This is a genomic window from Murinocardiopsis flavida, assembly GCF_003014485.1.
Taxonomy (GTDB): domain Bacteria; phylum Actinomycetota; class Actinomycetes; order Streptosporangiales; family Streptosporangiaceae; genus Murinocardiopsis; species Murinocardiopsis flavida.
Window position 1 is genome coordinate 455,501 of the sequence record NZ_PYGA01000002.1, and the last position, 57,499, is coordinate 512,999.

At 72.1% G+C, this 57,499-nt stretch carries 44 protein-coding genes and 1 tRNA gene (1 of these 45 only partly in view); 10 read left to right on the plus strand and 35 right to left on the minus strand.

Annotated features, from left to right (window positions below; genetic code table 11):
• The 4 genes from CLV63_RS04800 to CLV63_RS04815 form a co-directional block, all read right to left on the minus strand.
• On the minus strand, positions 1 to 263 hold the start of the coding sequence (locus CLV63_RS04800) for a creatininase family protein (protein WP_106581626.1). Its footprint begins 562 nt before the window's first position; 263 of the gene's 825 nt are visible here — the first part of the coding sequence; it begins with the start codon at positions 261 to 263; its stop codon lies beyond the left edge, outside the window.
• A 70-nt stretch (positions 264 to 333) separates the two neighbouring features.
• Complete coding sequence (locus CLV63_RS04805) at positions 334 to 1,197, minus strand: ABC transporter permease (protein ID WP_106581627.1); 864 nt, start codon at positions 1,195 to 1,197, stop codon at positions 334 to 336.
• A 2-nt stretch (positions 1,198 to 1,199) separates the two neighbouring features.
• The gene (locus tag CLV63_RS04810; RefSeq protein ID WP_106581628.1) at positions 1,200 to 2,144 is read right to left on the minus strand and encodes an ABC transporter permease; all 945 of its coding nucleotides are present in this window, start codon (positions 2,142 to 2,144) and stop codon (positions 1,200 to 1,202) included.
• Positions 2,141 to 3,739, minus strand: coding sequence for an ABC transporter substrate-binding protein (locus CLV63_RS04815; RefSeq protein WP_106581629.1), 1,599 nt, complete (start codon positions 3,737 to 3,739; stop codon positions 2,141 to 2,143). The genes CLV63_RS04810 and CLV63_RS04815 overlap by 4 nt, the downstream gene beginning before the upstream one ends.
• A 237-nt stretch (positions 3,740 to 3,976) precedes the next feature.
• Here CLV63_RS04815 and CLV63_RS04820 point away from each other — a divergent pair, with 237 nt between their 5' ends.
• On the plus strand, positions 3,977 to 4,792 hold the full coding sequence (locus CLV63_RS04820) for a class I SAM-dependent methyltransferase (RefSeq protein WP_170134144.1): 816 nt from the start codon (positions 3,977 to 3,979) through the stop codon (positions 4,790 to 4,792).
• Positions 4,793 to 4,923: 131 nt separating this feature from the next.
• On the opposite strand, the gene CLV63_RS04825 is transcribed toward CLV63_RS04820, so the two are convergent.
• The 8 genes from CLV63_RS04825 to CLV63_RS04860 form a co-directional block, all read right to left on the minus strand.
• Positions 4,924 to 6,003: a C45 family autoproteolytic acyltransferase/hydolase gene (locus CLV63_RS04825; protein ID WP_106581630.1), complete on the minus strand. Its 1,080-nt coding sequence runs from the start codon at positions 6,001 to 6,003 to the stop codon at positions 4,924 to 4,926.
• Between the two features lie 52 nt (positions 6,004 to 6,055).
• Positions 6,056 to 6,709: an FMN-binding negative transcriptional regulator gene (locus CLV63_RS04830; RefSeq protein WP_106581631.1), complete on the minus strand. Its 654-nt coding sequence runs from the start codon at positions 6,707 to 6,709 to the stop codon at positions 6,056 to 6,058.
• A gap of 72 nt (positions 6,710 to 6,781) precedes the next feature.
• A complete protein-coding gene (locus tag CLV63_RS04835) occupies positions 6,782 to 7,819 on the minus strand; it encodes a P1 family peptidase (RefSeq protein WP_245928579.1) in 1,038 nt (345 codons plus the stop codon).
• Positions 7,816 to 9,597 (minus strand): ABC transporter ATP-binding protein, encoded by a 1,782-nt coding sequence (locus CLV63_RS04840; RefSeq protein ID WP_106581632.1) that lies wholly within the window; start codon positions 9,595 to 9,597, stop codon positions 7,816 to 7,818. Before CLV63_RS04840 ends, CLV63_RS04835 begins: the two co-directional genes overlap by 4 nt.
• On the minus strand, positions 9,594 to 10,469 hold the full coding sequence (locus CLV63_RS04845; protein WP_106581633.1) for an ABC transporter permease: 876 nt from the start codon (positions 10,467 to 10,469) through the stop codon (positions 9,594 to 9,596). The genes CLV63_RS04840 and CLV63_RS04845 overlap by 4 nt, the downstream gene beginning before the upstream one ends.
• Complete coding sequence (locus tag CLV63_RS04850) at positions 10,469 to 11,440, minus strand: ABC transporter permease (protein WP_106581634.1); 972 nt, start codon at positions 11,438 to 11,440, stop codon at positions 10,469 to 10,471. Before CLV63_RS04850 ends, CLV63_RS04845 begins: the two co-directional genes overlap by 1 nt.
• Before the next feature lie 28 nt (positions 11,441 to 11,468).
• Complete coding sequence (locus tag CLV63_RS04855) at positions 11,469 to 13,073, minus strand: ABC transporter substrate-binding protein (RefSeq protein WP_170134145.1); 1,605 nt, start codon at positions 13,071 to 13,073, stop codon at positions 11,469 to 11,471.
• Positions 13,074 to 13,113: 40 nt separating this feature from the next.
• The gene (locus tag CLV63_RS04860; RefSeq protein ID WP_106581636.1) at positions 13,114 to 15,198 is read right to left on the minus strand and encodes a primary-amine oxidase; all 2,085 of its coding nucleotides are present in this window, start codon (positions 15,196 to 15,198) and stop codon (positions 13,114 to 13,116) included.
• A 502-nt stretch (positions 15,199 to 15,700) separates the two neighbouring features.
• On the opposite strand from CLV63_RS04860, the gene CLV63_RS04865 reads away from it, so the two are divergent.
• A complete protein-coding gene (locus CLV63_RS04865) occupies positions 15,701 to 16,702 on the plus strand; it encodes a LacI family DNA-binding transcriptional regulator (protein ID WP_211301152.1) in 1,002 nt (333 codons plus the stop codon).
• 119 nt (positions 16,703 to 16,821) lie between these two features.
• On the opposite strand, the gene CLV63_RS04870 is transcribed toward CLV63_RS04865, so the two are convergent.
• Positions 16,822 to 17,577, minus strand: a complete 756-nt coding sequence (locus tag CLV63_RS04870; RefSeq protein ID WP_106581637.1) for an ATP-binding cassette domain-containing protein — start codon at positions 17,575 to 17,577, stop codon at positions 16,822 to 16,824.
• Positions 17,578 to 17,838: 261 nt separating this feature from the next.
• Between CLV63_RS04870 and CLV63_RS04875 the strand changes: the two genes are divergently transcribed.
• Positions 17,839 to 17,912 (plus strand) — tRNA-Pro (locus tag CLV63_RS04875).
• 134 nt (positions 17,913 to 18,046) lie between these two features.
• Here CLV63_RS04875 and CLV63_RS04880 read toward each other — a convergent pair.
• The 7 genes from CLV63_RS04880 to CLV63_RS04910 all read right to left on the minus strand — a co-directional run bounded on the left by CLV63_RS04880 (position 18,047) and on the right by CLV63_RS04910 (position 27,550).
• Positions 18,047 to 19,336: a winged helix DNA-binding domain-containing protein gene (locus CLV63_RS04880; RefSeq protein ID WP_106581638.1), complete on the minus strand. Its 1,290-nt coding sequence runs from the start codon at positions 19,334 to 19,336 to the stop codon at positions 18,047 to 18,049.
• Positions 19,337 to 19,465: 129 nt separating this feature from the next.
• Positions 19,466 to 20,251 (minus strand): ABC transporter ATP-binding protein, encoded by a 786-nt coding sequence (locus CLV63_RS04885; RefSeq protein WP_106581639.1) that lies wholly within the window; start codon positions 20,249 to 20,251, stop codon positions 19,466 to 19,468.
• 14 nt (positions 20,252 to 20,265) lie between these two features.
• Entirely contained in the window at positions 20,266 to 22,110 is a 1,845-nt protein-coding gene (locus tag CLV63_RS04890; protein ID WP_106581640.1) for a dipeptide/oligopeptide/nickel ABC transporter permease/ATP-binding protein, read from the minus strand.
• Positions 22,111 to 22,114: 4 nt separating this feature from the next.
• Positions 22,115 to 23,131 carry an ABC transporter permease gene (locus tag CLV63_RS04895; protein ID WP_106581641.1) on the minus strand — a complete coding sequence of 339 codons (1,017 nt, stop codon included), beginning with the start codon at positions 23,129 to 23,131 and terminating at the stop codon, positions 22,115 to 22,117.
• A gap of 5 nt (positions 23,132 to 23,136) precedes the next feature.
• The gene (locus CLV63_RS04900) at positions 23,137 to 24,726 is read right to left on the minus strand and encodes an ABC transporter substrate-binding protein (protein ID WP_106581642.1); all 1,590 of its coding nucleotides are present in this window, start codon (positions 24,724 to 24,726) and stop codon (positions 23,137 to 23,139) included.
• A 71-nt stretch (positions 24,727 to 24,797) separates the two neighbouring features.
• Positions 24,798 to 26,432 (minus strand): hydantoinase/oxoprolinase family protein, encoded by a 1,635-nt coding sequence (locus tag CLV63_RS04905; RefSeq protein ID WP_245928580.1) that lies wholly within the window; start codon positions 26,430 to 26,432, stop codon positions 24,798 to 24,800.
• The gene (locus CLV63_RS04910; protein ID WP_106581644.1) at positions 26,429 to 27,550 is read right to left on the minus strand and encodes a DUF917 domain-containing protein; all 1,122 of its coding nucleotides are present in this window, start codon (positions 27,548 to 27,550) and stop codon (positions 26,429 to 26,431) included. Before CLV63_RS04910 ends, CLV63_RS04905 begins: the two co-directional genes overlap by 4 nt.
• Before the next feature lie 169 nt (positions 27,551 to 27,719).
• On the opposite strand from CLV63_RS04910, the gene CLV63_RS04915 reads away from it, so the two are divergent.
• Together CLV63_RS04915 and CLV63_RS04920 are read left to right on the plus strand one after the other, a co-directional pair.
• Complete coding sequence (locus CLV63_RS04915; RefSeq protein ID WP_106581645.1) at positions 27,720 to 29,132, plus strand: PucR family transcriptional regulator; 1,413 nt, start codon at positions 27,720 to 27,722, stop codon at positions 29,130 to 29,132.
• 152 nt (positions 29,133 to 29,284) lie between these two features.
• Entirely contained in the window at positions 29,285 to 30,184 is a 900-nt protein-coding gene (locus CLV63_RS04920; RefSeq protein ID WP_106581646.1) for an alpha/beta fold hydrolase, read from the plus strand.
• Positions 30,185 to 30,234: 50 nt separating this feature from the next.
• Here the strand turns inward: CLV63_RS04920 and CLV63_RS04925 are convergent, their stop codons facing one another.
• The 4 genes from CLV63_RS04925 to CLV63_RS04940 form a co-directional block, all read right to left on the minus strand.
• The gene (locus CLV63_RS04925; protein ID WP_106581647.1) at positions 30,235 to 31,053 is read right to left on the minus strand and encodes an FAS1-like dehydratase domain-containing protein; all 819 of its coding nucleotides are present in this window, start codon (positions 31,051 to 31,053) and stop codon (positions 30,235 to 30,237) included.
• On the minus strand, positions 31,053 to 32,330 hold the full coding sequence (locus CLV63_RS04930; RefSeq protein ID WP_106581648.1) for a CaiB/BaiF CoA transferase family protein: 1,278 nt from the start codon (positions 32,328 to 32,330) through the stop codon (positions 31,053 to 31,055). The genes CLV63_RS04925 and CLV63_RS04930 overlap by 1 nt, the downstream gene beginning before the upstream one ends.
• A 92-nt stretch (positions 32,331 to 32,422) precedes the next feature.
• Positions 32,423 to 33,688, minus strand: a complete 1,266-nt coding sequence (locus CLV63_RS04935; protein ID WP_106581649.1) for a hydroxymethylglutaryl-CoA reductase, degradative — start codon at positions 33,686 to 33,688, stop codon at positions 32,423 to 32,425.
• 149 nt (positions 33,689 to 33,837) lie between these two features.
• Positions 33,838 to 35,781, minus strand: a complete 1,944-nt coding sequence (locus tag CLV63_RS04940) for a helix-turn-helix domain-containing protein (protein ID WP_211301153.1) — start codon at positions 35,779 to 35,781, stop codon at positions 33,838 to 33,840.
• 184 nt (positions 35,782 to 35,965) lie between these two features.
• On the opposite strand from CLV63_RS04940, the gene CLV63_RS04945 reads away from it, so the two are divergent.
• The gene (locus CLV63_RS04945; protein ID WP_106581651.1) at positions 35,966 to 37,321 is read left to right on the plus strand and encodes an MFS transporter; all 1,356 of its coding nucleotides are present in this window, start codon (positions 35,966 to 35,968) and stop codon (positions 37,319 to 37,321) included.
• Here CLV63_RS04945 and CLV63_RS04950 read toward each other — a convergent pair.
• The 10 genes from CLV63_RS04950 to CLV63_RS04995 form a co-directional block, all read right to left on the minus strand.
• Entirely contained in the window at positions 37,269 to 38,888 is a 1,620-nt protein-coding gene (locus tag CLV63_RS04950; RefSeq protein ID WP_106581652.1) for an amidohydrolase, read from the minus strand. The two genes, CLV63_RS04945 and CLV63_RS04950, sit on opposite strands and share 53 nt — an antisense overlap.
• A 32-nt stretch (positions 38,889 to 38,920) precedes the next feature.
• Positions 38,921 to 40,579 carry an amidohydrolase gene (locus tag CLV63_RS04955; RefSeq protein WP_106581653.1) on the minus strand — a complete coding sequence of 553 codons (1,659 nt, stop codon included), beginning with the start codon at positions 40,577 to 40,579 and terminating at the stop codon, positions 38,921 to 38,923.
• A gap of 28 nt (positions 40,580 to 40,607) precedes the next feature.
• Positions 40,608 to 41,435, minus strand: a complete 828-nt coding sequence (locus CLV63_RS04960) for an ABC transporter ATP-binding protein (RefSeq protein ID WP_106581654.1) — start codon at positions 41,433 to 41,435, stop codon at positions 40,608 to 40,610.
• Positions 41,432 to 43,186 carry an ATP-binding cassette domain-containing protein gene (locus tag CLV63_RS04965; protein WP_106581655.1) on the minus strand — a complete coding sequence of 585 codons (1,755 nt, stop codon included), beginning with the start codon at positions 43,184 to 43,186 and terminating at the stop codon, positions 41,432 to 41,434. Before CLV63_RS04965 ends, CLV63_RS04960 begins: the two co-directional genes overlap by 4 nt.
• Positions 43,183 to 44,154 (minus strand): ABC transporter permease, encoded by a 972-nt coding sequence (locus CLV63_RS04970; RefSeq protein WP_106581656.1) that lies wholly within the window; start codon positions 44,152 to 44,154, stop codon positions 43,183 to 43,185. The genes CLV63_RS04965 and CLV63_RS04970 overlap by 4 nt, the downstream gene beginning before the upstream one ends.
• A gap of 85 nt (positions 44,155 to 44,239) precedes the next feature.
• Positions 44,240 to 45,790, minus strand: coding sequence for an ABC transporter substrate-binding protein (locus CLV63_RS04975; RefSeq protein WP_106581657.1), 1,551 nt, complete (start codon positions 45,788 to 45,790; stop codon positions 44,240 to 44,242).
• Positions 45,791 to 45,951: 161 nt separating this feature from the next.
• On the minus strand, positions 45,952 to 47,166 hold the full coding sequence (locus CLV63_RS04980; RefSeq protein ID WP_146165511.1) for a PucR family transcriptional regulator: 1,215 nt from the start codon (positions 47,164 to 47,166) through the stop codon (positions 45,952 to 45,954).
• A gap of 17 nt (positions 47,167 to 47,183) precedes the next feature.
• Entirely contained in the window at positions 47,184 to 48,113 is a 930-nt protein-coding gene (locus CLV63_RS04985; RefSeq protein ID WP_106581659.1) for a PDR/VanB family oxidoreductase, read from the minus strand.
• The gene (locus tag CLV63_RS04990; RefSeq protein WP_211301154.1) at positions 48,113 to 48,736 is read right to left on the minus strand and encodes an MSMEG_1061 family FMN-dependent PPOX-type flavoprotein; all 624 of its coding nucleotides are present in this window, start codon (positions 48,734 to 48,736) and stop codon (positions 48,113 to 48,115) included. Before CLV63_RS04990 ends, CLV63_RS04985 begins: the two co-directional genes overlap by 1 nt.
• On the minus strand, positions 48,736 to 49,716 hold the full coding sequence (locus tag CLV63_RS04995) for a dipeptidase (protein WP_106581660.1): 981 nt from the start codon (positions 49,714 to 49,716) through the stop codon (positions 48,736 to 48,738). Before CLV63_RS04995 ends, CLV63_RS04990 begins: the two co-directional genes overlap by 1 nt.
• A gap of 191 nt (positions 49,717 to 49,907) precedes the next feature.
• Between CLV63_RS04995 and solA the strand changes: the two genes are divergently transcribed.
• From solA to CLV63_RS05010, 3 genes are all read left to right on the plus strand, one after another.
• Entirely contained in the window at positions 49,908 to 51,104 is a 1,197-nt protein-coding gene (gene solA / locus CLV63_RS05000) for an N-methyl-L-tryptophan oxidase (protein ID WP_106581661.1), read from the plus strand.
• A gap of 153 nt (positions 51,105 to 51,257) precedes the next feature.
• The gene (locus CLV63_RS05005; RefSeq protein WP_106581662.1) at positions 51,258 to 53,072 is read left to right on the plus strand and encodes a flavin-containing monooxygenase; all 1,815 of its coding nucleotides are present in this window, start codon (positions 51,258 to 51,260) and stop codon (positions 53,070 to 53,072) included.
• Between the two features lie 56 nt (positions 53,073 to 53,128).
• Positions 53,129 to 53,998 carry an SDR family NAD(P)-dependent oxidoreductase gene (locus CLV63_RS05010; protein ID WP_106581663.1) on the plus strand — a complete coding sequence of 290 codons (870 nt, stop codon included), beginning with the start codon at positions 53,129 to 53,131 and terminating at the stop codon, positions 53,996 to 53,998.
• Between the two features lie 174 nt (positions 53,999 to 54,172).
• On the opposite strand, the gene CLV63_RS05015 is transcribed toward CLV63_RS05010, so the two are convergent.
• The gene (locus CLV63_RS05015; protein ID WP_245928588.1) at positions 54,173 to 56,014 is read right to left on the minus strand and encodes a calcineurin-like phosphoesterase C-terminal domain-containing protein; all 1,842 of its coding nucleotides are present in this window, start codon (positions 56,012 to 56,014) and stop codon (positions 54,173 to 54,175) included.
• Between the two features lie 508 nt (positions 56,015 to 56,522).
• Between CLV63_RS05015 and CLV63_RS05020 the strand changes: the two genes are divergently transcribed.
• Entirely contained in the window at positions 56,523 to 57,209 is a 687-nt protein-coding gene (locus CLV63_RS05020) for an acyltransferase family protein (protein ID WP_106581665.1), read from the plus strand.
• Positions 57,210 to 57,499 lie beyond the last annotated feature (290 nt).

The following is a 57,499-nucleotide window of genomic DNA, read 5'->3' on the forward strand; positions in this document are numbered from 1 at the left end:
CTCAGCGACAGGTTGCCGGTGAAGCCGCGGAACGTGGGCGAGTGGCCGTAGTTCAGCGACGGCGCGACGAGCGCGTCGGTGCGCGCCGCCACTTCGCGGGCCACCCACTCCGCGACGAAGGAGTCCTCCTCGATGGGCAGGTGCGGGCCGTGCTGTTCGACGGCGCCGATGGGCAGCAGCACCACCGGGTCGGCGGCGGCGGCCTCGCGCGCCTCGGTCCAGCTCATCTCGCCGAGCCGCCGGGTCCGGAAGGTGGTGGTCATGGGCTCCTCCGCTTTCGTTCGTGGTGTGCACCGGGTGGTGCCGTTCCCTGCGGGTGCCGGGGCGGGCGCGTCATCGGGCCGCGCGCCGGGGGTCGAGCAGGTCGCGCAGGCCGTCGCCGAGCACGTTGAGGGCCAGCACGATCGCGATGATCACCACCGCGGGGTGGATGAGCAGGCTCGGCTGGACTTCGAGGAAGTCGCGCCCCGCGGCGACCATGGTCCCCAGCGACGGCAGCGGGGGCTGCGCGCCGAGGCCGAGGAAGCTGAGTCCCGCCTCGACCTGCACGGCGAAGCTGAGGGACAGGCTGGTCTGCACGATGATGGGCGCCGCGATGTTGGGCAGCACCGTGCGCAGCATGATGCGCATCGGTCCGGCGCCCATGACCCGGGCCGCGTCGACGTACTCGGCCGAGCGCACCGTGAGGACCTGGACGTAGACGATCCGGGCGAAGCGCGGCACGTAGAGGACGCCGATGACGATCACCACGTTGCGCAGTTCCGGGCCGAGGATCGCGACGGCGGCGATCGCCAGCACCACCGCGGGGAAGCTCAGCAGGATGTCGGCGCCGCGGGTGACCGCGACCGCGGTCCAGCCGCCGAGGTACCCGGCGACCAGCCCGGCGAGCACGCCGAGGACCGCGGCGATGACCACGGCCGCCGCGGCGACGACCAGCGAGGTGCGCATGCCCATGACGAGCCGGGACAGCACGTCGCGCCCGAAGTCGTCGGTGCCGAGCAGGCCGCTGCCGGTGAGGGGCAGCGCCACCTGGTCGCGGTAGTCGAAGGGTGTGATCACGGGCGCGAGCGCCGCTGCGAGCGCCGCGACCAGCAGCAGCCCGCCGGCGATGCTGATGCGCGGGTTGCGCAGCGCGCGGCGCCAGGCCGGGGCGCGCCGGGATTCGGGCGGTGCGGCGGGTGGGACCGCGGTGGCCATGGCTACACCGCCTCCGTTCGCGGGTCCAGTGCTCGGATGACGAGGTCGGCGGCGAAGTTCACGGCGATGACGATCGTCGCCGTGGACAGCACCACGGCCTGGATGACGGGGTAGTCGCGGGAGCCCACGGCGTTCATCAGGAAGGAGCTCATCCCTGGCCAGCCGAAGATCGTCTCGACCAGGACGGTGCTGCCGATCAGTGTCGCGAGCTCCACCCCGGTGATCGACACGACCGGGATGAGCGCGGTGCGCAGGGCGTGGCGGCGCACGACCAGCGTCTCGGCGAGCCCTTTGGAGCGGGCGGTGCGCACGTAGTCGGCGCTGAGCGTCTCCAGCATGGACGACCTGGTCATCCGCGCGATGACGGCGGTCGAGGCGGCGGTCAGCGTGACCACGGGCAGGACCAGGGCGCGCAGGTGCGCGGCGGGGTCCTGGCCGATGGTCACGAACCGCTCCGGCGGCAGGATCGGCAGCCACAGTGAGAACACCAGGAGCAGCAGCGTGCCGAGGACGAACACCGGCAGGGAGATGCCGAGGATCCCCGCCCCGGTCACGAGGTGGTCGCCGGCCCGGTCGGCGCGCAGCGCCGCCCACCGGCCGAGGGGGACGCCGATGAGCACCGCCAGCGCCAGCGCGATCAGCACGAGTTCCAGGGAGTTCGCCACGCGCGGCGGCAGGTCGAGCATGACCTCGCGGCCGCTGATCAGGGACGTGCCGAGGTCGCCGCGGAGCAGCCCCGCCCAGAAGTCCAGGAACTGGCCCCACACCGGGCGGTCCAGCCCCATTTCGGCGCGGATCGCCGCGACCTGCTCCTTGGTGGCGATCTCCCCGGCGACGGCGCGGGCCGCGTCGCCGGGGATGAGCCGCACGAGCAGGAAGATCAGCGATGCGACGACGACGAGCTGGACGAGGGCCAGCCCGAGCCTGCGGACGAGGAAACCGCTCATCGCTCCTCCAACCAGGTCTGGCGCAGGGCGATCAGCGTCCACGCGCCCTTGGGCGGGTGGAAGAAGCCCCGGACGTAGGTGTGGAACGCCTCCCCCTGCTCCCTGCGCACGGTGAGCACCCAGGGGCAGAGGTCGAGGACGCGCTCCTCGGCCTTGTGGTACAGCTCCTCGCGCAGCCCGCGGTCGCGGGTGCGGCGGCCCTCCGCGAGCAGGCCGTCGACCTTGTCGTCGCTGAACTTCAGGTAGTCGGCCCACACCCCGCCGGTGCCGACGAAGTCGCGCATGGCGTCGGGGTCGCCGTAGGCGGGCGCGGTGCCCCAGGAGAACGACGGGAAGGTGCGGGCCTGCACGGTGTCGCGGAAGGTCAGCCACTCCTGGCGCTCCAGGCTCACGTCGACGCCCGCGGTGCGCAGCGACTGGAGGGCGGCCTCGGCCGGCCGGGAGATCACCGAGTAGCTGCTGGTGGTGACCATCGACAGGTCCAGCCCGCGCACGCCGGCCTTCTTGAGCAGGTGCGCGGCCTGGTCGGGGTCGTACTCGTAGGTGCCTTCGAGGTCGTTGGCGTAGTCGGCGACACTGGGGGCGGTGAGGCCGCCCGTCATGGGTTCGCCGTTGCCGAGGAACGCGGTGTCGAGGATGGCCTTGCGGTCGATGGACAGCGCGACGGCCTTGCGGACGCGCACGTCGTCGAACGGCGGCCGGTCGGTGACGAACCCGATACAGCCGAACCCGAACGTGGTGTCGGAGACGAGGTCCAGGCGGGGGTTGCGGCGGACGACGTCGAGGTGGGTGGCCGGGACGTAGTCGATCATGTCGACGGTGGCCGAGCGCAGCGCGGTCACGCGGGCGTAGTCGTCGATCATCGGCGTGAACTGGATGCCGTTGAGGTAGGGCAGTTCGGGGACGAAGTAGCGGTCGAACCGCTCGAACGTCAGGCTCACGCCGGGGATCCGCTCCACGAAGGTGAAGGGCCCGGTGCCCATCATCGACGTGCGGGGGTCGGCGCCACCCTCCCACCAGGCGCGGGAGACGACGTTGGCGCTGCGCGACGCCAGCGCGAACGGCAGGGTGGCGTTGGGTTCGGCGAGCTCGAACAGCACGGTGTCCGCCGACGGGGCGCTGACCTTCTCGACCCCGGCCAGCAGCGGGCCGGTGGTGGTGCCGTTGTCGGGGTCGAGCATCAGCTCGAAGGAGTGGACGACGTCGGCGGCGGTGAGCCGGGACCCGTCGTGGAAGTACACCTCGGAGTGCAGGGTGACCTCGTAGCGGGTGTCGGTGTCCCAGCCGAATTCGCGGGCGAGGTCGCCCACGATCTCGCCGTCCGCGTCGAAGGCGAGCAGCCCGTTGTAGACGAGCTGGACGACGGTGTCGCTCGCGCTGCCGGCGGAGATGTGCGGGTGGAAGTTGGACGGGTCGGTCGACAGGCCGAAGCGCAGGACCCCGCCGCGTGCGGGTTCGCCCTCTGCGCCGGGCCGGACGCGGTCCAGCGCCGGGTCGAGCCCGCCGGCCTGCGCGCATCCGGCGAGTGCCGTGGTGCCGAGGAGGGCCGCGCCGCCGCGGAGGACCTGTCGGCGATCGGGTTTGCCGTGACTCATTGCTCGGCCCTCACAGGCGGCCTCCCGGGGTGCGGTGCGCGGGGGTCAGTGCGGTATCCGGTCCTGCGGTATCCGTCATGTATACGCAACGTCGCACATGTGGTCAATACCTCATCCGCAGGAAAACGCCCGGCCGTCGACGCCGACCCGCCATCCGCATGGTGAGACACTGCTCTCACCATGCGGGACGTCGTGTTAGTGTCGCCGCGTCCGACGCGATCCGAAGGGGAGCAGACCATGGGCGAGAACGGCGACCGGCCGGCCGTGTACACCCACGGCCACCACGAGTCCGTGCTGCGGTCGCACCGCTGGCGCACCGCCGAGAACTCCGCCGCCTACCTCACCGGCGCGCTGCGGTCCGGCATGAGCGTCCTCGACGTCGGCTGCGGCCCCGGCACCATCACCGCCGACCTCGCCGCGCTCGTGGCACCCGGGCGCGTGACCGCCGTGGAGGTCACCGAGGACGCCCTCGGCCTCGCGCGCGCCGAGGCCGCCCGGCGCGGCCGCGACGACATCACCTTCGCGGTGTCCGACGTGCACGCGCTCGCGTTCCCCGACGACACCTTCGACGTCGTCCACGCCCACCAGGTCCTCCAGCACGTCGCCGACCCCGTGGCGGCGCTGCGCGAGATGCGCAGGGTCTGCGCGCCCGGCGGCGTCGTCGCCGCCCGCGACAGCGACTACGCCGCGTTCACCTGGTACCCGGCGCTGCCCGAGCTCGACGAGTGGATGCACCTCTACCAGTCGGCCGCCCGCGCCAACGGGGGCGAACCCGACGCGGGGCGGCGCATGCTGGCGTGGGCGCGCGCCGCCGGGTTCACCGACATCACCGCGACCTCCTCCACATGGTGCTTCGCCACCCCCGAGGACCGCGCGTGGTGGGGCGGGCTGTGGGCCGACCGGATCCGCCACTCCGACCTCGCCCGCCAGCTCCTCGCGGGCGGCACCCCCGGCGGCGACCTCGACCGGATCTCCGCCGGGTGGCGCGCCTGGGCGGCGGCCGACGACGGGTGGCTCTCCCTCCTCCACGGCGAGATCCTCTGCCGCGCCTGACCCCCCACCGGTAACGCCCACCCGGCCCGGCGAACTGGGCGACGTGGGCCGGTCCGCGTCCGGGGCCCGGCCCGGTGACCGATCGACAGGATGTGCTTCGGCGGCCGCTGCGGCCCCCGAACCCGGTGGGTTCAGAAGGTCTGCCAGGTCGCCTCGTCGACCCCGCACGGTCCCCCGCGGTGGAACTCCAACCGCCCGGCCGCGACGTCCAGGCCGATCGTCAGCAGGGTCTCGGAGTCCTGGTCCACCGGCCGGCCGGGGACCGTGTGGCGGCACAGTGAGACGCCGTCGGCGCCGGTGCCGCGCATCGCGCGGGCGCGGTCGATCGGCTCCGGGGACGACAGCCCGGCCGTGCGCTCGCCGAGCATGGCGAGGCGGCCGAACGTCGTGGACTCCGCCGGGGTCACCGTCTCGCCCTTCGCCAGGGCGGGGTCGACGAAGTGGTTGGTGTGCAGCAGCACCCCGTCGTCGCCCGCGCGCACCTCGGCGACACCGTCCGGGCACAGTTCGAGCGCCGCGGCGTCGCCCTGCGCGCCGTCGAACGCGACCGCCGTGACCACGGTGGACGCCGAGACGCGCGCCGAGCGTGCGATCTCCGCCGCCGCCCCGACCGTGTCCGCCTCGTCCAGGATCCGGCGCGCCACCACGTGCACCGGCACGCCGATCCGGTCGTGGTCGGAGGCGTGCCGCAGGATGTTGAAGTGCACCCCCAGCCCGGCACTGTTGACCCCCACCTTGCCGAGCACCCCGAGCTCGGTGAAGCAGCGCACCGTGCGCCCCTCGCTCGGCTCGAACGCCCACACCACCACGCCGCCGCCCAGGGCGGCGTGCCAGTCCCAGGTCTGCATCGTGCGCGGCGGCGCTCCCCCGCCGGGCAGCACGACCGCGGTCGAGCACTCGCCGTCGCCGGTGTAGCGCGCGGCGGCGAGGACCTCCGTGCGCGCGTTGAGGGCCCCCGCCTGCCACACGGCCAGCCCGGACCCGGCCGCCATCCCCTCGATTTCCGCTGCGAGCCCTGGCGCCCATTCCGCCGTGCGCTCCAGGGCCTGCTCGCTCCACGACCGGACCTGCGCCGGTTCGGCGCCGTACGCGGCGAACAGGCCGAGGTAGCGGTCGAAGCCGGCGCGGATCTCGGCGCTCCACGCCCGCCCGAACTCGCGGGCCCGGCCCGGGCCGTCGGCGCGGGAGGAGGTGAAAGTCGGGACGCTCATGCGTCGGTTCCTCTCTGCTGGGGGTGATGGCTCGGAGTACCGGTGTACCCCTTCACGCCCCGCCGCCGTGGGCGCGGGGGTCGACCCGCCGCATCAGCTCGGCGAGCTCGGGGGCGGCGTGCGGCCCCTCCGCCGCCGCACCGTGCACCCGGTCGTGCAGGTCGGCGGGCAGGTCCTGGCCGAGTTTGAACACGCTGCGCTGCGCCGACACCCGGATCCGGAACGCCACGACCCCGGACACGAGCTCGGCGAACCGGCCCCGCGACGCCGCCATGTCCCACGACGGGGAGCGCAGCGACTCCAGCGCGCGCACCGTCTCCTCCAGGACGGCGAGCGTGTCGTCGGGCCCGTCCGCCACCTCCACCCGCCCGGTCAGGTGGACGGCGGCGTAGTTCCAGGTCGGCACCGACGGGTCGCGGCCGTAGGTCGTCGGCGACACGTAGGAGTCCGGCCCGGAGAACACGGCCAGGACGTCCGGGGCCGCCGCGAACGAGCGCCACTGCGGATTGGCCCGCGCCATGTGGCCCAGCAGCGTCGCGCCGGCGAAGGAGTCACCGACGGGGGTCGCGGGGTCGGCCACGACCGGAACGTGCGTCGCGACGGGCACACCGCCGTCCGCGCTCACCACGAGGGCGAACGGGTGCGTGCGCACGAGTTCCACCGCGTGCCGCGGGTCGTCCGGTGAGTACCTCTCGAACTCGTGCATGCCTTCCCTTCAGGTCCTTCCCATCATCGGATGTCCGTCGGCCGCGCGGCGCGCGGCGAACGTCGTGCCCGCTCACACCGCGCTGCTGAGCACCGCGTCCCAGGCGACCTCCGAGGCGAGCGCCCCGAACCCGGTCGGGGTCGCGCCCGCCAGCTCGATCTCGTCGGTGGTCAGCGCGAACAGCACGTCGCCGTCGGTCTCGGTGTGGAACGGCTGGATGGCGCGGTGCATGGAGCTGTGCACCTGGCGGGCGAACTGCTGGAGCGACGCGTCGGGCAGCCGGACGTTCGTGACCAGCACGGTCAGCGTGGTGTTGCCGGAGACGGGGACGGCGGGGCCGCCGCCGATCCCGGCCCGGATGTCCTCGGCCGGGTGCCGCCGCACGCCGTCGCCGTGGCGGTTGCCGCGCACCACCGCGCCGTCGCGGTTGACGATCACCCCGACCGCATTGACGACGGTGCCCACGAGCACCTTCGCCGGCCCGTTCACCGTGTCGAACGAGGCGTAGGCCGCGCCCTGACCGGCGAACTCGGCACGGGGGGTGTCGATCGCCAGCTTGCCCACTGACGCGCCGATCCCCGCGCCGCACCGCCCGACCGGGAACTCGCCCGCGCGGGCGTTGTCCAGCGCGGCGCGGCCGAGCTCCGCGTCGGGCACCACTGCGGTGTCGCGCGCCGAGAAGTCGTAGATGACCGCGCCGGAGACGAGCTTGAGGTCGGCCCAGTGCGTGCGGTTGTCGCCGCGCCGCAGCAGCTCGGCGCTGACGCCCGCGGCGGCGGCCAGCCCGTAGACGGAGCCCCCGGCGAAGCAGACGGCGTGGTTGCGGTCGAACCCGCCGACCATCCCCACGGCGCCGCCGCGCACGTCGGCTGCCGTCCGCGCCCCGGCGGGGACGTGCACGACGGTGCACCCCGTGGGCCCTTCGCCGTACTCGGCCGTGCCGACGAGGACACCGGGGATGTCGAAGGGCACGCTCTCCCGCCCCTTGCTCGCCTGCGGGACCAGCGGGCCGTCGGCGTTGCCGCGCGCGCCGGGGGCGAACGCGGACGGCCGCACCGGGCGGGGCTCGGGCGCGGGCCGCTCGACCCCGGGGACGTCTGTGCTGCTCACATGGCCTCCATCAGCTGCTTCGAGTATTCGTGTTCGGGCGCGGTCCAGAAGACCTCGGTGTCGGCGGTCTCCACGATCTCGCCCGCGCGCATCACGGCGATCCGGTCGGCGACGTAGCGCACGGCGCCCAGGTCGTGGGAGATGAACAGCGCGCCGAACCCCAGTTCGCCTTGCAGATCCTTGATCAGGTTCAGGATCTGGGCCTGCACCGACACGTCCAGTGCGCTCACCGCCTCGTCGAAGACGATGAACCGGGGGGCGGTGATGAGGGCGCGCGCGATCGACACCCGCTGCCGCTGCCCGCCCGACAGCTCGTGCGGGTAGCGGTCGGCCAGCCCGCTCTCCAGGCCGACCCGGTCGAGCATCCCGCGCACGGCCCGCCCGTCGCGGTCGGCGCGGCCCAGGACCGCGAGCGGCTCGGCGATGCTGGTCCCCACGCGCATCCGCGGGTTCAGCGACCACTGCGGGTGTTGCAGCACCGCCTGCATCCGCCCGGCGAGGCTGCGGCGCCGCTTCGGGAACGGGGCGCCGTCGAAGCGGACCGCGCCGGCGGCGGGCCGCAGCAGTCCCAGTGCGACCGCGCCGAGCGTGGTCTTGCCCGACCCGGACTCGCCGACGAGGCCGACCATCTCGCCGCCGGCGACCGCCAGGGAGACGCCGCGCAGCGCCCTGGTGTCGGGGCGCCGCGACAGCGGTCCGGCGCCGAAGACGACCTCGACCCGGTCGAGTTCGAGGGCCGGCCCGCTGCCGACCGTTCCCGCGTCCGCCGGCCGCGCGGCGGCGCCGTCGCGCGGCGCGGGCGGGGCGAGGCGCACCGGGGGCGCGGCGCCGACGAGCTCCTCGGCCCGGTGGCACAGCACGTCCCTGCCGCGGACCCGGACCGGGCGCGGCCGCTCCTCGGTGCAGCGCACCACGCTGAACGCGCAGCGGGGCGCGAAAGAGCACCCGGGCGCGGCGCCGTCGAGCACCGGGGGGCGGCCCCGGACGGGTTCGATGCGGGCGCCCGGCGGCGCGGTCCCCGGCGCCGAGCGCGCGAGCGCCGCCGTGTACGGGTGCGCGGGGTCGGCCATGACCTCCGCCGACGGCCCCTCCTCCACCACGCGGCCGCCGTACATCACGGCGACGCGCGCGCACCGGCGCACGACCTCGGGGAGGTCGTGGCTGAGCAGCAGCAGACCCGTGCCCGTCTCGGCGGCGATCGCGAACACCATGTCCATGACCTGGTCGCGGACCTGGCGGTCCAGCGCGGCGGTCGGCTCGTCGGCGACCAGGAGCCGCGGTTCCGCCGCCATCGCCATGGCGATGGCGACGCGCTGGGCCATCCCGCCGGACAGCTCGTGCGGGTAGCTCCGCAGCACCCGTTCCGGGTCGGGCAGCCGGACCCGTTCCAGGTGGCGCCGCAGCGCGGCGGGCCCGCCCGCGTCCGGCACGACGAGGCGCAGTTGGCGGCCGATGCGCATCGTGGGGTCCAGCGACCCGACGGGGTCCTGGAACACGAAGCCGAGCCGCTCGCGGCGCAGCCGCCGCAGCTCGGCCGGTGCCAGCAGCGGCACCGCCAGCCCGTCGACGGTGACCTCCGCGCCGGCGGGGACCGCGCCCCGCGGGAGGAGCCCGCCCACGGCGAGGCCGAGCGTGGACTTGCCCGACCCGCTCTCCCCCACGATGCCGACGGTCGCACCGGCGGCCACCGCGAGGTCGGCGCCGTCGACCGCGCGCACCCGCCCGCCCCCGGCCGTGTACTCCACGACCAGGTCCCGCACGTTCAGCAGCTCTGTCATGTGAGCGACCTCGACTCTCGGGGTTCCAGGCGGTCGCGCAGACCGTCGCCGAACACGTTGATCGACAGCATCGCGGCGACCAGCACGACACCGGGCCCCAGGAGCAGCCACGGCGCCGCGACCATGTACACGCCGCCCTGCTGGATGAGCACGCCCAGGGACGACTCCGGCGGTTGCACGCCGAGGCCCAGGAAGCTCAGCCCGCCCTCGACCAGGATCCCGACGGACAGCGCGTAGGTCCCCTGCACCGCGACCGTGCCGGACACGTTCACCAGGATGTGGCGGAGCAGGATCCGCGGGGTGCGCGCGCCGCTGATCACCGCCGCGGTGACGTAGTCGCGCCGCGCCACACTCGCCGCCGCGGCCCGCACCACCCGCGTCATCAGCGGCACCGTCACCAGGACGATGCTCGCCAGCGCCGCCGTGCGCCCCGGCCCGATCACCGCCGCGACCAGCACGGCGAGGACGATGGAGGGGAACGCGTACAGCACGTCGACCAGCCGCAGCACCGCCTCGTTGACGGCGCCGCCCCGGTAGCCCGCCACGATCCCCAGCAGGGTGCTCAGCGCCGCCGTCACCAGGACCGCGCTCGACGACAGCAGCAGCGTCGTGCCGACGCCCTCGATCACCCGCGGCACCATCGAGCGCCCCAGGGAGTCGGTGCCGAGCCACCACTCCGGCCCCGGCGGGAGCAGCCGGCCGCCGACGATCTCCGCCGGGTCGCCGCCGAGACCGGCCGCCTGCCCGAGCGCGGCGACGGCGGCGAGAGCGACCAGGCAGGCCAGTGCCGCGCGCGAGAGCAGGTCGATCCGGCGGCGGCCGGCGCCGCCGGCCCCCGTGCGTCGCCGCGGCGACCAGGTGCGGGTCCCCATCACACACCTCCGTTGCGCGCGGCCGCGCCGAGCCGCGGGTCGACCACCCCGACCACGAAGTCGGCGATGACGTTCATCAGGATGAACACAGTTGCGGCGAGCAGCACCCCGGCCTGCACGACCGCGTAGTCGCGGCGGCCGACCGCCTGCACGATGTAGGAGCCGACCCCCGGCAGGTCGAACAGGTACTCCACGATGAGCGCCCCGCCCAGCAGCGAGGCGGTGATCACGGTGAGCACGATGACCACCGGCACCGCCGCGTTGCGCAGCACGTGGTGCCGGACGATGAACCACGGCGGTTCGCCGCGGGCGACGGCCGCGGTCACGTACTGCTCGGTGAGCACGTTCATGACCGCGTCGCGCGTCGTCCGGGCGACCGCCGTGGTCGCCGCGACGGCGAGGACGGTCGCCGGCAGCGCCATGGCGCGCAGGTTCGCGCCGGGGTCGGCGGCGAACGGCACGTAGCCGCCGACCGTCAGGCCCAGCGCGTAGCGCGAGAACACGAAGACCAGCAGGCTGCCGAGCACGAACTCCGGGACGCTGACGCCGAGCCCGCTCGCGAGCCGTCCCGCGGCGGCACCGCCCCCGTCGCGCGACCGGACCGCGGTGAGCACCCCCAGCGGGACGCCCACCAGGACGGCGGCGACCGCGGCCAGCACCGCCAGCTCCGCGGTCACCGGCAGCCGCTGCACCAGCTCCGCCGCCACCGGCTCCTTGCTGAGCAGGGAGGTGCCGAAGTCGCCGCGTCCCACGGACGCGATCCAGCGGCCGTACTGGACGACGAGGGGGTCCTCCAGCCCGTAGCGGGCCGCAAGGGCGGCCCGCTCCCCCGGGGTCGCGAACGGACCGAGGACGATCTGGGCGTAGCCGCCCGGCATGAACCGGACGGCGGCGAAGATCAGCACCGAGACGCCCAGCAGCGTGCCGGCCGCGCTCGCGACGCGCCCGATCCACCAGCTCGCAAACCGCATGCTCACTCCCCCTCCACGTCGCGCCGCGCTACTTCGCCGCGCGGAAGTCGGCGGCCAGGCGCAGCGCGTTGCCGTAGCCTTCGGTGCCGTAGAGGCTGGGGCTCACGGCGTCCTTCCGGTAGCCCACGATCAGCGGCCGGGTCACCAGCGGGATCATCTGCGCGTCGGCGTCGACCGCAGCGCACAGCTTCTCCAGCGCCGCTGCGCGGCCCTTGCCCTCGGGTTCGGACACCGCGGTGTCGATCGCCTTGTCCAGCGCGGGATCGGGGGTCATGAACCCCTGGTTGAAGCCCGCCGACTCCGGGTTCCACCACTGGCCGACCATCGCCGGGTCGGCGTATCCGGCGAACCACGACAGCGCGGCGTCGAACTTCGCCGGGGAGGCGCCGTAGACCTCGTCGGCCCAGCTCCCCTCGTCGAGCTGCTGGATGTCGACCGTGACGCCGATCTTCTCCAGGTTCTGCTGGACGACCTGCGCGATAGCAGGCGCCGGCTCCGTCGAGTAGATGGCGAGCTTGAAGGAGAGGTCCTCGGCGCCCGCGTCCTCGAGGAGCTTGCGCGCCCGGTCCAGGTCCTCCTTTGCCGCGGGCAGCTCCGCGGGGTCGCAGGCGCCGGGCAGGCCCGCCGGTGTGACAGCGGTGGGGCTGCCCAGCCCGCCGGTGCCCGCGTCCGCCATCAGCTGCCGGTCCATCGCGATGTTGACGGCGGACCGGACCCGCTTGTCGGCGAACTTCGAACCGGCGGCCTTCGTGTTGAGCATCAGGTAGAAGAAGTCGGTCGTGGCCTGGGTGCCGACCTCGACGTCGCGCGCGCCCTTGAGGACCTGCGGGGCGTCGACGTTGTCGAGGATCGCCATGCCCGAACTGCCGTCCTGGAGCCCGGCGATGCGCGTGGAGCCCTGGGGCGCGACGCTGATGTCGATGCCGTCCAGCGCCGGGGCGCCATCGGCCCAGTAGTGCTCGTTGCGGTCGAAGCGCCACGACACGTCCTGGCGGTGCTTCGCCATGACGAACGGGCCGGTGCCGAGCATGTCCTTCGCCGGGTCCACCGAACCGTCGGCCACCTCCTTCATCGGCAGGACGGCGGCGGGCACGTTGGCGAGCGCGGCGAGGAACGGCGTGTAGGGGCGGTCGAGGGTGAACTCGACCGTGCCCGCGTCGACCTTGTCGACGGACTTGAGCGGGCCGAGCTGCCCCTTCCAGGTGGCGCTGCCGTCGAGCAGCCGCTCCATGCTGCCGACGACGTCGTCGGCCGTCATGGCGCGGCCGTTGGAGAACTCGACGTCGTCGCGCAGGTGGAACACGTACTTGGTCGGGCTCGGCTGCTCCCACTTCTCGGCGAGCCCCGGCTCCGGGTCGAAGTCCGACCCGACCGTCACGAGGGTCTCGTAGACCAGCGACATCAGCTGCCAGGACGTCGCCGTGTCCGCCCCCTGCGGGTCGAGGCCCGTGGCGGCCCCGGAGTCCACGTGGATCTGGAGGTCGAGGCGGCCGCCTTCGGGCAGCCCGGTGTCCGCCTCGGCGAGGTAGGCGGGCTGCTTCTGCGGGCCCGCGGGCGGGCCGCCGCCCGCGCCGCAGCCCGACGCCGCCAGCACGGCGATCGCGGCGCCGCCCGCCAGCCATCTGGTTCTCATAGGGCCTCGTCCTCTCGGCGAACAGGGATGATGCGGGGGGTCAGCAGTGGCACGCGTCATCGCCGGGCCCGGCGCAGTGCCCCGTTGCGCCCGAGGGCACGTCGAGGGTCGGGTTGCGGTCGAAGAAGCCCACCGGCTTCAGGCTGAAACCGCACGAGTCCACCGGCATGACCGGCCAGTCCTCGGTGCGGGGGAAATGGGTCAGGCCGAAGGTGTGCCACAGCACGATGTCCTGGCCGTCGATGTCGCGGTCGGCCCGGACGTAGGCGGGCAGGCCGGCCCCGCCGGGGCTCTGGTTCACGAAGTCGCCGGCCGGGTAGCGCTCCGCCGGGTCGTACCGGGTCACCCACAGGTGGTGGGTCGCGAACTCCGCCCGGCGGGCGATCGAGGAGCGCCCGTCGGCGAGCAGGGTCGGCTTGCCTTCGGGGTGCAGCGCGTAGGCGACCGGGCGGCCCAGCCGGTTGTGCACCGACGGGTTCACCACGTGCCAGGTGCGGTCGAGGTGCGGCGCAGCGGGGCGCCGGGCGCCCTGCTCGGTCCGCAGCCGCGTGGCGGACCGGGCGAACGCGTTGCCGTGCGGGTTCTCCGGACCCATGGCGACGGACGCCACCTCGACCTCGTCCACCGCGTTCTCGGTGCCGCCGACCGCCATGTCCAGGCGCGCACTGAAAAGGTGCTGGTGGAAGGGTGCCCCCAGCCCGGGCGCGACCTCCGAGTTGTAGGGGCTGGACCGCTGGTCGTACACCCCCGTGAAGACGACCCCGGTGGCCTTGGCCTCGAACGCGATCGTCCCGTCGAGGTAGAGGTACCAGTAGAAGCCGTAGTCGTAGTTGCCCACGGTCACGAAGAACGAGATGACCAGCCGCCGCTGGCGCCGGGTCTCGGCGGTGCCGTTGAACGTCTCGGTGTGCTTCCACAGCACCCCGGCGTCCTCCTCGTGCATGCAGATCGCATTGCGGAGCACCACGGGCTCGCCGTCGGCGTTGGCGACGGTCGCGTCGAGGTAGGTGATGTCGCCGAGGCAGTCGCAGCCCAGCTCGAGCGCGTTGGCGAGCGAGCCGAGCTGGTACTCGCCGGTGTCGAAGTAGCCCTGCCAGAACCGCACCGGGCTCGGGTCGCCGTAGGGCACCACCATCTCCGCGACGGACGCGCGGTGCACGATGGGCCGCACCCGGCCGCCGTCGGCGAAGCCGAGCTGGTGCAGCACGAGGCCCTCGCGCATGTCGTACCCCAGCCGCAGGCTCCAGTTCTGCCAGGTGACCACGTTGCCGTCAACCGTGAAGCTCGGCCCCTGGGGCTGGGTGATCTCGATGGGCCGCAGGTCCGTGCGCGCCGGGCCGGTGAACCCGGGGTCGTGGTAGTCGCCGGACTCCGCCGGGATCGGCTGCGCCCCGGTGTCGACCACCTCGACGACCGCCCGCTTCACCAGGTCGACGTAGGCCACGAGGCCGTCGAGGGGGTGCGCCCAGGGCAGCTCGCCCGGATGCCGCTGCACGTGGGCGAGCACCCGTGCGATGCGGCGGCCGTCCTCGCCCGGTATCCCGTGGCGGCCGGCGGAGAGGGCCGCGAGGCACACCTGCTCGGGGTCGGTGATCCCGCGGGACCGCAGCGCCGCCGTGAAGTCCGGGTCGGCGCGCAGCACCTCGCGGACCAGGGCGTGCTCCTCGCCGAGCAGCGGGAGCTGCCCTTCGGACACGGGGTCGATCGGGGTCCGCGACTCCACCCGCTCGTCGTGGAGCGCGACGATGACGTCCTCCGATGCCTCCGCGGCGAGGTCGATGAGCAGGACGCGGGCCCGGCGCTCGGGGCGCGTCCCGGGGGTGAAGGCGAGGACGGTGTCCTTGTGCGGCTCGGCCAGGCCGATGTACGCGATACGCGCCGACTCCGTGAGGACCCCCGCCGCGGTGAGGACCGCGCGGGCCGTGCCGATCTCCTCGGCGCCCAGCGGATCCAGCGGATGCGGCACCACCCCGGGCCCCAAGACCAGCGCCTCCGCCGGGTCCCCCGCGCTGTGGGGGTGGTCGTGCGGGGGGTGCTGGTGGTCGTGCGGGGACTGCCCTTGGCCATGCGGGGAGCGCCCGTCGTCGTGCGGGGGGTGCTGGTGCTGCGAGAGGTCTGCTGACATCGGCGGCATCTCCTCGGAGTCGGGCGCGGGCCCTGGGGACACAGGCGTCGCCTCGGCGCAGCGGCATGCCGCACCGTTCTGCCGGAACGTTCCGGCATAATGGTCGAGGCTAGGCTCCGGCCTCTCCGCGGTCAATATCTCCAGTGACACGAAACACAGATTTGACCCACAGCCCCACCCCATTAACACCAACGCCATCGACGTAACGGGTGCGACGGTCTTTTCACGACCCTGGTACCCCTGAGCAAAGGGGGGTGGGTTGCCGTCGCGGGCCCCCGCTGCGCGATACTCCGCGAAGCGGGCGCAGTAGGGGCATGCGCAGCACCCGGCGGCACGGAGCACCACGCCGAAGAGTCCCCGCCAGACCCGCGCCCCTGACGGCAGCGGCACCGAGCCGCCGTACCCGCGGCCCCGCGCCACGACAGTCGAGCCCTTCGGGGGAGCGCGTCCACGTGTCGCCCGGCAGCGGGGCGCACGGGGTCCGGTCTCATACGATCGGAGCGTGCGCGAATCCCGTCCGGTCACCCTCATCACCGTCGCCCGACAGGCCGGCGTCTCCAAGACGACCGCCTCCGACGCCCTCACCGGCACCGGCCGCGTCTCCCCCGCAACACGGGACCGCGTCATGCAGACCGCCACGATGCTCGGCTACGTCCCCAACAGCTCGGCGCGGCACCTGCGCCGCGCCGTCACCGGGACCATCGGCCTGCACCTGCCCGAGGTCCTCACCCGCTCCGACTACTACATGCGCTTCGTGTTCGGCGCCGTCGACCAGGCCGCGGCCCACGGGTACGACCTCACCCTCATCACCTCCGGCCACGGGTCGGTCCGGCCGCGGCTGCCGCGCGTCGACGGCATCGTGCTCGGCGACCCGCTCGGCGGCGACGCCGCCGTCGAGCACCTGATCGGCTCCGAACTGCCGATCGTCACCTGCGAGCGCTTCCCCGGCAGGGACGTCCTCGACGGGGTGGTCCGCTCAGAGCACGACGCCGCGCTGCGCGTCCTGCTCGACCACCTCCACGACGCCGGCGCCCGCCGCCCCGCACTGGTGGTGTCGAGCGGGGAGAGCGACTGGGCCGCCGACCTCGGTCGCGGCTACCGGGAATGGTGCCGCGAACACCGCGTCGAACCCCGCATCCGCACCATCACCTTCGGCTCCGGGACCGAAGCCGCCGCCCCGGCAGCGGCCGACCTCCTGTCGGCACACCCCGACACCGACGCACTGGTCTGCGGGCCCGACGGCGCCGCCGCTGCCGCCCTGCCGGTCATCCGCGCGGCGGGCCGCGAAGCAGGCCGCGACCTCCTCCTCGCCTCGTGCGTGGACAGCCCGGCCATGGCCGAGGCCGACCCGCCGATCACGGCGATCGACCTCCGGCCGCGCGAGGCCGGCGCCCGCTGCGCCGAACTGCTCTTCGAGGTCCTCAACGGCAGCGCGCCCCCAGGAACCGAGCGCATCCACCCCATCGCCCTCGTCCCCCGCGCCTCCACCCAGGGAACCCACTGACCACAGGCCCCCTGACCACCGGCCAGCGACCGCCGGACACCGGCCACTGATCGCCGACCGCCGGACACCGATCGCCGACCCACCACCTCCGCCCAGCGGACCAGTGTCCGTCCCGCGCTCTAGACGGACCAGGTACGCCGCCAGCGTCGGGGGGACCGCTCCTCGGCGACCAACCTGCCGTGCGACATCCGCCCAACCCGGTCGCAGAGGGTGCGCGCCCTACCGGGATTGCGGCTGGCGATCACAACGGTGTGCCCCCACCCTGCGAGCGACCGGAGCAGCCTGCCCAACTCGCGGACCCCGGCCGGGTCGACCCCCGCGATCGGTTCGTCCAGCAGCAGGAGTTCCGGGTCGTCGAGTAGCGCCGCGGCGATCCCGAACCGCCACGTAGCGGCCGACGGCAGCGCCCCCGCCGCCCATTCGGCCCGGTCGGACAGCCCCACGGTCTCCAGCACGGCCTCGGCCCGCGCCGGGGTCACGTCCGAAATGGGCCCTCCGGAGGCCTGAGCGGGCACGGTGTCGCGGGACTGCCCATACCCAGTGAGGGAACGCAGCACAGCCGACCCGGACCCATCCCGCGGCAGCGCGGGACACTCCACCAGGGCCGCCACCCGGTCCAACTCGCCGCGGTCGTACGGGGAGCGGCGAACCACGCGCACCTCACCCGATGTCGCCGCCAACCGGCCGGCCAGCAGCCGCAGCACCGTGCTCTTCCCCGCGCCGCGGGGCCCCACAATCCCGTAGATCTCCCCCCGGCGGACCACCAGGTCCACCCCGTCCACGGCAACCCGATCCCCGAAGTACCTGGTCAGCCCGGTCGCGGCCACCAGAACGCCAGGGCGACCGTCCACCACCGCCTGAGCTGTGCTCTCCATGCGACGAGCATCACCGGTCCGGCGCCCGTCCACATCACCCACCGAGCGACACTCGCCCTACCCACCAGAGCGCAGCCGCCTACGACCCACGCTGTACACCCCCCGCCCCACCGTCGGCGGCACGCCGCCGACCACGACAGGGCGGTCCCCGGCGCGGGTGCGCAGGACCACGTGAGGGCGGAAAACCCGTCCTGCACACCGGTTCGGATGCGCTAGAGTGGTGCCTGTTCGCAGGGGCGTAGGGCGCCTCCGACGAACACACGGGACGTGGCGCAGTTTGGTAGCGCACTTGACTGGGGGTCAAGGGGTCGTGGGTTCAAATCCCGCCGTCCCGACGCAGGTCAGAAGGGGTGTCGCCCATCGGGTGACACCCCTTCTGCTGTCCCTGGGAGCCTAGTTGGGAGCCAAGCCCACCGGATCCGGACGTAGTGACGGTGGGCGCTCCGCCGCTCGCGCGGATGTGTGGGGATCAGTAGGCGTCGAACCGGACGTCCACGGATGTGGCGCCTCGGAGGGGTGTGATCTGTTCGGCCTCGTGGCGGAGTGCCATTGTGACCCGCTCTCGCGGCGGGGCGAAGGTCGTGATGGTGATGAGCAGCTTGCGGCCGCTCTTGCGGGGGCGCCATATGCCGATGACCTCGCCGTCGGCGAGGACCGTGCCCGGTTCGCCGACCGACTTCCACACGTCGCGGTGGTACTTCTTGTCGACGATCGTCTCGCGGTCGCGCAGCTGGGTGTAGGGGTCCCGGGGCGGGAGCAGGCGCACACCCTTCGGGGCCGGTGCCGACCGCAGCGCGTCGAGATCTGAGGTGAGGACCCATGCCGTGCCGTCGAATTCGACCGGGGTCAGTTCGTCCTCGACCAGGCTCCACCAGGGGTCGGTGTCACCGGCGCGGATGCCCAGCCATGCGGCGAAGGCGCCGCGTGTCGACGGCCCGTAGCAGCGCAGGTAGCGGCGGAGCAGTTCGGCACGCGCGGACTCCGGACTGACCGCCGGGGCGGACTCCGGACTGACTGCCGGGGCGACCGCCTGGTCTACCTCCTGGCCGACTGTCGAGTTGGCGGCCGCCGTGTCGGCTGCCGGGGCGACCTCCGGGGGCGGGTGGCCCAGCCACTCTTCGATCAGGACGAATGGGGCCTTGTTCCCGGAGCGCGCCGCGAAGCAGACGACTCCCTGCAAGGTGAGGATGCGGAGGCAGAAGTGCACCACGCCCTCGCCGAGCGGCTGGCCCGCTGCGTAGGGACCTTCTTCGTCCCAGATGGCGCGTCGGCTCGGCGGCAGCGTGGGTGCGATGCGCGCGGCGATCTCCGCGCCCAGCTCATTGATGGCGAGCCGGCGCCCGGACAGCACGTCCGCGATCTCGGCGCCGGTGCGCTCGACCGCCTCCGTGAGGCTCATGCCGAGCCGGTCCACCGCCGGACCCACGCCGAGAACGAAGTGGCGCCGCGCCTCCTCGGTCGGCGGCAGCACGCCGGTGGTGAACACCGGTGTGTCGGCGACCGGGAAGAAGTACGGCGAGCCGCGCATGCACCAGGTCTGGAGCAGACTCTTCTCCTCGGCGACCGCTTCGGCCATGCGCTCCTGCGTGAGGCCGTCCACTCGGGCGTGCAGCGCGAGCAGCGCCGACCCCGGCGGAGTGTTCTGGATGCCGCACAGCCCGGCCGCCTCGACCAGTCCGTCGCCGCTCAGCTGCTCGGCGAGGCGGTGGGCGCCCAGCCGGAACGCGGTCACGTCGCGCTTGGAAACCTTGTCGGCCACCGGCCGACATTATCGCGGCCCGCCGACCGACCCGCGTGAGACGCTCCGTCAGCCCGCCAGCCCGTCAGCCCGTCAGCCCGTCAGCCCGTCAGCCCGCGGCCAGGGTGTTCTCGCGCTCACGGCGGCGGATCACGGCTCCGCGGTCTCCTCGAAGGTCATGCGCTCGCCCAGCACCGGAACAGCGCTGAGAAGCTCCCGGGTGTAGGGGGCCGAAGGGTTGTCCAACAGCGACTCCGTGGGCCCCGAGTCGACGATGCCGCCGTCGCGCATGACGTGTATCGCGTCGCTGATGTAGCGGACGACCGCCAGGTTGTGCGAGATGAAGACGATCGAGAGCCCCAGCGCCTGCAGGAGCTCGCGCAGGAGGTTCAGGACGGTGCTCTGCACGGAGACGTCGAGTGCGGACGTCACCTCATCGGCGATCAGCACGTCCGGTTCGCCGGCCAGGGCCCGTGCGATGGTGATGCGCTGGCGTTGGCCTCCGGAGAACGCGCTGGGCAGGGCGCCTGCGCGGTCCGGGTCCAGGTGCACCTGCTCGAGCAGCTCGCGTACGCGGCTGCGCCGTTGCGCGCGGGTCCACGTGCGCCCCGTGGCCAGAGTGGCCTCGGCGATCGACGCACCGACGGGCATCCGGGGGTCGAGGGCGGAGTACGGGTCCTGGAAGATCAACTGCATGCGGCGGCGGGCGGCGCGGGCCCGCCCGCCCCGCCCCACAGCGCTGACGCCGTTGACCCGGATGTCACCTGAGCTGATCGGAGCCAGGCCCACGGCGGCATTGGCGATCGAGGACTTTCCGGAACCCGATTCACCCACCAGGCCGATGGTGCGCCCGCGTTCGAGGCGCAATGACACGTCCGAGACCACGGGTCGCGCACCGTACCGGATACTCAGATTCTCGATCTCCAGAGCCGTCACAGTGAAGTCTCCTCTCACGTCGCCGAAGGGCGGGATCGGGTGCCGGTGTCCCCGGCGGGGACCTTCGCGACCGCGCCGCCCTGCACCGCCTCGTCCGGCGGTGCCACGGCAGACAGCGGGGCATCGATCACCGGAAGCGGTCGATCGCGGTCGGAACGCATATCGGGCAGGCAGGCGATGAGCCCCTTGGTGTGGGGATGCCCGGCCTCCTCGCGGATCCGCCGGGCATCGAGTTCCTCGACCACCGCGCCGTCCTTCATCACCACCACCCGGTCGCAGAACCCGGAGACCAGGGCGATGTCATGGGAGATGAGGACGATGGCGGCACCCGTGGCCTGCTGGGCCTGGTGCAGCACGCCGAGCACCTGCTTCTGCACGGTGACGTCCAGGGCCGTGGTGGGCTCGTCGGCGATGATCAGGCGGGGGTTGCCCGTGAGCGCCATGCCGATCATGGCGCGCTGGCGCATCCCCCCGGAGAACTGGTGCGGGTAGTCCCGCAACCGGTCGCCGGGGTCGGGGATCCCGACGGCGCGGAGCCGGGCCGCCGCGCGTTCCCGCGCCTCGCCGCGGTTCATGCCCAGGTGCGTCCGGGACACCTCGGTCAATTGGCGTCCGATCGTCAGCGCGGGGTTCAACGAGGTCAGCGGATCCTGGAAGACGATGCCCAGTTCGGTCCCCAGTCGCTTGCCCTCCCCGCGCGCCAGAGGTGTGTTCAGGTCGATGTCGTCGAACCGGCGGGTCGCCGACCGAACGACCGCCGACGCGTCCGACAGGTCGGCCAGCGCCATCGCGGTCAGGGACTTCCCGGAGCCGGACTCGCCCACGATGCCGACGATCTCCCCGGGCCGCACGGAGAGGCTGACCCCGTGGACACGCTCCACGAGTCCGCCCTCGCCGTCGGGGAACGCGATCCGCAGGTCGGTGACCTCCGCCAGCGCGGTTCCCGCGCCCTGTGGAACCGCCCCGTCCGGGGCGGCGGCGTCCTCGGCCCGTGCCGCCCGCCCGGGCCCGGTCGGCGCCATGGACGCCCGGCCGGCCGCCGTCACGCTGCGCACTCCCTGCCCCGCCTGGTCGGCGAGTGCTTCGGCGACCAGGGTGAAGACCAGTCCGGCGAAGACGATGGTGATCCCCGGGCCGATGGCGCCCATGGGGTTGGTGTAGATGCTCCCGATCCCCTCGTTGAGGAGGCGCCCCCAGTCGTATTCGGGCGCCTGGACCCCCAGGTCGAGGAAGGAGAGCCCCGCGAAGGCGAGCAGGGTGACGCTCGCGGACGCGGCCGCCTGGACGAGCAGCGGATTGGCGATGTTCGGCAGGATGTGGCGGAAGAGGACGCCGAAGGGCCCCACCCCGACCACGCGCGCCGCACGGACGTAGTCCTGCCCGGAGACCGACGCGGCCAGGTTGTAGACGAGCCTGGTGAGGTTGGGGATGCCGGCCAGGCCGATGGCGAGCATCGCCCCGGTCGCGGTGGCGCCCCAGATGACGGTGCAGAACAGGACCAGCAGCAGCCAGGGGAACGCCAGCAGCATGTCCATGACCCAGACGAGGGCCCTGCGCGGGTACTTCGGCAGGACGGCCGCCGTCAGGCCGACGAGCACGCCGCCCAGGACGCCGATGGCGGTGGCCCCCGCCGTCAGCAGCAGCGAGAGCCGGGCGGCGACCATGACGCGGGCGAAGATGTCGCGCCCCAGGTCGTCGGTGCCGAAGAGGTGCTCGGCCCCCGCGGGTGCCAGCCGGTCGACGATGGCGGGCTCGGTTGCGGCCCCTCCCCACGTTCCGGGGCCGGCGAGGGCGGCGGACAGCAGGACGGCCGTGCCGAGAACAGCGGCGATGCCTGCGGGACTGACGAGCTTGCGCATGTGATCACCCCTCCGAGATCGACGTACGCGGATCGATGGTGATCAGGATGAGGTCCACGATGAGGTTCACGGCCAGCACCATCAGCGCGAAGACGAGGACGACCCCTTGGATCATCGGGTAGTCCTTGGTCTGCACGGCCGAGATCAGCGTGTTCCCCATACCGGGGATGGCGAAGACCGTCTCGATGACCACGGTTCCGGCGGTGAGCCCGGAGAGCAGCAGGCCCCCGACGGTCAACGTCGCGGTGACGATGTTCGGCAGCGCGTGCCGGAAGAGGACGATCCGCTGAGGCAGTCGCTTGGCCCGCGCGGTGGTCATGTAGGTGGAGTCGAGGACCTTGATCATCTCCACCTGGACGATCCGGGCGAGGTAGGCCATCGGCCCCAGCGACAGGCCGAGTACCGGCAGCACCGAGGAACGGAGATCACCCCAACCCGCGGGCGAGAAGAGCCCCAGCCACACGCTGAAGACCGCGATGAGACCGACGGAGAGCAGGAAGTCGGGCACGGCGATGAGCACCCCGAGTCCGCCGGAGACGACCGGGTTGGCGGACCTCCCCCTTGCGGTGCGGGCGAGGAGCGCGGCCCCCATGCCTATGGGCAGGGCCCCGGCGATCGCCACGAGGAAGCCGAGCGATGCCAGGGTCAGGGTCGTGGGGAACCGGGCGGCGATCACCTCGGCGACGTCCTGGCGGGTCTGGATGGAGGTCCCCAGGTCGCCTTGGAGCAGGCCGGCGACGTAGTCGGCGAACTGCCGGGTGACGGGCTCGTCGAGTCCGAGGTCCGCCCGCGTGTTCTCCACCAGCCCCACCGGCGCGGTGGGCCCGAGGGCCGCGCGTACCGGGTCCCCGGGCACCAGGTGGATCACGAGGAAACTGGCCACGACGACGATCAGCAGGGAGGCGACCAGGCGTCCGGTCCTGCGGATGGCGAAGGAGGCGCGCGGAGAGAGCCGGTCGGTGAACCGTGCGGAGGCGGGCGCGGGCTCGGCGGGGCGGACCGGTCCTGGTGCGGTTGCCATGGGGGCTACTCGGTCATCCGGATGGAGGGCGCCTGGATGTAGGAGGTCTCCTCGAACACCGCACCGTTCATGAAGGTGGGGAGCACGGTTCCGGCCAGGGGGAAGGTGTGGAACTCCTCCACCAGCAGCCGCTCGGCGTCCTCCCAGTGCCCGCATGCCTCGTCGGGAGCGGCGCTGAACGCCCGTTCGGCGATCTCGTCGTACTCGTCGCTGCTGGTCGCCATGAAGTTCAGGCCGTCCTTGTCGGGGGTGGCGCCGCCGTAGAAGGCGTGCTGGATGGTGGGGCCGCCTGAGGAGATCTGGATCCAGCCGGTGTCCCAGTCGAAGGTCTCGTAGAGGTGCTCGGACCACGCGGCACCGTCCATGGCCTCGAGGTCCGTCTCGACACCGATCTCCAGCCAGTACTCGCGGAGCAGCTCCGCGGCGGGGGCGTGCGTCGCACTGGCGGCGTCGTAGGCGAAGGCGATCTCCAGCTTCTCGCCGTCGCGGTGGCGGCGGCCGTCGGCGCCGAGTTTCCAGCCCGCCTCGTCGAGCAGCGCACCGGCCCGCTTCGGGTCGTGCTCCGGGGTGTCCCAGAGCGGGCCGTTCTCGGGAACACACAGGTAGGGGGATTCCGTGATGAGGGATTCGAGTTCGACCGGGTGCCCGCCGGTGACCACCTCGGCGGCCTCCTTGTGGTCGAACCCGGTCACCAGTGCCTCGCGTACCAGCGGATCGTGGGTGGGGCGTTCGTCCCGCTCGTTGAAGAGCATCTGGCCGATGGGGTTGGTGACGCCCGTGAAGTCGTACCCCGCGTCCTCGACGCGGGCCCGGTCGGTACCGGAGATCCGTGCCGCGTTGAGCTCGCCGGAGATCAGCAGGTTCGCGCGGGTGGACTCGTCGGTGACGACCCGGACCTCCATGCCGTCGGGGACGCCCTTCGTCTTCGAGGTCAGCCCGCCCGGCCCCCAGTCGTAGTCCTTCCGCGTGGTGTAGACGAAGGCGTCGGGGCGCGTCTCGGTGAGCTCGTAGAGGCCGGTGCCGTTCGAGGCGCCCTGGAGGCTGTCCGGGTCCTCGAGTCCGGCCGCGCAGACCATCTCCACTGTGCCGATCTTGCTCAGCAGGAAGGGGTCTGTGCCCGGGGCGGTGACCTCCAGGGTGCGCCCGTCGCCCGTCGCCTTCAGGCCCGCCGGGACCAGTGAGTCCGTGTGGACGGAGGTGTTGTCCGGATCCGCGTGGTAGTTCAGGTTCGCGGCAGCGGCCTCAGCGGTGAAGTCCGTGCCGTCGTGGCAGGTCACGCCCTCCTTCAGCGTGAAGGTGACGGAGGTGCCGTCGTCGCCCTCCTCCCACGATTCGGCCAGCCAGGGCTCGGATTCCCCCTTCTCGTCGGAATAGATCAGGGATTCATAGGCATAGACCATGACCTGGCGTTCCTGGGGTTGGCTGCCGGTCATGGGGATGGTGTTGTTCACCTCGCCGTTCACGGCGGTGACGAAGGTCCCCCCGGAGACGAGTTCCGGATCGTCGCCGCCGCCTCCGGCCCCGCCGCAGGCGGTGAGGCCGAGGACGCCGACGCTCACCAGCGCGGCGGATCGGGTGATGATGCTGGTACACATGATCGGTGCCTTCTCTGCACGTATTCCAATGGCGCGATTCCAACGGGCGGATGGTGCGGTTCAGCGGATTCCTATGGGTTCGCGGCCGGCGTCGTTGTCCTGGAACCGAGTCTGGCCAGCGGCCCGGCGGCCTTGGCCGACACCCGGATGGTGTGCTGGGTGCTGTAGGAGACGGGGCTCTCGATGATGTCGATCACCGCCACCTTCAGCGGGTCCGCGCCCGCCTCGATGGCGCGTTCGACGGCCGCCCGAGAGGCCTTGGCCACGGCCTTGTCGCGCTCCTCGAAGGTCCCGATCTGCTGTGCCCGGCCGCCGACCAGCGACATGGCGGCTCCGACGGCGTTGGCCACGTCCCCGTGTTCGGGACGCAGGACGGTTCCGGCCCCGGGGAGGTCGTCGGGGACCAGGAACCCGCCGCCGCCGACGACCACGAGCGGCAGGTCCTGCTTTCCGTGCGAGAGCCGCTCCACGGAGTCCTGGAGCCACTCGTGGGCACGCACCAGCGCCGACTCCAGGGCGCGGCCCATGTCCCGCTCGACGGTGAGGCTCCACTCGGCGGAAGCGCCGCCGGCCCGTCCGGTGTGGACGGCCGCGTCGGTGAGCGTGGCGGTCGCGCCGCCGAAGGTGAGCGCGGCCGTGTGCAGCCGGTGGCCGACGGAGTCGGGACCGAGCCGCCCGGTCGAGGGATCCACGCGGGTGCCGCCGCCGACACCGATGCTGAGGATGTCCGGCATGCGGAAGTTGGTGCGCACTCCCCCGATCTCGCGCGGCAGCGTCGACTCGCGCGGGAACCCGCCGACGACCACGCCCAGGTCGCTGGTCGTGCCGCCGACGTCGACGACGATGGCGTTCTCGGCGCCGGAGAGGTAGGCCGCCCCGCGGATGGAGTTCGCCGGCCCGGAACCGATGGTCAGCACCGGGTAGCGCACCGCGAAGTCCAGTGCCATGAGCGTGCCGTCGTTCTGCGCGAAGTACACGGAGGCGTCGGTGAGCCCCTCTTCCGCCACCACCGTCAGCAGCGCGTCGGTGACCTTTCGGGCGATCCCGTAGAGCGCCGCGTTGAGCACGGTGGCGTTCTCGCGTTCGAGCAGGCCGATGGCGCCGATGTCCTGGCTGAGGGAGACGGGGACGTCCCGGCCGAGTTCGGCGTGGGCGATCTCCTTGACGCGCGTTTCCTGCTCCGGAAAGGAGGTGCTGAAGATCCCGCAGACGGCGACGGCGTCGACCGGTCCGTCGATGCCGCCGAGGAACTCCCTGACGGCATCGGGGTCGAGCGGGGAGATCGGCATCCCGTCCACCATGTGACCGCCGGGAAGCACGGCCGATCCCGCCAGGACAGCGGCCTTGAGCTCCTCCGGCCATCCGGTCAGCGGTGGAAAGCCGGTGGCGGCCGGTGCGCCGAGGCGGATGACGGCGACACGGCCCAGGTCCCGGCGGCCCACGATGGCGTTGGTGGCGTGGGTGGTGCCCAGCATGACGCGGGCGACCTCGTGCCTGCGTTCTCCCAGGCACTCCAGCACGGCGGCGATCGCCGCACGGATACCGCCGGTGACGTCGTCGTCGGTCGGCTGCTTGGTGCACGCGATCACGGCGTTGGACGAATCCAGTACAACGGCGTCCGTATTGGTCCCGCCGACGTCCACCCCGAGGCGGAGGTCGCCCTGGACGGGGCGCGGGGTTCCGGGGTCCACCGTGCCGCCGCTCACTGGACCGCCCCCGCGGTGCCCGGCTCGCTGCCGCGCTCTGCCGATGCCCATCGGGGGTCTCCGGCGTCGAACGGCACGTAGTCGATGTCGTAGCCGAAGGCCCGCGGGCCGGCGATGTCGAGTCCGCGCTCCGTACGCCAGAGCGGGTCGCAGGACCATGCCAGTACCGAGACCCGCTGGCCGAAGCGCAGGAGCTCCGTTGAGATCGCGTGGCCGGTCTCGCTGTCCACCAGTGTGATCAGGTCGGGCACGCTGACCAGGACCTCGCCGTCCGCCAGCACGATGAGGTTCTCGTTCTGGAGCTCCACTCTGAGCAGCCGGTCCCGGTCCGTTCCGGTACCGGCGATCGTGACCGAACCGCGGACGAACCCCCCTTCGGTGCGGCGCGCGACGTCGATGATCTTCCCGCTGATCAGGACCGCGGCGCCCAGGGTCTCGGCCAGTGCGGGTACCGGCTCCGCCGCGTCGAGCACGGCGTGGCCGACCTCGATGGCACGGCCGACCGTTCCCTCGATGACGGCCCCGGGGACGTCCTCCGCGTAGAGCGGGGAGGCGCCGAGGCACAGCGAGCCGCTGGCGACGGAGAAGGCCCGGACGTGGCGCTCCAGCCAGGTGGCGTCGATGGTCCGCATCACGGTCACGTTGCCGACCACGTCCGAGAGCACCGTGAGCCGGCGCGGCACCCCGGCCACGTTCATGGCCACCATCGTGGCTTCGGGGAACGCCCGGCCCATGCCGTCGGCGTCCAGCACGTCGAGGCCCAGTTGGGCGGCCCAGCCGACCGGGCCCACACCATTGGTGCCGCCGATCTCCGTTGCCATCACCGCTGTGGCCCGCCGGCCCGCGGCCCGCTCGGTCTCCCGCAGCAGGGTCTCGGGCTGCGCTGCCGAGGGGAGCATCTCGATCCCCACGGTCGGGGCCCCGATTCCCGACATCACGATGACCATGTCCTGCCCGGTCAGTTCCGCGACCGTGCGGAGCCGTACGGGGCCGTGCTTGCGCAGCGCGTCCGCGGTGCCGAATCGGGACGTGGTGACGGCACCACCGCCGCCGGTTCCGAAGATGGCGGCACCGGCAGCGAGGGCCGCGACATCGTCGGAGGTTATCTCTCTCGTCATATTTCGAGCCTTAGGCAGACGCAGGCCAAAGACAATGTTGTGAGGAAACATGGAACCTGAGTAATTTGTTCTCATGGCACATATCGGCATTGAGCGCGTTCTTCGGCAGGCGTCGCGGCTGGGAATTCACCCCGTCGCGGGTCCGCGAACGGGCGGCACGATTTCCCGAGTGGAGATCGCCGATATCGGTTCCATCGACGCTCTTCCGGCCGGGACACTGGTGATCGCCGACGTATCCGAGCCGCCTTCGGCCTACCGCTTGGACATCGCGATCCGGCAGGCCAGTGCCCGGCAGTTGGGCGGGCTCGTCTTCCCCGCGGCCCTGCTGCCCGCCCTGACCTCTCAGAACCTCGCGTCGCGCGGCGGGGTCCCCGTGCTCCAGGCGCCCGGCCGGAGTGCGTCCGACCTGGCCGTGGCGATCGACCGCATGGTCAACAGCCAGGCGGCCGACGTCCTGGCTCGGGCGCGCTTCGCGATGGAGCGGGTGCGTGCGGCCGCCGCGGGCACGTCGGAGAACCCGCTGGACACGGTGCTCGCCGCAGCGGGCGAGGCACTCGGCGGGAGGGTCGAGCTGACGACGGACCCGCAGGTCGACTGGGCCGCCGACAGCGCCGTGTTCATCGGCGAGGTACCGCGCGGCAGGCTGGTCTTCGAGCCCGCCGGACAGGACGGCTGCGCGGGCGACGATGCCGCCGGGCTCGCCCTGCCCGGGATCGCCTCCGTGGTCTCCAAGGTGCTGCTCAGGGAGGTGCAGCACCGGTTCGCCCCCCGGCGGACGTCGGCGGAGCTCATCGCCCAGCTGGTGGTGGCCGAATCCGCCCGGGTGGAGTCGCTGGCCGACCAGGCCTATCGGCTCGGTTTCCCGCTCCAGCTCTCGCATGTGGTGGCCTGGGTGGAGTTCACCGATCCCGGCGATACGAGCCGCCATCCACCGCGCGCCATGCAATCGGCGCTCGAACTCTACGCCCTGGAGCTCTTCGAGAGCCGCGAGGAGCTCTGGCATATCGCCTTCATCCACGACGACGCGCTCCTCGTCTCCTCGGAGAGCCCCGGCAACGGCGACCACCAGCGCAGACTCCGCGAGGTCGCCGCAGGAATCGCCGACCACGCCCAGGTCCTGACCGGTGGCCGCTGGGAGTCGACCGTCGGCCTGGGGACCCCGCAGATGGGTGCGGCCGGACTGCGGCAGTCGGCGGCGGAGGCCAGGATCGCCGCCGAGACGGCCATCGCCTCCGGCAGGATCGGCCGCATCGAGGCCACCGACGCCACCGGCCTGAAACGCGTCCTCCTGGACTTCTACGCCTCCCCCATCAGCCGCGAACTGCTGGAGGACCTGCTGCATCCGCTCGATTCCCTCGATCCGCGAAAGACCGAGACGGCCGTCAGGACGCTGTTGGCGTATCTGAGCCATCGGAACTCGCCCGCGAAGGCAGCCCGGGAGCTGCTGCTGCATCCCAACGCGGTCAGCTACCGGATGCGGAAGATCACGAAGGCCCTCCAACTGGATCTCGACGATCCCGACACCCGGTTCGCCGTCGAGCTCGCCTGCCGCGTTCGGCTGCTCGGCGCGAAGACGCACTAGCCGCCGGAATGGAACACCGCTCTCCGTTTAAAGGGCGCCCGGCGGCCGTGTCGCCCTGGCACAGAATGGCCCGAATTCCTGTGTTCATCGCATAATCGATCGCACATTGGCGGACCGTAGGCTGGGCCCACCCGAACAGACCCGAGGAATCCATGCCCTACGCCCCCTCCGCCAAGAGCAGGATCTACTACGAGACATTCGGCGGTTCCGACGGCATGCCGCTGGTGCTCATCGAGGGTGGATTCACCCAGATGGTGGGCTGGGCACCGGAGTTCATCGAACAGCTCACCGAGGCCGGATTCCTCGTCGTCGCCTTCGACAACCGGGACTCGGGTCTCTCGACGCACTTCGGCGGGCCGGACGACCTCGACGGCGGCTACGGGATCGAGGACCTCGCCGACGACGTCACCGCCGTCCTCGACCACGCCGCCATCGCCTCGGCACATGTCGCCGGCCGCTCGATGGGCGGGATGATCGCGCAGATGCTGGCGATCCGGTCCCCGGAGCGGGTCCGCAGCCTTGGCCTGTTCTACTCGATCCCGGGCCGCGACAAGCGCTACATCCTGCACGGGGACCGCGAGGAGCTGGACTCGCCCCAGCGCCGATTCCCGCTCGGCGAACTGCTGGAGAACGCCTTGGCGGCGCACCGGGCGTTCATGCCCCATGGCGACGCCTGGGGCGAGAGCAGGTGGTACGAGGATGAGACGCGGCGCTACATCACTCGGGCCTATGAACGGCGCTACTCCCCGGACGGCGCCCCGCGCCAGTGGCGCGCCCTGAAGCGGGCGCCCGAACGCCTTGAGCGGCTGAAGGCCGTCGACGTTCCCACAGCGGTGATCCACGGGCGCGCGGACCATGTGCTCCACTGGTGCGCCGCCGTGGACATCGCCGCGGCCATGCCCGCCTCAGAGCTGCATGTGTACCCGGGGATGGGGCACTTCTTCCCGCCGGCCCTCATCCCGGACTTCGTGCGGATCCTGCTGCGGACGGCCCGACAGGCCGAGCGCCGGCCGGGTCACGCCCGCCACTCCGCCTCTTCGGCCGGCCGGTAGCGGGGCCGCCCCGGCGCCCCCGAACCCGTACCCGGGTCCGGCCCCGCGTCTCACCACTGCACGGTGGCCTTGGCGGCGAGGTCCCCATTGCCGTCCGCGACCACCGCGTGCGACGCGTCGTCCCCGTCGGCCACGGCCACCGTGATCTCGCGGTCGACGAAGAGCGGCGCGGTCGCGGTGAACGCGCAGCGGGCGGGTGTCCGCACCGGTGGGCGGGCGCCCCCGTCGCCGCGCATGACGGCGTCCAGCACCAGCAGCCGGGTGAGCGGACCGTGGACGAGCAGGTCCTCGAGTCCCTCCACGTGCCGGGCCCAGTGCCGGTCGTAGTGCACGCGGTGGGTGTTGAAGGTGATCGCGGAGAACCGGAAGAGGTGCCGGGAGTCCAGCGTGTGCCGGTGTGCGCGCCTGCCCTCCGTGTCGGCCCTGCGCGCCGGGGCCGGTGCCGCGCCCTCCTCCAGGAAGACGTCGTGCCACGTGCTCTCGACGGCCAGCTCGCCGGCCACGAAGTACCGCCTTTCGATGTCGGCGAAGACGAGCCGCCCGCTCTTGCCGACCTTCTCCGCGATGCGCCCCGGCCGCACACGCTGCTCGACGGTGTCCCCCAGCCGGATCGGCCGGTGGAAGAGCGTGTCCTCACCGGCGTACATCCTGCGCGGCAGATCGATCCCCGGCAGCACGTCGTCCTGCGGCGTACCGTCCGGGCGCAGCCCCTCCACACTGGAGGAGAAGGGGAAGTACAGCCCCTCCCACCCCGGGGGGAGCGGATCGCCCAGTGACAGCTCCGAGCGCTGCGGGGCGAAGGTCCCCCGGTAGTCCTCCGCCGGCGCGAGGTCCATGCGCTGCGTCCGTGACACGGTGTCGGCGCCCATCAGAGTGTCCTCCGCTCCTTCAGCGCGGCGATCTCCTCAGGCGAGTAGCCGACGGCCGCGAGCACCTGATCGTTGTGCTCGCCGAGCCGGTTGGCGGTCCTCGCAGGGTCGGCGGGGGTCTCGCTCAGCTTGATCGGCTGACCGAACATCCGCAACCGGCCCATGGCCCCGTAGTCCGCCTCGACGACCATGTCGCGCTCCGCCGTGCCGGGATCCTCGACCACGTCCGCGATGGTGCGGAGCGCGGTCAGCGGCACCACGTCTCCCGCGAGCTTCTCCAGTTCGGCCTGGGTGCGGTTCGCGAACCAGGAGTCGACCAGCGGTTTGACCTTCCGGTCGTAGACATCCTTGTCGAAGCGCTTGCGCATGGTGTCGGTCTCCGGGTCGTCGGCGGCCTCGGGGGTGCCGAACAGCTCGCAGCTGACCTTCCACAGCTTGTCCGTGTACCCGGCGAAGAACACCTGCCCATCGGCGCAGTCGAAGAGTTCGTACGGCCGCACCCACGCGTGCTCGTTGCCCGCGGGTTCGGCGGTCGTGCCGTTGACCGTGTAGTCGACCACGGCCGTCTCGGTGAGCGCGATGATGCTGTCGACCTGGGCGACGTCGACCTTCTGCCCGTCACCGCCGCGCTCGACGTGGCGGACCGCAGCCAAGGTGCCGATGACGGCGAACAGGGCCGCCGAGAGGTCGCCGATGGTGGTCCCGACGCGGACCGGCGCCATGCCGGGATATCCGTTCATGGACCACAGGCCGCCCGCCGCCTGGGCCGTACTGTCGAAGGCCGGACGGCGGCTCCGGGAGCCGGTGTGGCCGTAGCCGGAGATCGCGGTGTACACGATCTTCGGGTTGACCTCCTTGAGCACGTCGTAGCCGACGCCGAGCTTCTCCATGGTGCCGGGCCGGAAGTTCTCCACCAGCACGTCCGCCTTTGCCACGAGGTCCTTGAGGACCTTCGTGCCCTCCTCGTGGGCGAGGTTGACCGTCATACCCAGTTTGCCCCGGTTGTACTGCCCGTAGTAGCCGCTGAACTCCTGCGCGGCCGCTGCCCCGGCGCCCTCGGCGCCCTCCTGGTCCTGCGCGGTCAGGTACGGGGGGAACCCGCGGGAGACGTCGGGATCGTTGGGGTTCTCGATCTTGACGACCGTGGCCCCCATGTCGGCGAGGATCTGGGCGGCGTAGGGGCCGGCCAGCACCCGCGAAAGATCCAGCACGACGATCCCGTCGAGTGCCCCGTCTCCGCCGCCGAGCTGGCGGATGAGGTCCGGCGTGGCGTCCATGGTCGTCTCACTCCCTGGTGTCGGGCTTGGGGTCGGAGGCCGCGCGGGGTGCCGCTCGGGCGGCGGGCACCGGGTCGCGTCCTCCTCATCGGTCAATCGGAGGATCCTCGCAGTTCAGCGAGCGCCTCGCGGGCGTACTCCCCCCGGATGCGCCCTGCCGCGACCATCCGGGCGGCCACCTCCGACACCTCCGCACCCACCGCGCCGGCCGAGGCCGCGAGGGTGCGGGCGTGCAGCGCCATGTGCCCGCGCTGGATCCCCTCCGCGGCCAGGGCCCGGCAGGCGGCCAGGTTCTGCACGAGGCCCACGGCCGCGATGACCTCTCCGAGTTCGAGGGCCGAACCGACTCCGAGAAGCGCGATCGCGGCCTGGGCGGTGGGGTGTGCCCGGGTGGCGCCGCCAACCAGGCCCACGGCAAGGGGCACCTCCAGCGTGCCCACCAGGTTGCCCGCCGCGTTCTTCTCGAAGCGCGAGAGCGCGGTGTAGCGGCCGTCCTTGACGGCATGGGAGTGGCATCCGGCCTCGACGGCGCGGGTGTCGTTCCCGGTGGCGAGCACGACGGCGCTGATGCCGTTCATGATCCCCTTGTTGTGGGTGGCGGCCCGGTAGGGGTCCGCGGCGGCGAAGGCGCCCGCGAGGACGATGTCGTCGACCACCCGGGAGCCGCCCAGCAGCGCCGCGTCGAACTCGCCGCGCACCCGCACGAGCCGCCGGTCGGCCTTGTTGCTGAGAATGCGCAGGAGCGAGCGGCCGCCGGAGAGCTCGGCCAGCCGGGGGGCGAGGGCCTCCGCCATCGTGTTGACGGCATTGGCGCCCATGGCGTCGCGGACGTCCACGATCAGGTGCACGACGAGATGGGTCCCCGAGGCCGTGGGTACCGCGCGGACCTCAAGGGACCGGGCTCCGCCGCCCAGCGTCACCAGGACGGGGTCCTGCTCGTTGGCGTGGGCGATGATCTCCTCTTCGGCCTCGAGGATCGCGAAACGGGCGTCCTCCGGGTTGGGGACGTCCACGAGCTGGACCTGGGAGATCATCACCGGCCCCGTGGTGGCGGCCCGGAGTCCGCCGAGCCCGCGGGCCATCCGTGCCGCGTTGGACGCGGCGGCCACCACGCTCGGCTCTTCGATGGCCATGGGAACGAGGTAGTCGCGGCCGTTGAGGGTCAGGTTGGTCGCGACTCCCAGCGGGACGCCGAAGACCCCGACGGCGTTCTCGATCATCTGGTCGGCCTGGTCGAGGCCGAGGCCGTCCCGGGGCTCGAAGGCGCCGGGGTCCGCCGCGGAATGCTCGGTGACCTTCGCGCGGCGGTCCTGGACACTGAGCTCTCGGAGCCCGGGGATACGGCTGTTGACCGGCACGAAGCCACCTCCTGCGCACGGCACCCGGCAGGAGCGCCGGGCAGCCTTCTCACGATTCAGTGGCGAGGCTAGTGCCGGGCCGCGACGCACCGCATGGTCCGGGATCACATGAAAAACGCGCTTCACTGTGCCATGCGTCCATGCCGTGCTCATCCGCCCCCGCCGATGAGGCGTTCCCGCATCTCGTCCATGCGTACCGCCAGGGAGATCCGGAAGTAGTCCTCGTCGTCGCGCCAGCCGCGGTCGAGGATCCGGTCCAGTCGATCGAGCCGCTGGAGGATCGTGTTGACGTGGAAGTTGAGGGCGCGCGCGGCCTGGGTGGGGCTGGCTCCGTGGTGGACGTAGGCCCTCAGGGTGCGGAGCAGTTCCGTCCCTCGCTCGGCGTCGTAGCGCTTGACCTGCCCGAGGGTCCGGTGCAGGAAGTGCGTCATCGCGGGGGCGTCGGCGTCGAAGACGGCGGCGTAGGGAAGGTAGTCGCTCGTCCGGGCCAGGACATCGGAGACCTTGAGCGCCTCCAGCAGCCGCACCGTCTTCTTGACGAGGGGGAACTGCGTGCTCGACTCCCCCGGGGGCGGCATCACGCCGAGCACCTCGCCCTCGATGTGGTGGGCGATTCCCCTCCGGATCTCCTCGGCCCGGTCCTCCAGCCCGGGCCCGCCCAAGACGACGACGAGCCCTTGGTGCTCTCCCCCGAGTGACGGCGCGGGTGCCAGCGACGCCGCCAGGCGCACCGCGCGGCCGCGCTGCCCGGCCGGCACGGAGAGCGCGAGGAGCGAGGTGAGGTCCGCGACGTCCACACCCCGCTGCCTGCCCCGGGCGGAGGCGTCCTGCCGGCGCCCGCCGTCCGCCGAGAGCAGGTCGGCGATGAGTTCGCTGTGCACGCGGTACTCCACCTCGGCGACGGCCTCCTGCGAGAGGAGGAGCAGGGCGCACACCTGCGCCGCGCGCTCGACGGTGCGTGCGTCCACATCGCTGAGGGGGAATCCGCCCCCGCCGAGGAAGACGGTGCCCAGGTGCCGCTCTCCCGCTGCGAACGCGGCGACCGCGTCGACGGGGCCGTCGTCCAGCGCGATGAGGCGCCCCGACTCCGCGCTGCGCCGCACCGCCTGGAGCAGTTCGGGGTCCTGGGGCGCGCCGGCCGCCGCCAGGCCGCCGCCCGCCGCGGCCAACGGGTTTCCCGCCTGGTCGCTCAGTGCCACGGGCCGCGCGAGCTCCTCGGCGAGCGTCGCCGCCACCGTGCTGAAGTCTCCGCCGGTCAGAACGGCTTCCACCAGCTTCCGGTGCACGGTGTGGGCCCTGTCCCGCTGGACGAGGTGTTCGGTCAGGCGCGAGAGCGCCCGGCGGGACTCGTCCTCGGCGCGCTGGAGGCTCCGCAGCGTCCGCGCGGTCTGGAGGACAACGGAGGCGTGATTGGCGAGCGCGGTCAGCAGCGCGGTGTCCTCAGGGGTGAACGCGTGCTCCTCCCTGGTCGCGACGAAGACCACCCCGAGGACCTCGTCCTCCGCCAGCATGGGGACGCCGAGCATGGAGACGATGCCCTCCGCGGCCACCGCCGCGTCGATCCCGGCCTCGTGGCGGCCGGTCTCGAAATCCGCGTATCGGAGCACCGACTCCCCGGAACGGCGCTCCACCACGAAACTCGCCAACCCCTTCCCCGGCGGCACCCGCAGCGCCTGGAACTCGGGGGAGACGGAGCCGATGGTCCTGCGGACGAACAGTTCACGGGTCTGCGGGTCGTACTCCGAGAGGTACGTCAGATCGCTGCCCATCATCTGGTGGGCGCGGTCGACGATCTTCTCCAGCAGGACCTCGCCGTCACGCTCGGCGGCGAGCTCCCGTGCGCTGGAGAACAACGCTCCCAGCTCGTGCTCCCGGCGGCGCAGCCGCGCCCGCTCGCGCCTGCTCCTGGCGATCCGCTCGGAGAGGTCCCGGACCGTGCGTCCGTCCAGGCCGAGAGAGGACAGGGCCCTGGAGGCGTCGGCCGCGCTCTCGGTGTCGCCGTCGGTGATCGAGGCGACGAGCATCGCCACCGCCGCGTCCCTGGACAAGGCCGGTTCGTCGGCGGGCCGGCCGGTCCCTGCCTGGTGTTCCACGCAGACCTCCACGTGACGCGCATGAGTGGGATGAGAGCTCATGAATCGAGCCCATCAATGTGGCGAAGATACATGTCACGGCTGTGGTGCCCCTCACTACCTTGCATTGATGGCGCACATGGGCACCGGCAGCAGCCCCCATGCACCCGCCCCGACCGCACGGGTTGACCCGAGGGAGAGTGGTATGACCGCCGCACACGACATCGACCGTGCCGGTCTGGACTCCCGCCGCCAACGGCGGCGTGCCGTCATCGGCAGCTCCGTGGGCACCATCATCGAGTGGTACGACTTCACGCTGTACGGTCTTGCCGCTGCGCTGGTCTTCGCTCCGCTGTTCTTCGGCGGGAGCGATCTCGCCGGCACCCTCGGCGCCTTCGCCACCTTCGCCGTCGGCTTCCTGGCCCGACCCATCGGCGGCCTGCTGCTCTCCCACTTCGGCGACAGGATCGGCCGCAAGGGGACCCTGCTGGTCACCCTGCTGATCATGGGCGGTGCCACAACGCTCATCGGCGTCCTGCCCACCCACGAGTCGATCGGCCTGTGGGCGCCGGTCCTGCTGATCTTCCTGCGGATCTTCCAGGGCGCCGGGGCGGGCGCGGAGTTCGCCGGGGCCATGACCATGGCCAGCGAATCCTCGGCGACGGGACGGCGCGCCTTCACCGCCGGGTTCCCGGGCGCCTCCGTCTACGTGGGAATGGCCCTGGCGACGGCCACCTTCGCCGCCCTCACCGGGTCGATGTCCGATGAGACGTTCCTCGCCTGGGGGTGGCGCCTGCCGTTCCTCGCCAGTGTGGTGATCGTCGCCGTCGCGCTGTACTTCCGGTTCCGGGTGAAGGAGACCGCCGCCTTCGAGGCCGCGGAGGAGGCGGCCGCCGTCAGCCGTGCGCCCGTCGTGGACGCGGTGCGCAGCCACTGGCGCTTCCTCCTGCCGGGTATGGCGCTCTTCGTCTTCACGCTCCCCTGGGTCTACATCGTGCAGACGTTCGCGGTCTCCTACACCACCGGGACCCTGAACGTGGACTCCACGCACACGCTCATCGGCCTGCTCACCGCCATGCTGCTCACCATTCCGGCGACCCTCGCCGCGGGGGCCCTCGCGGACCGGATCGGCCGCAAGCCCCTCCTCATGGGGGCCGCCGTCTTCGGCGTGGTCTTCGCCTTCCCCATGTTCATGCTCTACGAGACCGAGAACTCCCTCCTCGTGGCGCTGGGGCTCATCCTCGGTCTCGCCGTGATCCAGGGAGCGACCATCGGCGTCTCCGCGGCGATGATCGCCGAGATCTTCCCGACCCGGATGCGCTGGAGCGGCATCGCGCTCTCGCGAGAGCTGCCCGCCGCCGCCGCGGGCGGCACCGCGCCCATGGCGGCCACCTGGCTGGTCTCGATGGGCGGCGGAACCCCGTGGCTGGTGGCGGGCTACCTGGTCGTGCTCAGCCTCATCGGCGTCGTCGGCATCCTGTACCTGCCCGAGACCCTCGTCAAGGCGCCTACGGGCGGCGGTACACCCGTTGCCCGCGGAACCACGTCTCCTCGACCCTGACCCGGGAGATCTCGTCCTCGGGGACGGTGAATACGTCGTCGCCGAGCACAACGAAGCAGGCATGGTGGCCGGGGGCGATCCGCCCCAGCCCGGCCAAGCGGGTGAGCCGGGCGGCGCGGGCCGTGTAGAGCAGTACGGCCTGGGGCACCGTCACCGCTGCGGCCTGGCCGATGTCGGCGCCGGTGTAGGCGCGGCGGCGCACCGCCGCCTCGATGGAGACGAAGGGGTCGTCGGCCTCGCTCCACGCGGTGGCGGGGCAGTCCGAGGAGAGCGCCAGCGATTCCACCTCCCGGTAGAGGGAGCGGATCGGATAGGCGTCCGGCACCTGGTCCGGGCGCAGGTTGTGCTCATACGCCTCGTACTCCGAGTACAGGAAGATCGTGTGCGTGGCGATGCCGAAGGTCATCCGGGCCTTCCGGAGCCGCCCGACCAGCGCGGGGCTCATCAGGGTCGCGTGCTCGATCCGCACCGAGGGCCGACCGTCCAGCCACGGCTCCTGGTCCCCGAATGCCTCCACCACGTGCGCGATGGCGCGGTCCCCCATGGCGTGCACGGCCAACTGCACCTCGTTGCGGCGGGCCCAGTCCGCCGCCGCCCGCAGGTCCGCGTCGGTGATGGTCCGCATCCCGTGGTCCGCCGACTCCGGATACGGCGTGCAGACCCAGGCCGTGCGGTTGGAGTAGGTGCCGTCCATGAGCACTTTGACCCCGCCCACGTACACGGGGCCCTCGCGTTCGTCGCCGCGGAGGTCCTCAAGGGGGGATTCCGGGTCCCATCCGAGGAACAGTGCGCTGTGCGGGAACGGTGTGCGCGCGGCGACCGAGCGGTACAGGGCGAGGGGGTCCGGCATCGCGGTGGCCAGCAGGTCGCACACGCCGACGATGCCGCGGCGGAAGAGCCTCTCGCCCACCGCGCTGAGGAGATACTCGCGCTCGGAGACGCCGCGCCGCGGAATGTGGCGGCTCACCGCCAGGGTCGCCTCCCTCTCGGTCAGGATGCCGTTGGGGCGGCCCGACGCATCGCGTTCGAACCTGGCACCCGGCGGGTCCGGTGTCTGGGCGGTGATCCCGGCGAGCTCCAGCGCGCGGGTGTTGCACACCGCCGAGTGGCGGTCGGCGCGCCAGACCATCACCGGCCGCCCGGTGGACACGCGGTCGAGGTCGGCTGCGGTCGGCGAGCGCCCCTCCGGATACTTCGTCTCGTCGTAGCCCGTGCCGATGATCCACGCCCCGTCTCCGGCACCGCGCGCGGGGTTGGCGCGCAGCGCGTCGACCAGGCCGTCCAGTGAGCCCACCCGGGGCGGGAGGCACTCGGTCGCGTCGGCGGTGTCGGCCATGAGCGCGGGGTGGAGGTGCATGTCCAGCAGCCCGGGGAGCACCGTTCGACCCCCCAGGTCGCGGGCGCGGCGCCGGGCCGCGCCCGACAGCTCGGCGGCGTCCCCCACCCAGTCGATGACGCCCCCGCTGATGCGGAAGGCCGAGGCGAAGTCGGTCTCGCTCTCGGCCGTGAACACCTTGGCGTTGACGAAGACCTGCTCGTCGGCCTGCCCGTTGACCTGCTCGTTCATTGGTGCCCTTCTCTTGAGGTCGCCGGCGCCGCTCACGCCAGGGCATCGGCGCCGTGGACGACCCTGCCGCCCACGACGGTGGCGACAACCGCGATGTCGGCCAGGTCCCGGGGGTCGACGGCGAACGGGTCCGCGTCCAGCACCGCCAGATCCGCCAGCAGTCCCGGCACGATCCTGCCCTTGATCCCCTCCTCGCCGGCGGCGTAGGCCGATCCGTGGGTGTAGGCGCGGACGGCCTGCTCCACCGTGAGCCGCTCCTGCGGCCCGATCAGCCGCCCCTGGGCGGTACGGCGGTTCACCATGGCGTGGATCCCCTTCATCGGATGGGCGTCCACCACGGGGGTGTCGGAACTTCCGGGCAGGACCACCCCGGCGTCCAGGAAGCTCTTCATCCGGTAGACCGAACGGCTGCGCTGCTCCCCGAGGGCGTCGAGGAAGCCGTCGCCGAGTTCCCACAGGAACCGGCCTTGGGGTACCGGCACGATTCCGGCGCGCGCGATCCGCTGCACCGCCTCCGGCGAGGCGATGCCGCAGTGCTCGATGCGGTGCCTGGCGTCATGGCGGGGGTGGCGCCGCTGCGCCTCCTCCACGTGGCCGACCGCGAGGTCGACGGCGCGGTCCCCGATGGCGTGCACCGCGAGCTGCCATCCGCTGCGATGCAGCAGCCCCAGGGTCTCCGCAAGGCGCTCGGGGTCGAAGGCCAGCATCCCCCGGCCGGGCTCCTCCCCGGGGGCGTGGGCGCAGTAGGGCTCGTGCAGTGCGGAGGTCCGGCCGATGAGCGAGCCGTCGCTGAGGACCTTGACCGCGCCCAACCGCAGGAACTCGTCCCCGAAACCGGTTCTCAGGCCCAGGTCGAGCCCCCATCCGTCCACTCCGGGCTCGAGCCCCGCCAAGGCGTGCGTCGTGGTGATGTACGGCATGGCGGTGACCCGGACTCCGAGGCTGCCGCGCTCGCGGGCCGTGAGGTAGCCGTGCAGGTCCGCGCGGCCCATGCCGATCCCGTCCAGCCCCCCGACGCCCGGATCGGTGATGCTGGTGATGCCTTCGGCGAGCGCGGTGCGGGACGCCGTGTCCAGGAAGCCGACCAGTTCGTCGATCCGGTGCGGCTTCAGCGTGGCGTCGAACCACTTCTTGGCGTTCTCCAGCAGCAGGCCCGTGGCGGCGCCGTCGGCACCGAGGACGATCCGCCCGCCGGGGATGTCCGGCGGTCTCCGCAGGTCCGCGATCCCAGCGGCGCGCAGGGCCGCGGTGCTGGCCACCGCGATGTGCTCCGACACGTGGGAGAGCAGCACCGGGCGCCCGCCCCCGGCGGCGTCGAGCTCCTCCCGGGTGGGGAACCCGCCGATCCTGTTCTGGTCGAATCCCCCGCCGCGGACCCACTCGTCCGGGGCCAGTTCCCGGGCCTTGTGCGCCACGAGGCCGAGGAGCCTGTCCCGGGTCGGGGCCGCCGCGTGGCCGACGTCCAGCGTGGCGAGCCGGCGGCCCCGGAGGGCCAGGTGGTGGTGTGCGTCGTTGAAACCCGGGACGACGGTGCGTCCCCCGAGGTCGACGGTCTCATGCGCCGCAGCGCACTCCCTGTCGTCGTCGAGGGCCGCCACCCGTCCGTACGTGACGCAGAGCGACCGCGCCCAGGGCCGTCCCGGGTCCCCGGTCCAGATCGCACCGTTGACGAAGGCCACGTCTGCTCGCACGGTTCGATGCTCCTTCTCTGCTCGGCGGTCAGTCTCTGATCCGGAAGCCCGGGGCGCCGGGGACGGAGTCCAGCAGCCGGGACGTGTACTCGTCCCGCGGGGCGGTGAAGATCTGCTCGACCGCGCCGAACTCCCGCAGTTCCCCCGACCTGAGCACGGCGACTTCGTCGCTGACGTGCCGGACGACGGCGAGGTCGTGCGAGATGAACAGCATGGTGAGCCCCAGTTCCGCCCGGAGCTGCGCGAGCAGTTCGAGCACCTCCACCTGGACGGAGAGGTCCAGTGCGGAGGTGATCTCGTCGGCGACCACGATCCGGGGGCGCGTGCACAGCGCCCGGGCTATGGCGATCCGCTGGCGCTGCCCGCCGGAGAACTCGTGGGGGTACTTCGCCGCCGCGGACGCCGGGAGCTCGACCCGCTCGAACCACTCCTCGATGGCGGAGCGGTGCCGCCGGGCGTCGGCGCGCAGCGGGTCCATCGCCTCGGCGAGGGCCTGCCCGGCCGTGCGTCGCGGACTCAGCGAGGAGAACGGGTCCTGGGGGATGAGCTGGAGCAGGCCGGGGTCGCGCCTGCGGCGACTGGTGCCGGCCGAGAACCGCTCCCCGCCGATGACGACGCGTCCCGTATCGATCGGCACCAGCCCGGCGAGCACCTTCGCCAGGGTCGACTTCCCGGAGCCCGACTCCCCCACCAGCCCCACCGACCGGGAGTAGGGGATGGTGAAGGAGACGCCGCGCAGCGCCTCGGTCCGGGCGGTGCCGGACCCGAGGACCACGCCGAGCCCGTCGACCTCCACCGCGGGGCGCTCAGGGACGGCCTGCTCCGAGGCCGCGCCGTCCGCCGTCTCCCTGCTCATTCGTTCGCCTCCTCGGCCGAGGGCTCCATGTACTGCGCCGCTGCCAGCAGCGACCGGGTGTACGGGTGCTTGACCTCGCCCCGGGCGAGCTGCTCACGGGTGAGCTCCTCGACGACCTCTCCCTCCTTCATCACCAGCACCCGGTCGCAGAGCGCCTCCACGACGCCGAGGTCGTGGGAGATGAACAGCACCGCGGCGCCGAGGGAGCCGCTCGCCGCGACGAACTGCCGGAGCACCTCGGCCTGGACCGTCACGTCCAGGGCGGTGGTGGGCTCGTCCGCGATGATCAGCTTCGCGTCGGTGAGCAGCGCGGAGGCGATCATCGCCCGCTGGAGCATCCCGCCGGAGAGTTCGTGCGGGTGCTGCCTGCCCCTGCTGTCCGGTTCGCTGATGTGCAGCCGGCGGAACTCCGCGGCCAGCGCCCGGCGGGCCGCGCGCCGGTTCATCCCCTGGTGGACCCGGGCGACCTCGGTGAGCTGGTTCTCCAGCCGCAGCGCGGGGTTGAAGGTGGAGACGGGGTCCTGATAGATCAGGGCGACGTCGCGGGCCAGGTCGCCGGAGCGGACCGGGCCGAGCAGGTCGTGGCCGACGGTGGTCACCTCCGCGGCCGTGGCGTCGACCCCGTCGGGCACCAGTCCGGCGGCCGACATGGCGGTGAGCGACTTGCCCGACCCGGACTCGCCCACCAGGCCGAGGATCTCGCCGGGGGCGACGTCGAAGGACACCCCCCGGACCAGCTCCCTGCCCTGGGCGGTCGCCACCTTCAGGCCCCGGACCCGCAGCGCGGCCGCCCCGGCCGCCCCGCCCTGCTCCCTGTGCGCGGCCGCCATCTCCTGTGACAGCTCGTCGGCCCGGTGCAGCATGCCGCTGCGGCGGCCGCGCACGAGCCGCCGCAGGCGCGGGTTGCTCCGCGCGGCGAGGCCGTCGCCGATGAACATCGCCGCCACGCCGGTGAGCACGAGCATCACGCTGGGCCCGACGATCTGGATCGGCTGCGTGTAGGTGTTCGGGAGTCCGTCGGCGAGGAGGCGGCCGAAGTCGTAGTCCGGGTTCTGCACGCCCAGGCCGATGAAGGAGAGGCCGGAGAGCTCGGTCAGGGTGACCGCGAAACTGTTGGCGCTGAGCACCAGCAGCGCCTCCCCGAGGTTGGGCAGGACGTGCCGGACGAGGATCACCGGCCGCGGGACGTTGAGCAGCTTCGCGGTCGAGACGTAGTCGCGCACCATGATGGGCGCGGCCATGGTGGCGCTCAGCCGCACGAACGCCGGGATGCCCGCGATTCCGACGGCGAGGGTCGCCGACATCGCGCCCGGCCCGAGGATCGCCGCGATCACCAGCGCCATGACCAGGGCGGGGAACGCCACGGCGACGGCGTTGGCGGTGAGGACGAGGTTGCGGACGCGGGGGGAGAGCATCCAGACCAGCAGGCCGACGGCGACCCCGAGCACCACCGAGATGGCGGTGGCGGAGACGGTCAGCACCAGGGTGAGCCGGGTGGCGACCAGGGCACGGGCGAAGAGGTCGCGGCCGAACTCGTCGGTGCCGAGGAGGTGCTCCCCGGAGGCCCCCTGGCGCCTGTCGTCGGTCAGGCCGACGGCGTCCGCGTCGAGGAGGACGGGGGCGAGGACCGCCACGAGCACCAATGAGCCCATGAGCGCGAGCCCGATGGCGAGCATGGGGCCCGGCCGGCGCGAGCGCCGTGCGGCCGCGGCCGGGACCTCCTCCGGCTGGATCGGGGGAATCGCGCTCATGCCAGGACCTTCCCTGCTCGGAGGGTACGAGGATCGACGAGGGCGAGGATGATGTCGATGGCGGTGTTGAGTGCCACGGCGACCGCGCCGACGGTGAGGATGATCCCCCGGGTCATCGGATAGTCCCGCTCGATGATCGAGTCCACGACGGCGCGGCCGAGCCCGGGCCAGGCGAAGACGCTTTCGATGATGATCGCCCCGCCGATCATGCCGGCGAGGATCAGCCCGGAGAGGGTCAGCGTGGAGGCCAGCAGGTTCGGCACGGCATGCTTCGCGTACTGCCGGAACGTGCTGATCCGCCGCCCGCGGGCGGTGCGCATGTAGTCCTGTTCGAGCACCACGGCCGCCTCCCGCCGCACGAGCCGCGACATCGACGCGATCGGGCCCAAGGCGATCGCGATGGTGGGGAGCACATAGGAGTACAGCGAGTCGGCGCCGGCGGCCGGCAGCACGCCCCAGTTCACCGCGAAGACCACGATCAGCACGGCGCCGATCACGTACACCGGCAGCGCCAGGACCACGCCCGTGGCCCAGCCGAAGGCCGAGTCGAGCCACGGGTTGCGGTTTCCGCGGGTGAGCCCGGCCACCGCCAGCCCAAGCGCCAGCGAGACCCCCAGGGTGAGCGCTATGCCGAACAGCGCGATCGACGCCGTGAACGGGAGCCGGTTGGCGATGACCTCGCTCACCGGCTGGCCGGTGCGGAAGGATTCGCCCAGGTCCGCGGTGAGCACACCGCTGAGGTAATCCCAGAACTGCGCCGCCAGGGGCCGGTCCAGGCCCAACCGCGCGCGGGTGTCCTCGACCTGCTCCGCTGTCGCGTCGACTCCGGCGACCACCCGCGCGGCGTCGCCGGGGATGAGGTGGGCGATGGCGAAGGTGATGACGACCAGCGCCACCATCGCGAGCAGGAGTTCCGCGGCCTTGCGCAGCAGGAAGGCCGGCCACGGCCTGGTCGTGATCGCATTCATGGTGCCCCCTGGCGGGTCTCGGCGGCGCACGGACTCGGGGCGGGCACCGGCCGGTCGTCCGTCCGGTGCCGCGCTGGCGGCGGGGTCAGTCGAGGATGCGCAACGTGGTCGCGTCCTCGCGGCCGCCGGGGACCTCGACGGCGTAGCCGTCCCTGCTGACGATGGACTGGGTCACCATGGAGAGCGGGATGAAGTCCACCGTTTCGAGCGCCGCCCGCTGAGCGGTGTCCCAGTGGCGGCACATCTCCGCATCGGACTCGGCGCTCAGCGCCGCCTCCAGCGCCTCCGCGGCCTCGGGGTTCACGGAGTGGGTCATGTTCCGGCCCCCGTCCTCGTGCCACTCGCCGAGCACCGTGGTCAGGCCCCACGAGATGGTCCCCATGTTGTTGACCGTGGCGTAGACCGTGACATCCCAGGTCTCGGGCTCGTCGTAGAGCCGGGCGACCCAGCTGCCGACGTCGGTGTTCTGCAAATCGGCATCGGCGCCCGCGGCGTTGAGCCGCTCCCGGACGTAGACGGTCGCGGAGCCGTTCGGGCCGATGGCGTCACTGCCCACCACCTTGACCGGGACTCCGTCGAGGGCGTCGGAGGCGGCATCCCCGTCCTGGTCGAGGAGCAGTGACTCATCGGTGTTGGCGCACTGCATGGTGTCGTCGCCCAGGGTGGCGATCAGTTCGCCTTCGGGGTCGACGATCTCGCGCAGGGCCTCCCTGTCGATCAGTCGGGCCACCGCCCTGCGGAGCCCTTCGTCCCGGAAGGGGCTGCTCTCGCGGTGGTTGAACATGATGTAGTACTCGCCGGTGGTCGCCGTGGTGGTCCCGAAGCCGCCGTCGTCCGCGAACCTGCTCAGCTCTTCGGCTTCGACCGGCGCGACGTCGAGTTCGCCGCTGAGGAGCTGGTTCGCCACGGCGTCCTCTGCCCCGACGATGAACTCGAGGTACTTCGCCGGGGTGCCTTCGAGGGGTTCGGAGTACTCCACCCAACTGTCGTAGTCCTCGCGCAGGGCGAAGTGGTAGTTCACGCCGCGGCGGTTCTCCGTGAGGACGTAGGGCCCGCTGAACGCGCCTTCGACCTCCCCCGCCGCGAGTCCTTCGGGGTCCGCGAGGCCGGCGGGGCAGATGACTCCGGCCTGGGGGATGGCGAGCCCCGGAAGCACCTCCGAGTGCGGTTCGCTCAATTCGATCGCGACCTCCCCGGCATCGTCGTCCGCCGTGATCGCCGCCTCGCCCTCGCCGAAGACCCCGCTGGTGTGGAGCGACTTCGTGTCCGGGTCCGCGAGGTATTCCAGGGACTCCGCGACGACGGTCGGCGTGATCTCGGTGCCGTCGGCGCACGTGTGCCCCGCACCGATGGTCAGCGTCACGCGGTCGGCCGACTGCTCCCAGGACTCGGCCAGGCCGGGGACGAGCTCGCCGTCGAGGTCCCTGCGGACGACGGTGTCGAAGGCGAGGCGGGCCGCCCGGTAGTCGTCGGTCGTCTGCGTCAGGGCGGGGTCGAACGTCGTCGGATCCTCGATCCACGCCCCGCGGATCGTCTCCCAATCCGCGCCCTCGCCGCCGGTCGTGCACCCCGAGAGCAGGAGCGCGCCCGCGCACAGGGCGGCCGAGACGGCCCGTCCTCTGCCCTGACCCAACATGGCGGTCCTCCCGGTCGGCCGGCTGCGAAGCGGCGGCGCCTCGACTGTGACGGACGTCGCAATGAAAGCAAGATCGCAGCAGGGTTTCACCGCTCATGCGTTGAAAACTCGACGCGGTCTTTCCTACACGTGTCTAACCGCGTGGCAGGCGCCGCGGTTGTTCACCCGGTGCGGGGGTGCCCGGCCCGGTCGCGGACGGCGAGCCAGAGTTGCAGGAGGAACCGGTGGCCGCCGTTGTCCAGCGACAGGCCGGTGTCCTTCTCGAACAGGCGCAGCCGGTAGTAGACCGTGGTGCGGTGCAGGTGCAGGGTGTCGGAGGTGCGGGCGACGCTGCCCGCGTGGCCGAGGAAGCACGCCACCGTCGCCAGCGACTCCTCCGACTGGGCCTCGATGGTGTCCTTCACCAGGTCGGGGAGCAGGGACGCGTCGATCTCGGGCCGGACGGCGATCTCCACCAGGGTCTCCAGGGGGTGATCCTCCCGAAGGGCGACCGGGTGCCCCTTCTCCGCCGCGATCCGGGCCGCGATCCGCGCCTGGTCGTAGGAGCGCGACGCGTCGGCGAGCGCGACGGCCGACCCCACCCCGAAGCGGAGCTGTTCCGACAGCGGCGGATCCAGCTCGGCCACCTTGGCGATGACGCGCCCCGCGGCTTTCGCGTACTCCGACCGCGCCGTGCCGCCGCGGCTGCCGATGAGCAGGAAGGCGTGGTCCTCGGTCACGGCGAACGCCGCCGCCTGGTCCCGCTGCGACTGGACGGCCTGCCGGAAGGCCCTGCGCAGCACCGCCGCCCGCTCGTCCGCGGTGCGGGAGGGCCAGGGCCGCGCGCCGACCATGGCAAGGGCGGTGACATCGGTCGAGTCCGCGAAGTAGCCGAGATCCGCGAGGTCGCGCGCCGCGGACGCCCGGTCGGCCGCCGCATCGGAGAGCAGCGCGAGCAGCAGGGCCTCGGCCTCGATCACGGACTCCTGCTCGTCCTGCTGCCGCCGCGCGAGCACGCGCTCCATCTCGCGGCCCGCGGAGAGGCACTGCCGCATGTCCTCCTCGGACAGCTCGTCGCCGTCGAGGAGGATCACCCACATCACTCCCAGCGGACCGTACCGGGAGCGCAGCGGGAAGCTCATGCGGTCGTGCTCGTGCCCGTCGATCCCCAGCGCCCGGCCGCGCCGCGGCTCGCGCCAGTGCGGGAACCCGGCGGCGAACGTCGCATCCCGGACCGGGCCTTCGATGCGCCGGTTCGCCAACGAGGTCAGCCGCAAGGGGTCGGCGTCGCCGAAATGCGTGCTGGACCCCAGGAGGCGGAGGTCGACGTCGTCGACGGCCACACTCCGCCGGATCCTCTGGGCAAGCCGCTCAGCAAGATCCGTAATGGCGTCCATGCCAGGATCCTACCGATTCACAGGTCCAGGACCAGGGTCTCCGTGACGCTCCGCGAGACACACGGGTACATGCGCCCTTCGGGCGCGCCCAGGAGGTCGCGGTGTTCGGGCTCCCCGTTCAGGACCCCGACCTCGCACGAGCCGCACACCCCTTCGCGGCACCCCGCCCCCACGGGGACGTCCTCCTTCAGCAGCGCGTCCATCAGCGTCTCGCCGGCGGGGACGGTGACCTTCTTCCCGCTGCGCGCGCACTCGGCGACGAACGCCCGGTCGTCCGCGAAGGAGCGCGGCTCGGCCCGGAAGCGCTCGACGTGCACCCGGCCGAACCGCTCGCCGCCGAAGGCCGCCTCGACCGCGGCGGTCATCCGGGCGGGCCCGCAGGTGACGATCTCGGAGCGGTCCGGCAGGGAGCGGGCCCGGGCGGGCAGGTCCAGCCGCCGCCCCTCGTCCGATGCGGCGACCACGACGGCGGCGTCCCCGGGCAGTTCGTCGAGGAACGGCATGCCCGCCCGGCTGCGCCCCGCGTAGAGCAGGGTGGGCGCGTACCCCCGCCGGACGTCCCGCACGAACATGGCCAGCACGGCCGTGATCCCGATGCCGCCCGCGATGTAGAGCGTCCCCGGCGGGGTGTCCTCGGGGAAGGTCGTCCGCGGCGCACCGACGCGCAGGCGCGTGCCGGGCCGCAGGAACAGGTGGATGTACTCCGAGCCCCCGCGGCTCAGCTCTTCGTGCTTGACCGCGATGCGGTAGCGGTACGGGTCGCCGGGGTCGCCGCAGAGCGAGTACTGGCGCCGGAGCCAGTTCGGGAGTTCGACGTCGAGGTGCGCGCCGGGCGGCCAGGCGGGCAGCGCCCCGCCGTCGGGGGCGCGGAGGGTGACGGCGCGGACCCCCTCCGCCGCCGCATGGACCTCGTCCACCACCAGCGCGGGCGGTATTGCGGCCGCCATCAGTAGAGGTTCCGGTAGGCGGACTTCTCGAGGCCGTCGTCGATGGCGTCCGCGCTGAACCGCCCATCGGCCCTGGCGGCGATCACCTCGCCGATGGTGGGGACCTGGTCGGCGAGGGCGGCGCTGCCGGGGTCCCAGAGCCGTGCGCGGATGATCGCCCGGCCGCAGTGCAGATAGACCTCCCGCACCCGCACGATGATGGCGACCTTGGGGACCTTCCCCTCGGCCTCCAGGCGCGCGAGGACGTCCGGGTCCTCCGAGAGGTACGCCGTGCCGTTCAGGCGCAGCGACTCGCGGTGGCCGGGCACCAGGAAGACCAGGCCGATGCGCGGGTCGGTCGCGAGGTTCTCGAAGGTGTCGAGGCGGTTGTTGCCCACCCGGTCCGGAAGGGCGAGCGTGTGCGGATCCAGGACCTTGACGAACCCCGGGTAGTCGCCCCGAGGAGAGCAGTCCGCGGTGCCGTCCGCGTGGGCGGTCGCCACGCAGACGAACGGGGAGTGCGCGATGAAGCGGTGGATGTGCTCGTCGACATGGTCCTGCACCTTGGCCTTGGCGGCCTCGCTGGGTTCCCCGATGAGCTCGCGGACGCGCGCAAGGGGCATGGGTTCGGGTCGCCGCGGCATCAGGCCCCCCAGACGTCGCGGTAGAGGCGCATCCAGTTGCCGCCCATGATCTTGTCGACCTCTTCCGTGCCGTAGCCGCGGCCCCGCAGTCCCGCGGCGATGTTCGGGATCTCGGCGTTGGTCTCCAGGCCCTTGATGGCGGGGTTGGGGCCGGGGATCCGCACGTCGAAGTGGGGCGTGGTGCCGTGCAGCCGGGCCAGGTACTCGAAGAAGTCCCTGTCGTGGCCCTCGCACTGGTCGGTCGCGATACCCACGTGGTCGATGCCGGCCACGTCGAGCAGCCGCTCCAGGCCGTCCAGGTACTCCGCCATACCGGCGTCGAATCCGCTGGGCAGGAACTGGGGGTAGGCGTTCGCCCCGATGACCCCGCCCTTCTCGGCCAGGGCCCGGACCAGCGCCGCGGGCTTGTTGCGGGGGTGGTCGCAGAACTCCCGCAGATTGGCGTGGGTGAAGGCGACGGGCCGGTCGGAGTCCTCGATCGCATGGCGGCTGCTCTGGTCGCCCACATGGGAGAGGTCGACGAGGATCCCCAGTTCGTTGAGCTTCTTGACCGCCTTGACGCCGAACATGCTGAGTCCTTCGTCGGCGGGCTCGTAGCAGCCGTTGGCGACCAGGTTCCTGACGTTGTAGGCGAGTTGGACGATCCGCACACCGAGCACGTGGAACGCCTCGAGCCGCTCGATGTCGTTCCCGATGGGGGCGATGTTCTGCCAGCCGAGGACGATCCCCACCCGGCCGGTTTCGTGCGCGCGCACGATGTCCCGGGTGGTCCGGACCGGTAGGAGGGCGTCCGCCTCTTCGCGGAAGCGGCGATGCCATGCGGCCGTTGCGTCGACGGTCGCCTCGAAGCCCTCCCAGATGGCGATCGTGGCGTTGACCGCGGTGACGTTCCCGCGCGCGAGGCTGGTGTAGACGCCGGGGCTCCCCCAGTTGCTGGGATTGCAGCCGTCGATGGTGATGCCGTGGACCATGGGCCCCATCCAACCAACGTCCGGCCGCCCTCCGCACCGCGCAGGCGTTGAAAGTGCGACGTGGGCTTTCCTACACCTGCCGCATGGGTTCTCGGGAACCTTCGATCCCTATAGGTCGATAACGCTGCGCGGCACGCCGACCATGGTCCCCAGTTCACTCGTGCAGTCAGCCGTGCAGCCAGCGCAGACGGGACGTCGCCATGCCGAAGGGCTATTCTCACATCGTCGTCGGTGCCGGGTCCGTGGGCTCGGCCGCCGCCTATTGGCTCGGTCAGCGGGGTGCCGAGCGGGTCCTCGTCCTCGACCGGTTCGGGCCGCTCCACCCCTTCGGCTCCTTCGGGGACCACTCCAGGATCATCCGCCGGGTCTACCCCTCCACCGCGTACTCGGGGCTGACCGACGCGATGTACGAAGCATGGGCCCATGTGGAACGGGAAAGCGGACTGCCGCTGGTCACCACCACCGGCGGACTGGATCTCGCCGAGGAGGGCACCGCCGGGCACGCCCACATCGACAACTGCCGACGCGCCCTGGACGAACTCGGCTTCGCCTATGACCCGCTCACCGCCGATGACATCAGGGAGCGGTTCCCGCAGTGGAGGGTCTCCGACGGGACCCTCGGCATCTTCCAGCCCGACGCCGGTGTGCTGGACATCCGCCGGGCGGTGAGCGCGCACACGTCCCTCGCCCAGGCGTCCGGCGTGGAGTTCCGGACCGGGGCGGTGGAGGGCGTCGAACTCGCCGCGGACAGTGTCGGCGTCCGCGTCGCCACGCCGGACGGGACCACCGAGACACTCCGGGCGGACCGGCTCATCGTGGCGGCCGGCTCCTGGATGGGCCCACTGATGTCCGACCTCGGCCTGAGGTTCACCCTCACCCTGTCCCAGGAGCAGGTCAGCTACTTCAGCAGCGGACACCTCTCCGCGTTCACCCCGGACCGGCACCCCGTCTGGATCTACCACGGCCGGCAGGACACCTACTACGGCTTCCCCGTCTACGGCGAGGCGGCCACCAAGCTGGGCAGGGACATGCGGGGCCGCTTCATCGAGAGTGCGGACCGGGTCTTCGAGGGCGACGACGCCGAGGGGGAACTCCTCGCGGCGTTCCTGCGCGAGCACCTCCCCGAGTCCGCGGGCCCGGTCCTGGCCCACCGGACCTGCGTCTACGACATGCCCCCTGACCGCGGCTTCGTACTGGACACCCTGCCGGGCCATCCGCATGTCGCGGTCTTCAACGGGGCAGGGCACGCAGCGAAGTTCGCCGGCCTCGCCGGCCGGATCCTGGCCGACTTGCAGACCGCAGGAGCGACTCCGCACCCGATCGGGGCGTTCAGCCTCGCCCGGCCGGCCGTCTCCGACCCGGACCATCCGATCACCTTCAAACTGGACTCTCCGTAGAGCGACGGCGAGCCGACCCGGAGCGACAGGTATCGTTAAAATAAGTCATGCAACTGACTTAATACGTGTCGCGTGGCGCGGCGACCGGCAGGACTCCCGGCCGCCGGCCGGAAGTCCTGCGCCCGTGCCCCCGGAACTGCCGAGAGGACCTCCATGACAGCCGCAGACGGCGCCCCCGGCCCCCACCCGGAAGGGGCCGACATCGATCTGGAGGCACTGCGGGCCAGATACGCGAGGGAGCGCGACCGCCGCATCCGCCCCGACGGCAGCGCCCAGTACCGCTCAGCGGCGGGTGAGTTCGGCTACTACGCCAAGGACCCCTACACCCCGCGGACCGAACGCGCACCGCTGACCGACACCGTCGAGGTCCTCGTGATCGGCGGCGGGTTCGGCGGCCTCGTCACCGGCGCACGGCTGCGCGAGGCCGGCGTCGAATCGATCCGGATGATGGACGAGGCCGGCGACTTCGGCGGGACCTGGTACTGGAACCGCTACCCGGGCATCCACTGCGACATCGAGTCCTACTCCTACATGCCGCTCCTGGAGGAGGTCGGCCATGTGCCGGAGTGGCGCTACGCCCCCGGCGAGGAGATCCGCCGGCACGCCGTCGCGATCGCCGAGACCTTCGGGCTGTACCGCGACGCACTGTTCCACACCCGCGCTACAGCCCTGACCTGGGACGAATCCGCGGAGGAGTGGCTGGTCGAGACCGACCGCGGCGACAGCATGCGCACCCGCTACGTCATCGTCTCCTCCGGCACGCTGACCCAGCCCAAACTGCCGGGCATCCCCGGGATCGAGGAGTTCCGCGGCCACACCTTCCACACCAGCCGCTGGGACTACGGCTACAGCGGCGGCGACCAGAACGGCGGCCTCAGCGGGCTGGCGGACAAGAGGGTCGCGGTCGTCGGCACCGGGGCGACCGGTGTGCAGGTCATTCCGCACCTGGCACGGGACGCGCAGCACCTGTACGTGTTCCAGCGGACGCCGTCCACGGTGGACGTCCGCGACAACCGCCGCACCGACCCGGACTGGGCCGCCTCCCTGCGGCCCGGCTGGCAGCGTGCGCGCATGGAGAACCTCCTCGCGATCCTCTCCGGCGAGCAGGTGCATCGCGACCTGGTCCAGGACGGCTGGACCGCAACGGCGCGGCTCCAGCGCAAGATGATCGCCGGGGCGGTGGACACGAGCGTCCCCGCGGCGGAGCGGGAGCGCGTCGAGGAGATCCTGGACGCGCAGACGATGAACAGGATCCGGGCGCGCGTGGACGAGGTCGTCGACGATCCGCACACGGCCGAACTGCTCAAGCCCTGGTACCGCTACATGTGCAAGCGGCCCTGCTTCAGCGACCACTACCTCCAGGCGTTCAACCGCTCCGACGTCACCCTCGTCGATACCGCCGACCACGGCGGCATCACCCGCATGACCGAGGACGCGATCGTCGTCGGCGAGGCCGAGTACCCCGCGGACTGCGTCGTCTTCGCCACCGGATTCGACGTCGGCGTCTCCGGGGTGATGTCCGGAACGCTGCCGGTGCGCGGCCGCGGCGGGCGGGATCTGCTCCAGTCCTGGAGCCGTGGGCCCCGCACCCTGCACGGCTTCTACAGCAACGGGTTCCCGAACCTCTTCCATCTCGGGTCGTTGCAGAACACCAACTCGGTGAACTTCACCCACATCCTGCTGGAGCAGGGCGAGCACATCGCCGCGGTGGTCGCCGAAGCCCGCAAGTCCGGGGCGAACGTGGTCGAGCCCTCTCGGGAGGCGGCCGACGCGTGGGCCGGGACCATCCGGGACAGCGCCCGCGACAACTCCGCCTTCCAAGCGGAGTGCACGCCCGGCTACTACAACCGCGAGGGCGCCGGTGTCCGCGGTGGTTCCGGTTTCAGCCCCGGCCCCGTGGTCTTCCACCGGCTGCTGACGGAGTGGCGCAAGGAGCACATCCACGAGGTCGTGGGGCCGAAGCCGTAGCCACCGCCGCGTGGGTCGCCAGGGACCGCCTACAGCCTGATCAAAAGGGAGAACGCATGGAATCGCACCGCTCCGCGAGTACCCGGGCGGCGGCCGCGGACGGGCCGCCCGCCGAGCGCGACAGCGCACAGGTCCCGCCGGCGCCGAGCGCCGCGCCGCAGCCGGAATGGCGAGAGAAGCCCACCGAGGGGCGGTTCTCCGGCAAGACGGTGATCGTCACCGGCGCCGGATCCGGGATCGGCCGCGCTACGGCGGTACGGGTGGTCCGCGAGGGCGGGCTGGTGGTCGCCGTCGACGTCTCCGCGGAACGCCTGGCCGGGCTCGCCGAGGAGCCGCACATGGGGGATCTGGTCACGGTCCCCGGTGACATCACCGACGATCGGGCGGTCTCGCGCGTCGTCGAGGCCGCAGGAGACCGGATCGACGGGCTGGCCAACGTCGCGGGGATCATGGACGACATGACCCCGGTCCACGAGGTCGCCGACGAGGTGTGGCGCCGCGTCTTCTCGGTGAACGTGGACGGCACCATGAAGCTCATGCGTGCGGTCGTGCCGGCCATGCTCGAAGCGGGCCGGGGGTCGGTGGTGAACGTGGCCTCCGAGGCGGCGCTGCGGGGGTCGGCCGCCGGCGCGGCCTACACCGCTTCCAAGCACGCCGTCATCGGCCTGACCAAGAGCAGCGCCTACATGTACGGCCCCAGCGGCATCCGGGTGAACAGCGTGGCGCCCGGACCGGTGATCACCGGTATCGAGGCCGGGTTCGCCTCCCGACTGGGGGCCGAGCGGATCCGCGGGGGGATGGCCCTCATGCCCCCGCCGGTCGGCCCCGAGGCGCCGGCCGCGTCGATCACGTTCCTACTCAGTGACGACGGCGTCAACCTCAACGGGGTCGTGCTGCCTTCTGACGGCGGCTGGTCGGCCGCCTGACGCCGTTCTCCGGACGCTCACAGGGGCAGGCGCCGGGGCCGGCAGGGGCGTGGTGGACGGCGCCGACGGGCTCGCGCCGGGCGGGCATGGTCAGCCGCCCCCTCCGACGCCGTTCCGGGGCCGCCGCCCGCGCGGGCGGCGGCCCCTTGCGGAGCCCGCTGTGCGGACGTGCCCTTACGGCCGTTCGGCGACCTCGAACTCAAGGGTGTCGGTGAACTCGCGGCCATAGGAGTCGGTCGCGGTCACCTCGGCGGTGTGCGTACCGGTGTCGAGGTCACCGGGCAGGTCGAACCGCCACATGTGCATCGTCCGTTCGGCGAGGCTGCCGCCGTGGACCAGCTGCTGGGCGGCCGCGTACGGGTCGGAGTACTCGGCACCGACGTTGACCGCCTCGCCCTTCAGCTGCTGGGTGCGCTCGGCCTTCTCGGCGGGTGCGCCGTCGATGCCGACCTCGACCGTCGAGCCGGTCGAGCCGAAGAAGAAGTTGGTCGTCAGCCAGCTCCCGCCGGAGAGGTCCTCCTTGTCGACGACCAGGGGCTCCGCCAACTCGGGCGCCTCACCGCTGGGGTTCTCGTTCCATTCCTTGCGTTCCTTGAACCACTCGCGGTAGGTCGGGCTGTTGATGCCCAGCTGCGTCTGCACCTCGCCGGGCTCGCCGGTGACGGTGTAGCGCTCCTGGAACTCGCTGCCCTCGACGTCCAGCGTCACGACGCCGGGGCGCCCGCCGTCCCGGCCGATCGCCGTCGGGTACCCCTCCTCGCCGACCTCGCCCGAGTACCAGTCACCGGAGATCGCGCCCGCGGTGATGTGCGGGAACGGCAGGCCCTCGACGCCGAAGAGGTCGCGCCAGCCCTTGGTGTCGTCACCGGCCTTGAGGTTCTCGATGCTGTGGCTGTGGCCGGACACCGCCACGGCCTTGCGGCCCTCCAGCAGCTTGTGCACGCGCTTCACCTGGTCGACCTGGTGGACCGGGGAACTCTCATCGGCGTAGTTCAGCAGGCCGATGTGGCCGGCGACGACGACGAGCTTGTCCCGGTCGACCTTGCCCAGGTCGCGCTTGAGCCACGTGAGCTGGTCCTCGTCCATCCGGCCGTTGTACGACGGGTCGCCCTTCGGGTCGGCGCAGTGCTCGTCGATGCCTTCGGGGCTGTCCTCGGCCGCGGTGCACGGGTAGTCGACGGTGTTCAACGCCACGACGTGCACGTTGCCGACGTCGTAGGAGTAGTACTCCGGGGCCAGCTGCGCGCGGAAGGTGTCGAAGGAGTGCTCGGCGCTCGGGGCGTCGAAGTCGAGGTCGTGGTTGCCGGGCAGGAGCCGGACCGGGCCGTTGATCTCGGTGAACAGGTCCTTGATGTCGGGGTAGAGCGCCAGGTCGTCGTTTGCGACATCGCCGACGAACAGCGCGCCGCAGCCGGCGTAGTCGTCGCGCTTGGACAGGTCGTTGATGGCGCCGGCGCGCGCGTACTCGATCTCCTTCTTGTCGGTGGTCTGCAAGTCGCCCGCGATGACGCAGTTCTGCGCTTCGGCGGCGGTCTGCTTGCTCTTGGTGACCGGGAAGTTGACCGCGGCGGGCAGCGGCCCGGTCGGCTCGATCCCCCCGTAACGCAGCTTCGGAGACCCCTCGGGCAGGTGGTTGTAGTGGAACTGCGGGATGTTGTACTTGTCCAGCGGCACCTGGTATCCGGACGGCTGCGTGATCGACACCGTCATGTTGTCGAACGCGGGCAGCCGGTACCGCCCTTTCTTGTCGGTCCGCACGACGTCGCGGCCGTTGGTGACCGTGACGCCGGCCAGGCCGCGCTCGCCGCCGCCGCTGGCGCTGTTCCGGTCGGCGTCGACGAAGACCTTTCCGGTGAGCGCCGAACCGTTCTTTCCGCCCGCACCGCCCTTACCGCCCTCAGAGGCGCGGACGACCTCCACCTTGCCGCGATAGGCGCTGGCATCGCTGTTCTCCGCCTGCTGTGCGAAGGCAGGGGAGGCCACGATGGCCAAGGAACCCGCGACCGCGGTGGCGATCGAGGCCGCCAGTACGGCGCGGGCAGTTGAAGAGAAATGGCGCGTCCGCGGGGTACGGCGCGTTTCCGCATGTCGCGAATTGATCTTCACCATGCAGCGTTCTCCGATATGTCGGGGGACGAAACCGGCCAGGGGGAGGCCGACGGAGAGCATCCTTTCTCAAAACGCCTGAACGATGGACCATCCGACGGCCAACGATCACCCACCGGGCGATGACAAGTGGTGAATGGGACCGTTCCGGTCTGCGTCCTGACGTGGACGTTCCTCGGTGCGAGGGGCGCCGCAGGGGCGCGGGAATTCCGGGCGGATTTCACCGGACCGTCGATGTCCCGGGAGTTCGCACTGTGCTTTCTCGGGTTTGGCCGCGGTGCGTGCATTCCGGTGAGCGCGAGTACGCACGGAACCCCGGCGGGGTGCCGTCCCGATCAGGGTCCGGGAAGCGCGGTGCCGGCGCGCGCCGAGCGCCTTCCAGGAAAGGCGCGCGGTTCGCTCCCTGAACGGCGGCCGGATGTTCGCCCCGGTCGCTTCCGCCGGTGCCACGCTCCGATTCAGCGTCGCCTTCAACGAGCCGGTCTTCGCGGGACGGGAGGCGCTGTTCCGCGGCGGCCAGCAGTCCGGCGAGTTCCGCGGCGAACTCGATCCCCGCGTCATGAGCATCTCCGTGCAGGCGTCGATCGACGGCATGTTCGCCTACTGGGTGACCTACCCGGACCACGACCTGGAAGCGCACGCCGACGAACTGGCCGACCTGTTCATCCACGCCGCCCGCACCGGACGCCCCGGCGGGAGGGCCGGCCGGGCGGGGTTCGCCGCGGCGGCCGCCGCCGCTGTCGCGATCGTCCTCCTCATCATCGGCTCCGGCGAGGAGGCGGCGTTCCTGGGCCACGGCACCTGGCAGTCGCTGGCGATAACGGCCTGCGAGTCGGCACTCGCCATCGGCATCGTCCTGGGCCTCCTCACGCTGTTCCGGGAGCGCCTCGACGGCCAGGGGCGCCGGCGCCGGTTCCTGTCGGCGCACGCCTACACCGTCTACCTGATCCACCCGGTCGTACTGGTCGCCCTGGGCTACGCGCTCAGCGGCGTGGCGGCGCCCGCCGTCGCGAAGTTCGCGCTGCTGGCCGTCCTCGCAGTGCCGCTCTGCTGGGCGGCGGCGTTCCCGATACGCGCCCTTCCCGGCGCCCGGAAGGTGCTCTAGGAGAAGAAGGCCCCATTAGGTTAGGTTAGGCTATCTTTCCCAGCGAGGGCCGCGCGTTGCGCGACGGCCCGTCGGCGGTCGGCCAATGGCCCCGCCGCCCGTGAAAGGTGGCCGCATGGCCCGTGTGAACCGTTACCGGCGCGGCGGAGTACCGGCGTCCCCGCCCCGGAACCTGCGGGGCGCGGCGGTGGCGGCCCAGACCTCCGGCCTGCCGGAGGAGTCGGCCGTCGCGGTCGCCGACTGCGACGGCGACCGGTGCCCCCGGCCCGCGGAGCGGGTCGAGGCCCTGG

Coding starts and splice junctions, on each gene's coding strand:
- CLV63_RS04805 (WP_106581627.1), bottom strand. CDS start 1,197: ATGGCCACCGCGGTCCCACCCGCCGCACCGCCCGAATCCCGGCGCGCC.
- CLV63_RS04810 (WP_106581628.1), bottom strand. CDS start 2,144: ATGAGCGGTTTCCTCGTCCGCAGGCTCGGGCTGGCCCTCGTCCAGCTC.
- CLV63_RS04815 (WP_106581629.1), bottom strand. CDS start 3,739: ATGAGTCACGGCAAACCCGATCGCCGACAGGTCCTCCGCGGCGGCGCG.
- CLV63_RS04820 (WP_170134144.1), top strand. CDS start 3,977: ATGGGCGAGAACGGCGACCGGCCGGCCGTGTACACCCACGGCCACCAC.
- CLV63_RS04825 (WP_106581630.1), bottom strand. CDS start 6,003: ATGAGCGTCCCGACTTTCACCTCCTCCCGCGCCGACGGCCCGGGCCGG.
- CLV63_RS04830 (WP_106581631.1), bottom strand. CDS start 6,709: ATGCACGAGTTCGAGAGGTACTCACCGGACGACCCGCGGCACGCGGTG.
- CLV63_RS04840 (WP_106581632.1), bottom strand. CDS start 9,597: ATGACAGAGCTGCTGAACGTGCGGGACCTGGTCGTGGAGTACACGGCC.
- CLV63_RS04845 (WP_106581633.1), bottom strand. CDS start 10,469: ATGGGGACCCGCACCTGGTCGCCGCGGCGACGCACGGGGGCCGGCGGC.
- CLV63_RS04850 (WP_106581634.1), bottom strand. CDS start 11,440: ATGCGGTTTGCGAGCTGGTGGATCGGGCGCGTCGCGAGCGCGGCCGGC.
- CLV63_RS04855 (WP_170134145.1), bottom strand. CDS start 13,073: ATGAGAACCAGATGGCTGGCGGGCGGCGCCGCGATCGCCGTGCTGGCG.
- CLV63_RS04860 (WP_106581636.1), bottom strand. CDS start 15,198: ATGTCAGCAGACCTCTCGCAGCACCAGCACCCCCCGCACGACGACGGG.
- CLV63_RS04870 (WP_106581637.1), bottom strand. CDS start 17,577: ATGGAGAGCACAGCTCAGGCGGTGGTGGACGGTCGCCCTGGCGTTCTG.
- CLV63_RS04890 (WP_106581640.1), bottom strand. CDS start 22,110: ATGCGCAAGCTCGTCAGTCCCGCAGGCATCGCCGCTGTTCTCGGCACG.
- CLV63_RS04895 (WP_106581641.1), bottom strand. CDS start 23,131: ATGGCAACCGCACCAGGACCGGTCCGCCCCGCCGAGCCCGCGCCCGCC.
- CLV63_RS04900 (WP_106581642.1), bottom strand. CDS start 24,726: ATGTGTACCAGCATCATCACCCGATCCGCCGCGCTGGTGAGCGTCGGC.
- CLV63_RS04910 (WP_106581644.1), bottom strand. CDS start 27,550: ATGACGAGAGAGATAACCTCCGACGATGTCGCGGCCCTCGCTGCCGGT.
- CLV63_RS04920 (WP_106581646.1), top strand. CDS start 29,285: ATGCCCTACGCCCCCTCCGCCAAGAGCAGGATCTACTACGAGACATTC.
- CLV63_RS04925 (WP_106581647.1), bottom strand. CDS start 31,053: ATGGGCGCCGACACCGTGTCACGGACGCAGCGCATGGACCTCGCGCCG.
- CLV63_RS04930 (WP_106581648.1), bottom strand. CDS start 32,330: ATGGACGCCACGCCGGACCTCATCCGCCAGCTCGGCGGCGGAGACGGG.
- CLV63_RS04945 (WP_106581651.1), top strand. CDS start 35,966: ATGACCGCCGCACACGACATCGACCGTGCCGGTCTGGACTCCCGCCGC.
- CLV63_RS04950 (WP_106581652.1), bottom strand. CDS start 38,888: ATGAACGAGCAGGTCAACGGGCAGGCCGACGAGCAGGTCTTCGTCAAC.
- CLV63_RS04960 (WP_106581654.1), bottom strand. CDS start 41,435: ATGAGCAGGGAGACGGCGGACGGCGCGGCCTCGGAGCAGGCCGTCCCT.
- CLV63_RS04965 (WP_106581655.1), bottom strand. CDS start 43,186: ATGAGCGCGATTCCCCCGATCCAGCCGGAGGAGGTCCCGGCCGCGGCC.
- CLV63_RS04970 (WP_106581656.1), bottom strand. CDS start 44,154: ATGAATGCGATCACGACCAGGCCGTGGCCGGCCTTCCTGCTGCGCAAG.
- CLV63_RS04975 (WP_106581657.1), bottom strand. CDS start 45,790: ATGTTGGGTCAGGGCAGAGGACGGGCCGTCTCGGCCGCCCTGTGCGCG.
- CLV63_RS04980 (WP_146165511.1), bottom strand. CDS start 47,166: ATGGACGCCATTACGGATCTTGCTGAGCGGCTTGCCCAGAGGATCCGG.
- CLV63_RS04985 (WP_106581659.1), bottom strand. CDS start 48,113: ATGGCGGCCGCAATACCGCCCGCGCTGGTGGTGGACGAGGTCCATGCG.
- CLV63_RS04990 (WP_211301154.1), bottom strand. CDS start 48,736: ATGCCGCGGCGACCCGAACCCATGCCCCTTGCGCGCGTCCGCGAGCTC.
- CLV63_RS04995 (WP_106581660.1), bottom strand. CDS start 49,716: ATGGGGCCCATGGTCCACGGCATCACCATCGACGGCTGCAATCCCAGC.
- solA (WP_106581661.1), top strand. CDS start 49,908: ATGCCGAAGGGCTATTCTCACATCGTCGTCGGTGCCGGGTCCGTGGGC.
- CLV63_RS05005 (WP_106581662.1), top strand. CDS start 51,258: ATGACAGCCGCAGACGGCGCCCCCGGCCCCCACCCGGAAGGGGCCGAC.
- CLV63_RS05010 (WP_106581663.1), top strand. CDS start 53,129: ATGGAATCGCACCGCTCCGCGAGTACCCGGGCGGCGGCCGCGGACGGG.
- CLV63_RS05020 (WP_106581665.1), top strand. CDS start 56,523: ATGTTCGCCCCGGTCGCTTCCGCCGGTGCCACGCTCCGATTCAGCGTC.